This window comes from Mucilaginibacter sp. 21P (genome assembly GCF_019331605.1).
In the GTDB taxonomy this organism is placed as follows: Bacteria; Bacteroidota; Bacteroidia; order Sphingobacteriales; family Sphingobacteriaceae; genus Mucilaginibacter; species Mucilaginibacter achroorhodeus.
Genome location: NZ_CP063061.1, coordinates 1,614,342 through 1,670,642 on the forward strand (window position 1 = coordinate 1,614,342; position 56,301 = coordinate 1,670,642).

Sequence of the window (56,301 nt, forward strand, 5' to 3'; positions counted from 1 at the left end):
CTGTTTTTTGACGATTTGTAACGATCCATATCTCGCCATCATAACGATTGGTCAGATGGTTGCGATGTAGTTTTTTTACATCTACATATGCCAGGCCAGTAAAACAACTGAACAAAAAGATATCTCTTACCTGCTCGAGGCGGCTTGAGGCAAATTCTTTATACATCAGCCTGTCAAGGTCGGACTGTTCAAGACATACCCGTTGAACGCGCTTTGTCTTTCCTTTATATTTCATGAAAGGATTTCTGTCGATCCAACCGTTATCAAGACAGATCAGTACGATCTTTTTAAAGTTACGGATGTACTTTACAGCGGAATTGTTGCCACAATTCCTTTCCGACCTGAGCCAATAATCGTAATCTACTACAAATTGGTGATCGATCTTACGTACGGGTATGTCTTTCAGATGGTATCTCCACTGGAGAAAGCGCTGCGTATGCGCAAGCGAGATCCGGTACCTGCTCAGGGTTCCTTTGGAACCGCTGTTACCGATAAGTTTTTCATAGCGATCGTTATGATCCTGAAATATCTCGATCAGCATTTTGGGATGCTCATCCTTACCGAGGAAACGGTTCTTCAAAGTTTCTGCAGTGATCAATTCATCGGCTTTGATCATCGCGCTGTGGGCGTCATCCACCTGGGCACGAAGGGTGTCGAGGTAGTTATTAAAAGTTTTGACGTTCTCTTTGGTGCCCTTCATGCGCCCTGCGGAACTCACCCATTGTGACGGTTCGCATTCACGGCCTGTACTCAGCTCAGAACGCTTGCCATCGACCGTAATACGCATGTACACAGGCTTGGTGCCTGATACATAGTTTCTTGGACTTTTCAAGTAGAAAAGTACACTGAAAATTGTCTTCATAATGACTCACTAAATGGTTAAACAAATTTAGATCTACGGTCACTTTCAGACAAGATGTTCAATTTTTGAACTGGCTGTCAATCAGATGAATAACCCCTTTTTGGTGAGTCAGGCCAAAATTGAAATGACTCACCGAATGACGCACCAAAAGCAAATTGGTACTCAGGACGGATCAACATGTTCATTTTTTGAACTGGCTGTCAGTCAGGTAATTAACCCCTTTCTGGTGAGTCAGGCCGAAAATCGAAATGACTCACCGAATTACGCACCAAAAACTTACGAATCGGCGTATAAAACAGCTTAACGAAAAATAGAAAAAGCCCGTTTCCATGCGAAATACGGGCTTTTATTTTATCCTGGTATGAAAATCAGCGGAGAGGGAGGGATTCGAACCCTCGATACGCTTTTGACGTATACACACTTTCCAGGCGTGCTCTTTCGACCACTCAGACACCTCTCCGTTTTTATAAGGATTGCAAAGGTAAAATATTATAACAAAAAAGCGGAACCTTTTTGGGGTCCCGCTTTTCACGAAAACTTTAACTCACAAAAACTAAACTTATGCTGTTATTACTAACTGATATAATAGAGTAGCTTACCCGCAAATGGTTTAACGCCACACTAAAAAAATCTGATGTTTGTACATATATATCTTATAAACCTTATGTTTGCCTCCTGAATAAAAGGCTGGCCTGTTTGCATGCTAAACATCAACGAAATTAAGAAACCCATTGCTGCAGAAATTGATGTTTTTGAGGGAAAGTTTAAAGCCTCAATGCAAAGTTCTGTTCCCCTGCTTGATCGTATTACGCATTACATTGTTAAGCGCAAGGGAAAGCAGATAAGGCCAATGTTTGTTTTCTTCTCAGCCAGCATTTGTGGCGGCATAAATGAATCTACGCATCGCGGTGCCGCGCTTGTAGAACTGTTACACACTGCCACCCTGGTGCATGATGATGTGGTTGATAACTCATATCAACGCCGTGGTTTTTTCTCTATCAACGCCCTTTGGAAAAACAAGATTGCCGTTTTGGTTGGCGATTACCTGCTGAGCAAGGGTTTGCTGCTTTCTGTTGATAATGGTGATTTTGGTTTGCTAAAGATAGTTTCTGAAGCCGTAAAGCAAATGAGCGAGGGCGAGTTATTACAAGTGGAGAAGGTTCGCCGTATGGATGTAAGCGAAGATGTTTATTACGAAGTGATAAGGCAAAAAACCGCTTCGCTGATTGCCTCTTGCTGTGCTTGTGGGGCCGCTTCTGCAGGTGCTGATGAAGCCACCGTTGAAAAGATCCGCTTGTTTGGCGAAAAGATAGGTATAGCCTTCCAGATCAAAGATGATATGTTTGATTTTGGAACCGATGATGTAGGCAAACCTTTAGGTATAGATATCAAAGAGAAGAAGGTTACCCTTCCGCTTATTTATGTGCTAAACAGTGCCAGTGGTGCCGAAAAGAAACGCATGGTAGGCATGGTCAAAAGCCATAACGATGACCCCAAGAAAATAGCCGAGATCATCAGTTTTGTTAAAAGCAACGGCGGCCTGCAATACGCCCAAACCCAAATGGAAAAATATCAGCAGGAAGCTTTTGATATCCTTAACACCTTTCCGCCATCCGAGGCCCGCACCGGGTTAGAGCAATTGGTGAGGTACACTACTGAGAGAAATAAGTAAGGTTTGAGCCTTAAGTCGAAAGTCAAAAAACAACTTGTCATTCTGAGCGAAGCGCGGCAATCTCGCCATATGCAGATTTAAGCGCGAAGAGATTACCACGTCGCTGACTCTCCTCGCAATGACATGTTTATGAATGCGATCAACAAATCCTTTGCTCAAGGTTCAGAACACAACTACCAATCTTCCACAAAATCTGTTAACTTCGTGATATGCATTTCCCTGAACTCAACTTTCCAAAATTTGGCATTTTTGATGTGCTGGATATATTGCTGGTAGCTTTTCTCATCTATCAGTTATATAACCTTATCAGGGGTACCATTGCTGCCAATATCTTCATTGGTTTCATCACCATTTATCTCGTTTACCGCATTGTGGATGCATTGCACATGCAGATGCTATCAGGCATTCTCAGCAAATTTGCAGATGTAGGCATCATTGCAATTATTATCGTTTTTCAGCAAGAAGTGAGGCGGTTTTTGCTGTTGGTTGGTAAGAATGCATCGCTGCAGCGTAACAAAACCTGGTGGAAGTATTTTTTTGGCAAAGCTGATGTGGAAAAGAACAACTACGCACGCATAAAGCCTATTATTGATGCCTGCAAAAGCATGAAGCAAACGCGCACCGGCGCATTGATCGTTTTCGCTAAATATTACGATGAACAGTTTTACCAGAACAGCTGCGAAGTTTTGGATGCCAAAATATCGAAAAGGGTTTTAGAAAGTATTTTCCAAAAGAACAGTCCGCTGCATGATGGAGCGGTAGTTATCTCAGAGAACAAGATTAAGTCGGCGAGTTGTATTCTACCGGTTACTGAGAAGTCTGATCTTCCTGCTCAATTTGGATTGCGCCACCGTGCAGGTATTGGTGTAACCGAAGCAAATGACGCCACTGCTATCATCGTATCAGAAGAAACCGGCGAGATCTCTTACGCCAAACAGGGCCGTATCAAGATGGATGTTAGCTTTGCCGAATTGGAGAAACTACTCAATAAAGATTTTTAAGGGATCGCAACCACGCTGTCGCGGTTATTCTTCGGTTGCGGAGCGGCACCCATAACAGGCATCTTTGAATTACCCTTAAGCTTTACCACCGGGATTTTTGAGTAGAACGGGATCACCTTAACAGCAGGGCCATAGTTAGTGTTGGCTCGTAATGGCAATGTTTTGTTCTGAGGAATTTCCGCATACATTTTGTTGAGGTTGCCCAAATTATTTTGACTGTCCATCTTCAATTGCGGGAACTTCTTTAGAAAGGTGCTATCAGCCTTTAAATTCTTTGATAACTGCTGGTTGAAGAAATTATCAGCAGAATTTGCAGGAGCTTTTTGAGCCGATGCCATGCCGGCTACACAAACAGATACTACCAGGAAGAACAACTTTTTCATAACAAGGTAATTACGTAATACTAAGATAATAAACAAGACGAAAATTTGTTGGCATCTGTTGCTTGGTGTAAATGTTAAAACGAAAACTTTAACATTTGTGATAAAACAATAGCCGCTCCTTTTGGGGGGAGCGGCTATCATTATTACAATAAGATATTGTTAGTTAGCCGGTGCGTTCAATTCAGCTACGCCTTTGTCAATAGCTGCATTTGATGATGTATCACCTGCTTTAGTGCGGGCCTCTTTAATGTTGGTTAGGATGGTGGCTATTTGCGGACCAACACCATACTTTTTGTATTTATTACCAAATTCAATAATTGAGTTTACACCTTGCTGGGCGTTAGCCGGATTTTTAAGGCGGCCTATCATATCAGCATAGTTCCTCATGATGTTGAATTGCGACTGAGGCTGACCGTTTTTGAACGATTCGTAAACAAATGGCCATTGCTCATCGCTGCCGCTGATAGCGTAGGTGTTAAGCACTGATTGTTTAAGCGCGCCATTGCTGTCTTTCTCATAAGTTTTAGCCAAGGTCATTGCTTCGGCAGGATTGATAAGGGCAAGTGCATTTAATGCAGCACCTTCAACAGCGTACGATTGGCTGTTAAGTGCTTGTTTGAACAAGTTGCTGTTACCAGATGCTTTTAGTTTACCCAAAGCAGTGATTGCAGCTGCTTTTACCAAGTTGTTTGGATCAGTTTGCGCCAACTTTACAAGAATAGGTTGCGCTGCATTACGCACGTCATCATTATTCATGTCTGCAGCTTTAATAGCGTCTATCTGCAATTCCCAATATTTATCATTAAGGGCGGCAATGATCACTTTGCGGGCCGCTGCATTGCTGTTTTGTGATTTTGCAGCTGCTTTAATAGCTTCGTAACGGTCTAAATATAAAGGCGCATTAAAGTACTGGAAAGCAAACTCATCAAGTGTTTTGTTGTCGGTTTTTTTAGCTAACAGCATTTTGTCTGCATCAACGTTAACCAGGCTTGGCTTAACAGCCGATTTGAAAACCAGGCTATCAACCTTGTTGCGCATCCAGAACGTTTTACGTTCTTTTTTTCCACCCGCATAAACATCAATAGCCAACGGCAGTATGAACGCGTTGCCATCCTGGCTTTGGTTCAATACCACGGTTTCGGTTTTGCTTGCATCATCCCATTTATAAGTGATGCCCAAAATAGGGTTGCCGGCACCAAAGTACCATTGGTTAAAGAACCAGGTAAGATCGCGGCCACTGGCTTCTTCCAAAGCTAAACGCAGTTGGTGGGCCTCACCGTTTTTAAAGGCATTTGTTTTAAGGTAGATGTTCAATCCTTTGTAGAAAGCATCGTTACCTAAATAATTACGCAGCATGTAAAGTATGCTGCCACCTTTTTGGTAGGTAACGGCATCAAACATGTCTTCCTTATCATGGTAATGGAAACGTACAAGATCTTTACTGCGCAGGTTTGGCTGGCTCAGGTAGTTTTCGCGATCGTCCTGAATATGGGCATCACCGGCATCTTTACCATATTTGTGTTCGGCCCATAGGGTTTCGCTGAAATCGGCGAATGACTCGTTAACAGTCAGGTTGCTCCAGCTTTCGGCGGTAACGTAATCTCCAAACCACTGGTGGAACAGTTCGTGAACGATGGTACTGCGGCCTTGCCCATAGTAATCGTCGAGCAATTCGCGTTTAGTAGCTTGCACATAATCACCATGTAAGGTTGCAGATGTATTTTCCATTGCACCGCTCACATAATCGCGCACTACGATTTGCGAATATTTATTCCATGGGTAATCAACCCCCAATGTTTTTGAGTAAAAATCTATTACCTCCGGCGTAAAGCCGAAAATATCCCTTGCATACGGCGCATATTTAGGTTCAAGATAGTAGCTAACCTCTTTACCTTTCCAGGTGTCCTTAGTGATCTTAAAATCACCCACAGCCATCATAAATAAGTATGGCGAGTGCGGCAACTCCATCTTCCAGGTATCGGTACGGGTGCCGTCTCCGTTAACCTTTTGCGAAGCCAGACGACCGTTTGATAAAGTAACGTACTTGGCCGGCACCGTCATGCTGATCTCATCAGTAGTTTTTTGGTTGGGTTTATCGATTGTTGGGAACCAAACAGACGAACCTTCGGTTTCGCCCTGTGTCCATATCTGTGTTGGTTTGTCTTTCTCGGTACCGTCTGGATTAATAAAATATAAACCTTTGGCATCGGTTATTGCCGCGCTGCCTTGTACTTTAAGTTCGTTAGGTTTGGCAGTGTAATCTATATAAACGGTGTAACTCTCATTATTGCGGTAGGTGCGGTCAAGCTTTATCTTAACCACCATGCTATCATAGGTAAATTTTAACGGCACGTTCTTACCATTCTTTACTATGGCAATGGTTTTAAGGTCCATGCCCTTTGCATCAAGCGATAATGAATCGGTAGGATAGAAGTGCGGTTTTAAGGTAACCCATTCTTTGCCGTACATGTAGCGCTTTTTGTAATCAAAACGCACGTCAAGCTTGGTGTGTACAAGGTCGCTGTATTTGGTAGGCGTTTCCCGGTAAATTTTTAATGCAGGGTCATCCTGCTTTGGTGCAGCTTGCTGTGCAGATGCGTTTAGGGCAAACGCGCCCAAACTGCCAATGAGGGCGGCAGCATAAATAATTTTCATATAGTTAATGGTTTAAATAATATGCATGCATATTAAGGCTAAGATAGCTTTATGCAATGAATTTAAGACGACAAATTTAAACTAATGTTACAGCTAAAACAGCTTTAAATAGTGTGTAATATTGGTGGTAACAAACCTGTTATATTTTAACTTAATATGCAGTTTTAATATGTAAGTGCTATTTTAGCCTTAACCAATTGTGTGCTCAACATTTACCTTGTTTAACCTGGAAACGGTGATGCCAAAATTAAACTACCTGTAATATATGAAAAACTTAAAAGCTTACCTATTGGCGGCTGCTGTTATGGCCGGTGTACATACTGCCAATGCGCAAGGCGGTTACACCAACCTGTTTGACGGCAAAACACTTAACGGCTGGAAAATATTAGCCGGTAAGGCCGAGTACAAAGTGGAGAATGGCGGCATCACCGGTACTGCGGTGCTTAACAGCGGCAACACCTTTCTGGTGACTGAAAAAGAATATGGCGATTTTATTTTAGAGATAGATGTAAAAACCGAAAGTACCATCACCAACTCGGGAGTGCAGGTACGCAGCCATTTTGACCCCGCCGGGCACGAAGGCAAAGGCCTTGTTTATGGTAAACAATGCGAAGTAGACCCCAGCGACCGCAAATGGACCGGCGGTATCTATGACGAAGGCCGACGCGACTGGCTGTACCCGATGGAACTAAACGCCAAAGCTAAAGATGCCTGGAAGAACGGCCAGTTTAACCACATCAAAGTGGAATGCATTGGCAACAGTATGAAAACCTGGATAAACGGCATTGCTACCGCTTATGTGGTAGATACGCTTGATGCCCGCGGCTTTATAGGCTTACAGGTACATGCTATTGATAACGAGGCACAGGCCGGTAAAAAGGTATACTTTAAAAACATCAAAATAAAAACTACAGGCTTAAAACCGGAGCCATTTAGTAAGGGCGTTTACGTAGTTAACCTGCAATCGAACAGTTTAACACCTTATGAGAAAACCGATGGATGGAAATTGTTATTTGACGGCAAAAGCAGCGCCGGCTGGCGTAGTGCATCTGCTGCAACCTTCCCGGCTAAGGGCTGGAAAATAGCTGATGGCAAATTATCGGTAATTGGAGCCAACGGTGGTGAAGCAACTAACGGTGGCGATATTGTTACCGATAAAATGTATGGTGCCTTTGATATGTCGTTCGAGTTCAGGATGAGTAAGGGGGCAAACAGCGGTGTTAAGTATTTTGTAACGCTTGATGAGAAAACCAAAGGCTCGGCGATAGGGTTGGAGTACCAGGTGCTTGATGATGCCGTACACCCCGATGCCAAGCTGGGCCGCGACGGCGACCGCACACTTGCCTCGTTGTATGACCTCATAACTGCCAAAAAGCAGCCGCGTTTTGTACACCCTATCGGTGCCTGGAACACCGGCCGAATCATTGTTTATCCAAACAACCACGTAGAGCACTACCTCAACGGCATAAAAGTGCTTGAATATGAGCGCGGCTCAAAAGAGTTCCGCGACCTGGTAGCCATCAGCAAATACAAGATCTGGAAAGATTTCGGCGAAGCCAAAGAAGGCCACATCCTGCTGCAGGATCACGGCTTTGATGTGGATTTCAGGAGTGTGAAGATAAAGGAGTTGAAGTAGGAACAATAACTCTTAAGCTGGTGCGAGCTTTCAGCTCGCGCTAACCATAACGTCAGCTTTCAGCTGATGGAAGCTGAAAGCTTCATTCATGCATGTCACGGGATACGCTAATCCCTCGACGGCAACAAAAAAGGGATAAGGCCTAAAAACCATATCCCTTTTTATTTTATCCTGATTCCTGACTCTAAAAGTCCTGAATCACTTAGTAACGGTAGTATTCCGGTTTAAACGGACCTTCTACGGTTACACCGATATACTCAGCCTGATCCTGGTCTAAAACTTCCAGTTCAACACCAATTTTGGCAAGGTGTAAACGGGCAACTTTTTCATCAAGGTGTTTTGGAAGGGTGTAAACTTTGTTTTCGTAAGCATCACCGTTAGTCCAAAGCTCTAATTGAGCCAAAGTTTGGTTGGTGAAGCTGTTGCTCATTACAAAGCTTGGGTGACCGGTTGCACAACCTAAGTTAACCAGGCGGCCTTCTGCCAACACGATAACATCATTACCGTTGATAGTGTATTTATCAACCTGTGGCTTAATTTCAACTTTGGTATCGCCATAAGCACCGTTTAACCATGCCATATCGATCTCGTTATCAAAGTGACCAATGTTACAAACGATAGCTTTATCTTTCAATGCACGGAAATGCTCTTCGCGAACAATGTTTTTGTTACCTGTTGCAGTAACTACAATATCAGCCTCGGCAATAGCGGTAGAAAGTTTTTTCACTTCAAAACCTTCCATTGCAGCTTGTAAAGCACAGATAGGGTCAATTTCGGTAACAATAACACGTACACCTGCATTACGCAATGAATCTGCAGAACCTTTACCTACGTCGCCGTAACCACAAACCACACCAACTTTACCGGCCATCATTACGTCGGTAGCGCGGCGGATAGCGTCTACCAGCGACTCGCGGCAACCGTATTTATTATCAAACTTTGATTTGGTAACAGAGTCGTTGATGTTGATAGCAGGCATTGGCAAAGTACCGTTCTTCATACGCTCGTACAAGCGGTGAACACCGGTAGTGGTTTCTTCAGAAAGGCCTTTAATGTTAGCAATCAGCTCAGGATATTTATCCAAAACCATATTGGTTAAGTCGCCACCATCATCCAAGATCATATTCAATGGCTTGCGATCTTCGCCAAAGAATAAAGTTTGCTCAATACACCAGTCAAACTCTTCAGCATTCATGCCTTTTTTAGCATAAACCGAAGTGCCCGCAGCTGCAATAGCAGCAGCAGCATGGTCCTGCGTTGAGAAGATGTTACAAGACGACCAGGTAACCTCAGCGCCAAGCTCGATCAAAGTTTCGATCAAAACAGCGGTTTGGATGGTCATGTGTAAACAGCCGGCGATGCGTGCACCAGCCAGCGGCTTGCTTGCGCCATACTCGGCACGAAGAGCCATTAAGCCCGGCATTTCTGCCTCAGCCAGTTCAATTTCTTTGCGACCCCAATCGGCCAGCTCAATATCTTTTACCCAATGCTTGGTGTAAGCGGTCTCTACTGATGACATAGTGTTTAATTTTTTGTTGCAAAGGTAAGTAATTGAGGCGAAAGGCGAAAGTGGTCGGTTAGTGATTGATGATTGTAATAATAGATACCAAGAGATATTACTTCCATGTGAAGATCATTAATAAAAAAGGCGATGAATTAATCATCGCCCTTATATATCAGGAGTTTCAACTAATCTCCAACCTCCGGTAACTAATCTCTAAACTACAAATTCAAGCTCAAATATTGTTTAGGATTAACCGGCTGTCCGTTCTTGCGGATCTCATAATGCAGGTGCGGCCCGGTTGAACGGCCTGTTGATCCTACCTTGCCTATCAGCTGACCAACATCAACTCTTTGGCCTTCTTTTACGTTTATCTTTGAAAGATGCCCGTACCAGGTCTCGATATTGTTATTATGGCGGATCTTTACACAGTTACCATAGCCACCGGCCCTGCCTGCAAAAATAACCCTGCCGCTGGCCGTACATTTTACAGGGTCGCCTTTATGCCCGCTAAAATCGATACCCGGATGAAACTCGCTCCCACCAAAATCAAAGGGGTTGCCGCGTGAGCCAAAAAATGATGTGAACGAACTTAGACGCGGGTAACCCATAGGAGTATAGGCTATGGTATTAACCAGCCTGTCAAGGTAATTGTTAAAATCAGCGTACAGTTTGGTCTCGCTTTTAGGCTTCTCGTCGATATTAAGTTTGCGGAAGGCGATGTTGCGCAAGCCGCGTTTGCTCATATACTCGTTAATGCGTTTTAGCTTTGACTGTATATCTGCCAAGTATGATACCGCTTTACTTCGCTGGCCGTCTTTTTGTGCCGTTTCAAGCAGAGCGTTCTGCTCAGTCTTGTCAATTTCACCTTGTAATGTAGCTATTTGCGATTGCAACCTGCTGTTCTCATGGCGTTGCTGTTCTGTTTGCGTGCTTAAGCGAATGATCGCTGTCATGAGCACCATTACCACAATAAGTACAGCGGCTACGGTAAATTTTAGCGAATTTACATGCTTGGCCTTAACCTGTACAATGCGTGGCTGGGCCTCATTTCTGTTAAAAAGAAATCCCATACCTAAATGTTCTGTTTTAAGTTTAATTCAATAGTTTTATTAGGGTTAAAAACTACAGATTGCAATATAGTAATACCGGCAAAAAAATATACCACACTTACCCTCACCATCCATCTTTCAATATTTTATAACCGAAACGTCAATTAATACGGTTTATTCTGATTACGGGTTGTTTTTATTTTGAATTTGGTACTTTTGCACTGAATATTAGCGAAGTAAAAATTATGATGTACCCAGAATATTTAGTTGCGCCAATGCGCGAAGAATTAACCCGCGTTGGTTTTGAAGAATTGAAAGATGCAGAGCAGGTTAATGCTGCTATTAAAAGCGAAGGTACCACTTTTGTAATGGTGAATTCGGTTTGTGGTTGTGCCGCTGCTAACGCACGCCCTGCTGCACGTATGGCTGCTGCCAATGCAAAACATCCGGATAAATTGGTAACCGTATTTGCCGGCATGGAGCGCGAAGCTGTTGATGCAGCCCGTAACCTGATGTTGCCTTATCCACCATCATCGCCATCAATGGCTTTGTTTAAAGATGGTAAATTGGTACACATTATAGAGCGCCATCAGATAGAAGGCCGCCCTGCACAAATGATCGCCGATAACCTGATCGACGCGTTTGAGCAATACTGTTAGTTAGTGATTGGAGATTAGTGATCAGAGATCAGTAATTTTGTAATACATAATATAAAAGCCCGGTGCAATGCATCGGGCTTTTTTAATGAGTTATTTCTTGTCGGTTATTTTAAGGTTCTTCCAGTCGCCAGGGGAGCCGAAGCCTACCCAATAGGCAATTTTTGTACCACCGGTATGAGTGAGCGGAGTAATTACAAGAGCGGGCGTAGCGGAATTATTTACATACACGCTTACCTTATCCGCCATTACATCTATTTTGGCGTGGAACCAGCCATTAGGGTCTGGTGCCGGCGTTACAGCTAACTCGTATTTGTTGGGATATTTCTCGCGCAGTATTGGCCAATCAAACAGCGGAGGGGCAATGTATTGTACACCATGGCTTCGCCTTATAGCGTCATCAGCCTTAAAATTAAACGGACGGAAATAGATTGATTCATAAGTACTATCGTTTAAACCATGGAAGGCCACACCTACAAAACTGCCCTGTAATTTATCGTTGCCTTTTACATCAAACTCAATAGTGCCGTATGTAAACCGGCGATTATTAAGCCATACAAAGCCGGCGTTATCTACGCCGTTCACCTGCACGGTGCCATCGTCTTTAATGTTGAGCTGACGGTTTACCACAGTAAAGTCTGAAGCTTTGGGTTTAACCTGCGCAAAGCAATTACTTGCACCAAAATATAAAGCCAGAAAGAGAAGTTTTCTATCCAAATGTATAAAACAAAAGGTGATAGTGAAATACTTTTAATGACCCAATGACCCAATGACCCAATGACCCAATGACCCAATGACCCAATGACCCAATGACCCAATGACCCAACTAATCCGTTTTTAAACTTTTCACCGGGTTTATCATAGCGGCTTTAATGCTCTGATAGCTTACAGTAAGTAAGGTAATTGCCAACGCTCCCACGGCTGTTGCAGCAAATATCCACCATGATAGATCCGTTCGGTATTTATAATCCTGTAGCCAGCCTTGCATAAAATAGTAGGCCGTTGGTATGGCCAGCATTAAGGAAATGGTTATCAGTACCACAAAATCAACAGACATTAAGCGCCATAATGTAAATACAGATGCACCTAATACCTTGCGAACGCCAATTTCTTTGGTGCGCTGTTCTGCCATAAAAGATGCCATGCCAAATAAGCCAAGGCAGCTTATAAATATAGCCAATATGGTAAAGAAACCGGCCAGTTTACCTACGCGTTCTTCAGTAGCAAATTTTTTGGCATATTCTTCATCAGTAAATTTGTAATCAAACGGACTGGCCGGGTCGTACTTTTTAATTACGGCCTCTATCTTTGCCAATGCTTCATGCGTGCCGACTTTAGGGTTCAGCCTAATATTCAATACATCGCCTTTCTCTTTAGACATACCAAAAATGGTGGTCTTAACGGGTTCGTAAGGAGATGTCATCACCAGATCCTTAACAACGCCGATGATTTTAAATTCAGTATCCCATTTTACAATTTCTCCTATCGGATTTTTGAAACCCAAGAATTTAGCGGTAGCCTCGTTGATAATAATGGCAGTAGAGTCTGATTTGTAATTTTCGTTAAAATCACGTCCCTGGATAATTTTCCAGCCTGCGGTTCTGCCAAAAGTTGGACTTACGGGTATAGTACCAAAATCATCCTGCTGGCCCGGCGCTTTTCCGCGCCACTGCATACCGCTGTTGTTTGACCAAACGGCTGTTAACGGACTGCCGGATTCTGCCGCGTCTATCACGGTACCGGTTTGTATCAGGTCGTTCCTTACGGCGGCAAAGCTTTTGTGTATGGCATCAGTACGCATATCGGCCTGTAACAGACCGGTACGGTTGTAGCCAACCGGCCTGTTCTTGGTATGCTGTACCTGCAGAAACACCACAATGGTGCCAATAATAAGTGTTACCGAAACGGTGAACTGCAACACCACCAGCATCTTACGCGGCAACGCGGCAAGCTTGCCGGCTTTAAAGGTTCCCTTTAGCACTTTAACCGGTTGGAAAGATGATAAGTAAAATGCAGGATAGCTACCTGCTATAATACCAGTGAGTAAAGTAAAGCCTATGCCAGTTACCCAAAACAGCGGTTTATCCCAAAGTACCGACATGGTTTTGTTGGCAACCTGGTTAAACCAGGGCAATGCCAGCACCACCAATAATATGCTTACCGCAAAGGCAAATGCCGCTACCAATAACGATTCGCTGAAGAACTGGGCTACCAATTGCGCACGCAATGAACCTACGGTTTTGCGAATGCCTACCTCTTTAGCACGTTTTTCTGAACGGGCAGTGCTTAGGTTCATGAAATTGATACAGGCCAGCAGTAATACAAACGCACCGATAATACCAAACATGACAACGAATTGGATGCCACCGCCTGTATTTACGCCATTTTTAAACTCGCTATATAAATGCCATTTGTCCATAGGGTACAGAAAAACGGTCGGCTTAAATGCCGCACCAACATCATCGCCCTGCAAAATGATGTTCTTAAGCTTCAGGTCTTTGATGCGTGCCGAAACTTTTTTGATATCGACCCCCGGCTGCAACTGTGCAAAAATCTGGAACGAGTTATTGCCCCAGCGGGTTGAAGCCCTTTTTAACCATGGTTGCGAAGCAACGTATCTATCCCATGGTGCTATCAGCTCCATATCGCTGAAGGTGGTATTTGCAGGTAAGTCTTCGTAAACACCGGTTACCTTGTGGTCGTACTGGTTGTTTATGCGTACTACCTTGTCCATAGGGTCGGTGTTACCAAACAGGGCTTTTGCCAGTTTTTGGGAGATAAGGATAGAGGTAGGTTCTTTCAGGTTATCCCGGCTGCCCTTGATCATTTTTAGGCTCAACATATCGGGCGCTTCTGGCTGCATGTAGTTGCCATGGGTTACCAGCTTTTGTTCGCCATACGATATACCGAGGGAGAAGGTCCAGCTTGATAGCGAAACATATTTAAAATCGCTCTTGTACTCATCTCGCAGCATCGTACCTAAAGGTATAGGCATAGAGTTGCTGGTGAGTACCTCACCGTTGATCGTCTGGTTTTGCATTACACGTACAATGCGGTCATGATTTTTGAAGTATTTGTCGTATGATACTTCATCATACACCCAAAGACCTATAAGTATGGCTACCGCCATGCCAACCGATAGGCCGGCAACGTTAATAAACGTGTGCGTTTTATTTTTGATAAGATTGCGCCAGGCAATTTTCAGGTAATTCTTTATCATGATAAATAAAGTTTAATAGGTACGTTGCAAACAAGCTTGCTTTAAGTACCAATGCAATAATGTGCCAAACAAGTAAATATTTGATTACAAGTTAATTGCGAGATTTATAAATACAAAAATTGTTCGTAATCGAACACCGGTTGTTCGATAGTGCGCAAAATTTGTTGCCTTGTTTATCAGGTAGTTAAATGCATCTTTTTGTAACGGTTATGCATTGGATAGCATGTTTTTAAAGATATCCGCATGCAATAAAGTTAAAGCTTATTTTTACCGGCAAAATATTTATTGATGAATTTTTCTGAAAGCACGGTGCAGCTGCAACACCAGGGCGTAAAGTTTTCAATTACCGTTTTAGAAGCAACCAAACCAAAATCGTTAGTGGTTTTTGCAGCGGGGCGCGGAGGCAGCCCAGCGAGGCATCTTCCGTTACTTGGCGCTATTGCCGACCAAGGATGTACAGTTATAGCCCCGCATTTTGACTTGATACCGGGGCACACACCTACAAAGGAACAACTTGATTCGCGCATTCGTAAGCTTGAAATTGTCTTGACTAAGTATCTCACACCTGCAGCAATACCTATTATAGGCATCGGGCATTCTATCGGGGCAACGTTGTTGCTTGCACTGGCGGGGGTAAAAGCGATGACCTTTTCAGGAGATCTTGTTGAGACTAATTTCAAGAGCCAATTTAATGGGTTGGTGCTTCTTGCGCCGGCTGTAGATTTCTATTTGCATCCGGGAGCATTAAACACGTTAAACACTGGGGTATATCTACGAACGGGTGCTAAGGATACTGTCACACCGCCCGAAAGAACAATTTTGTTTAAGAATATGCTTGAAGAGAAGCACGAAGTGAGGTTTATTTTGGACGAAAATGCAGGTCATTTTAGCTACATGGATCAATTGCCACCTAATGTGGAGGACATCCAACCCGAACGCGAGATTTTTTTATCTGCTTTAGCCAGCGATGTAACGGAATATATCGTAACCCTAAATTGAGATAAGCCATTGTTAATTCAAGCTACTTTAACGGCTTATCTATTTAAACAATTTATCCTAACTTAACGCCGTGTTTTACTAAACCAATAGCAATTAACATGAAAGTATTAAGCAAGGCAATTTTAGCCTTATCGGTAGCTGCAGTATTTGGCCAGCAAAGCGTGGCGCAGAACAACATCCCCAAAGATTATTTATCCAAGGAATTTCATGCCGGCAGGCGCGATGCCTTACGCAAATTAATGCCTGCTAATTCGGTAGCGGTGATCTTCGCATATCCCGAGCGCGTGTTCTCTAACGATGTAAATTACGTTTATCACGCAAATCCAGATCTGTATTACTTCTCGGGCTACAAGGAGCCCGATGCTGCTTTGTTGGTTTTTAAAGACCTGCAGGGAACCGGTGATACAGCCTTTAATGAGATACTGTATGTGCGCAAACGCGACCCACAGCAAGAACAGTGGACGGGCCGCCGTTTGGGTGTTGATGGCGCCAAAAGCCAACTGGGATTTAAGCGTGTGTACAACAGCAACGAATTTAGGAAGATGCCGGTTGATCTTAAAAAGTTCACAACCGTTGTTTATGACAACCTGCCCGAGGCTGCAGGTGGCGCGTTGCAGGGAATGATAACTTTATTTAAAGCCAAAGCAGGTGTAAAAGACATTGATAAAGGTTTAATGACCGATGTTAAGGTGGTAATGTCTTATTCCAATACACACAACCTTGAGCAGATAGTAAAATACATGAAGCCGCGGATGCAGGATGACGCTCACAAAAACGAACCCTTGATGCAACAAATTTCTGTAGGGATGGATTCTGTTGCGCTTGAGGGTATAAAAGCAAAATTACAGGCAAAATACGGTGCATCAAATGTTTTTACAGAATATACTAATGCGCTTCGCGGGATTAAACAGCCCGAAGAAATTGTCCTGATGAGCAAAAGCGCACAGCTATCGGCCATTGCGCATGCAGAAGTGATGAAAGCCATTAAGCCGAGCATGAGCGAGCGCGAACTGGAAGGTATATTGCTGTATGTACACAAAAAGTATGGTGCAGAGGATGAAGGCTATCCGCCGATAGTAGGCGTAGGTGCTAATGCCTGCATTTTGCACTACGAAGAAAACAATGAGACCGTTTTAAACAACCAAATGGTGTTATTAGATGTAGGATCTGAGTACCATGGCTATTCTGCCGATGTTACCCGTACAGTACCACCAACAGGCAAATTTACCGAGGAGCAAAAAGCAATTTACCAGGTTGTTTATGATGCACAGGAACAGGTTATCAATATGTGCAAAGCCGGGATTAAATACAGCGATCTGGAGAAAAAAACAGGTGAGGTGTTAGCAGCCGGTTTGATCAAGTTAGGGATCATCAATGATGCTAAAGAACTGCGTACCTATTACCCGCACGGTGTATCGCACCATGTTGGTTTAGATGTGCATGATAAAGGGCCCTACGCTGGTAATTTGGAAGCAGGCATGATCATCACGATTGAACCGGGTATTTACATCCCGGCAGGCAGCAAATGTGATAAGAAATGGTGGAACATTGGTGTGCGTATTGAAGACGACATCCTAATAGGCAAGGATAAATTTACCAACCTATCCGCCGATGCTCCACGTACTTGGCAGGCGGTTGAAAAGATGGCCGCACAAAGTAGTATATTTGACGGTGCGAAATTCCCGCCGCTTAAATAGGAAGATTTAATTATATATGAAAACCGCCCCAAAAGGGCGGTTTTTTTGTTGATGATTAAACTGCGCAATGTCCATTTTCCATTAAGCTTTTCTTTATTCACAGGTATCTGTTCGGTTAGCCCGTTATTAAAAATTAAATTATTGTGTAACCTTAACAGGAATAGGCATTACGTAGTAAAATGCGCTGCGATCGACATCGGTTATTTTAACTTCCATAGGGGAGGCAACCTTATTGATATTTACGTTGATGCTGCCGTCGGGGTTCACAGGCAGGGTTACAAATTTTTTTGAATCAGCTAAGGCTGGTGTAATAGTGGCTTTAAACAAGTTGGCTGTTAGCACAACTGCAATAATAGTAAGGACGGTTTTGGTGTAAAGGTCGGTTTTCATGTTGCTAAAGTTTTGAGTTTAAATATACTCTCAAATAGCTGAAAACGAAAAAGCCTTCAGGGTTTGGGAAGGCTTTTGAGCGAAAGACGAGATTCGAACTCGCGACCCCGACCTTGGCAAGGTCGTGCTCTACCAACTGAGCTACTTTCGCGTTGGGGTGGCAAAAGTATAATTTTAGATTAAATAGCAAAAAAATATTTTAAAATTTTTCGAATCCATGCGGAATGTTGGGTGTTCACGTTCACGCGCATGAACACCGTGAACACTCGTGAACGCCTAATATTCAATTTTTTGCGACTGACATTATTCTGTCAATGTTTTCTTAATTATTGATAATCAGTGGTTTGTGAATGACGTGGTTTTGTCAGTACTAAAACATTATACCGTCTGCAAGTAGCCGGCCGTTGTTGGTGTTGTCATCAACAACAGTGGGCTTGGGTTAAGTTATTGCTTTGATTAGTGTCAGTCTGCTCATTGCCGCAGAGGCTACTTCTTTTGTCTTGATACAAAAGAAGTAAAAGATCAAGTCAGCAAATAGGCTTCGTTGCCGCACAAGCCATTGCCCTGCAAGCGGGCAGAACCACGGGCTGCAAAATCTTGCCGCCACTTCGTTCACTAATGGCCATCTCCTCTGGCAAGTATTGCTATGCCCTTGCCAACGCACAAGGCCGCTATTGTTCTGCCCGCTTTCGCCCGAAGCTTTTTTGCTGACAGGGTAGCGGTATTAATACCCGCGTCAATTGTGAGGAACGAGGTAATCTCTTTAGGACAAGCGGCTCTGTAAGTAGGGGATTGCTTCGTTTCTCGTAATGACGCGTTGGTCGAAGCGACCCTAAACCCGATTGCAGCGGATACCGGCCCCGCGCTTAAGGCCTGTGCCGTATGAGCGCAAAGCGGGGCTGGCGGTCGATAGTAGCAGTGGCATTGCTTTACTTATCGTTTTCATAACACGTCCCTAATCCCTCTCAGGAGGGGAATTAAAGTGTATCCCGCTCCCGCTCCCGTATCCCGCTCCTTACCAATCAAAAACTTTTTTACTCAAGCGCTTGAAAATCAAAAAATAGTGCCTACCTTTGCAGTCCTTAAAATAAGGATAAAACTGTAAAAACAAAAAGCAAAGAATGCCTACTATTCAGCAATTAGTTAGAAAAGGTAGAGTAGCTCTGGAAGACAAGAGTAAGTCTCCGGCGTTGGACAGCTGTCCACAGCGAAGAGGAGTGTGCACACGCGTGTATACCACTACCCCTAAAAAACCAAACTCAGCAATGCGTAAAGTTGCACGTGTGCGCCTTACAAATGGTAAAGAAGTTAACGCCTACATCCCTGGTGAAGGCCACAACTTACAAGAACACTCAATTGTTTTGATCCGTGGTGGTCGTGTTAAAGACTTACCTGGTGTACGTTACCACATTATCCGTGGTGCATTAGATACATCTGGTGTAGCAGGCCGTAACCAGCGTCGTTCTAAATACGGAACTAAACGCCCTAAACCAGGACAAGCTGCTGCAGCCCCTGCAAAAGGTAAAAAGAAATAATTAAGGAGGATAGAATACAATGAGAAAGTCAAAACCAAAAAAGAGAATTATCCTTCCTGACCCAAGATTTAACGATACTTTGGTTACAAGGTTTGTAAACAACATGATGTATGATGGTAAAAAATCTACCGCATACGCTATATTTTATAATGCAGTTGACATAGTTGAGAAAAAAACCAGCGAAAGCGGTTTAGATACCTGGAAAAAGGCGCTTAACAACGTTATGCCTGCTGTAGAGGTTAAAAGCCGCCGTGTAGGTGGTGCTAACTTCCAGGTTCCTACCGAGGTTCGTCCGGAGCGTAAAATCGCTTTAGGTATGAAATGGTTAATTAGCTATGCACGCAAACGTGGCGAAAAAACCATGATGGAGAAACTTGCCGGCGAGATCATCTCTGCTGCTAAAGGCGAGGGTGCTGCTGTTAAGAAGAAAGAAGATACGCACAAAATGGCTGAGGCTAACAAAGCGTTCTCACACTTTAGATTCTAATGAATGAATTAGTGAATGATTGAATGAGTGATTTATTGAAAAGGTAACAATAACCTAATCAGTAAATTGCTTATTCGCAAATTCACTCTATCACTCATTCACTCATTTAAAAAAAAGACATGTCAAGAGATCTTAAATACACAAGAAATATTGGTATTGCCGCTCACATTGATGCGGGTAAAACCACTACTACAGAGCGTATATTATACTACGCCGGTGTTAGCCACAAAATTGGCGAGGTGCACGAAGGTGCAGCTACAATGGACTGGATGGCGCAAGAGCAGGAGCGTGGTATTACCATTACATCTGCAGCTACTACTGTAAACTGGAAATACCGTAACCATAACTATCACATGAACATCATTGATACGCCGGGCCACGTGGATTTCACCGTAGAGGTGAACCGCTCGCTGCGTGTATTAGATGGTTTGGTGTTCTTATTTAGTGCGGTTGATGGTGTTGAGCCACAGTCAGAAACTAACTGGCGTTTGGCTAACAACTACAACGTACCACGTATTGGTTTTGTTAACAAAATGGACCGTAGCGGTGCCGATTTCCTTAACGTTGTAAAACAAGTTAAAGAAATGCTGGGCAGCGTTGCTATCCCTTTGCAATTGCCAATCGGTGCCGAAGACCAGTTTAAAGGCGTGGTTGACCTGATCAACTTCCGTGGTATTGTTTGGAATGAGCACGATAAAGGTATGACCTTTACTGAAGTGCCTATCCCTGACGATATGATAGATGAGGCAACTGAGTGGAGAGAGAAATTATTAGAAGCGGTAGCTGAGTTTGATGATTCATTAATGGAGAAATTCTTTGATGATCCAACCACTATCACTGAGCGTGAAGTATTAGACGCGTTACGCCAGGCTACTTTGGCTGGTAAGATCGTTCCGATGACTTGTGGTTCATCTTTCAAAAACAAAGGTGTACAAACCATGCTTGATTACGTGATGGAGTTAATGCCTTCACCTTTGGATTCTAAGGGTGTTGTTGGTACTAACCCTGATACTGGTGCAGAAATATTGGTTAAACCGGATGTTAAAGAGCCATTTGCCGCTTTAGCGTTTAAAATTGCTACCGACCCATTTGTAGGTCGTTTATGCTTTATCCGCGTTTACTCTGGTAATCTTGATGCCGGTTCATACGTGTACAATATGCGTTCAGAGTCAAAAGAGCGTATCTCCCGTATATTCCAAATGCACGCTAACAAGCAAAACCCTATCCCTAACGTAGGTGCTGGTGATATTGCTGCGGTAGTAGGTTTCAAGGATATCAAAACAGGTGATACTCTTTGTGATGAGAAAAACCAATTGGTTCTTGAGTCAATGGTGTTCCCTGAGCCGGTTATCGGTTTGGCAATCGAGCCTAAAACTCAGGCCGATGTTGATAAGTTGGGTATGGCTTTAGGTAAATTAGCTGAAGAGGATCCAACATTCCGCGTACAAACTGATGAAGATACTGGTCAAACAGTTATCTCTGGTATGGGTGAGCTTCACTTAGATATCCTGATGGACCGTCTTAAACGCGAGTTTAAGGTAGAGGTTAACCAGGGTGCTCCGCAAGTAGCTTACAAAGAGGCTATCACAGGTACTGTACAACACCGTGAAACATACAAGAAACAAACTGGTGGTCGCGGTAAATTTGCTGACATCCAGGTTGTTATTTCACCTGCTGATGACGAGAAAGAAGGCTTACAATTTGTTAACGAAATTGTGGGTGGTTCAATCCCTCGCGAGTTTATCCCATCTGTTGAAAAAGGCTTTAAATCAGCCATGGACAATGGTGTATTGGCAGGTTACCCGCTTACCAGCTTAAAAGTTCGTTTGATCGATGGTTCGTTCCACGCGGTCGATTCAGATGCATTGTCATTTGAGATTGCTGGTCGTTCAGCATTCCGCGAAGCTTTACCAAAAGCAAAACCGGTATTGTTAGAGCCTATTATGAAGATCGAGATCCTTACCCCTGAAGAAAACATGGGTGATGTTATCGGTGACATGAACCGTCGTCGTGGCCAGCTGCAAGGTATGGATACCCGTAACGGATCACAGGTTATCAAAGCAATGGTGCCACTTTCTGAGATGTTTGGTTACGTAACTCAATTACGTACTATCACTTCAGGCCGTGCAACTTCAACCATGGAGTTTGACCACTACGAACCAGCTCCACGTAACGTACAGGACGAGGTTGTGGCTAAATCAAAAGGCCGCAAACAAGTTTCTGTAGAATAATATAGAGATTAGTTGATTGGTGATTAAAGATTAGTTGCCAATCAACTTTTAATAAATAACCGATCGTTCCTAATAAATAGCTCTTAGGGATGGTTACTAAAAACAAACGAAATGAGCCAAAGAATCAGGATCAAATTAAAATCGTACGATTACAACTTGGTTGATAAATCAGCTGAGAAGATCGTAAAAACAGTAAAGCCAACAGGCGCTGTAGTTAGCGGACCACTTCCGTTACCAACCGAAAAGAAAATCTTTACTGTATTACGTTCACCACACGTAAACAAAAAAGCTCGCGAGCAATTCCAACTATGTTCTTACAAGCGTTTATTGGATATCTACAGCTCTAACTCAAAAACTGTAGATGCTTTGATGAAGCTTGAATTGCCAAGCGGTGTTGAAGTTGAGATCAAAGTGTGATAGTACCGGAAGATCTGAATATAAAAGCCATCAGTTGAATAACTGATGGCTTTTTTGTTAACCTACTTTATCATTCTTAACGACAGGGAAGAATCTGACTATTTTGCGAGAACGAGGAAAGATGCTTCACGTGTTCAGCATGACAAATGTATTTATTGCTGCTCAGGCATGCCATTCGGGTCCATCCACATAAATTCCCAGTGGTGGCCGTCGAGGTCGGCTACGCTGTGTTGGTACATAAAGCCGTAGTCTGTTGCAGGGTTTGGGATCTTGCCGCCAGCCGCTTCTGCTTTGGCAACCATTTCATCAACCGCTTCTTTGCTTTCTAATGAAATACATATCGAGCATTCTACCTCCTTGTGTGCATCTATAATGCGTTTCTCGGTAAAGGTCTGGAAGAACGTGCGGGTCAATAACATTACGTAGATGGTGTCGCTGATGATCATGCAAGTAGCCTTCTCATCGGTAAATTTTGGATTGAAGGTATAGCCAAGCTTGCCAAAGAATTCTATTGATTTGTTAAGGTCATTAACCGGAAGGTTTAAAAAGATTTGAGTTGCCATGAGTTACCTGATTTAGTTTACTCAAAGGTAGGGTGTTAACTTAAACAAGCCAATGTGCAAAAACGACAAGTTAAGGGGCTGATTGCGACGTTTCTTTACATAACCCCGAACTTAGGGTGTTCGCCAAGGAAATCTAACCAAACACCTTCTAATTCCTCTACCAGTTGCGGGCGGATGGATATGCCTGATGCCTGCGGCGTCCAGTTCTGATCGGCAAGCGCGCCGGTCTTTAAGATGTTTAAGTTTAATATAGGTTCTTTATCAGGATTCAGCAAAACATCAAACTCAATATTGATGCGGTGATAAGTGCGCCCCTTGTGCGATGCCAGGAATGGCTCTGAAGACACATAACCGGATGCAAATATACCTTTAGGTTCAACACCTACACGTACCACATAGGCACGGTCGACCGGCTTAATGCTTTTGTAGCTGGCTACGCTCCAGCTATCTTCAACTTTTTGGCCTGTGGTTAAGCGGGCAATATCCTTATCAATATCAGCCCATTCAAATTTTTGAGGGTTCCAGCCGAAAAGGTAGGCAGCGCCCCCTAACCCCCTGAAGGGGGAATTGTTATTGTTTGATAAACCATCCATGTTTTGCTCCCCTTTAGGGGGCTGGGGCTTGGCTTTGTCTTACCCTTTACCGGTTAATTCATCCAGCTTATTGCGCTCAGTTTGCAGCTCGCGGGCAAGTTTCTTTTCCTTTTCGTTTGCTTTGGCTTTGTAATTTTTATATTCTTCGTCCAGCTCGTTATAAAGCTTAACCCGATATTTAGCTTCGCGGCTATGCGCGCCAGATCGGGCTATCACAATGGCAGCAATGGCACCAAACACAATTACCAAGCCCCACATGATCAGGTTGTAAGTATCTTTTTCAATAGGTATGCCCAAAAGGCTTACCTCATTCACTTTGGCCTGCGATGCCGCTAATGATTGGTCTTTATTACTTGATGATCTTTTTAGCGTATCAATGGTTTTAGCCTGCGCTGTTACAGTTTCCTGTGCATCCTTCAATTGCTTGCGGGCTGCCTTAAGTGTATCGTTATAGTTTTTTACCAATGCACCTACAAGTGGCTGCTGGTAGTTGTATATTTTGGTTAAAAGATAAGCATACTGGCCATGAAGGCTTTTATCTACCGGTTTTTGCGGCTGCGGCGTTGTACTTACTGGCGATGCAACAGGAGTTTGGGCAGTAGTTGCTGGTCTTTTATACGGATTTGGCTTTGCAACAGCATTGGCCTTTTTGGTAGTATCCTGTGCATGCGCGGCAATGCCAAGGTTAAATATCAGGGTCAATAACAGTAATATACGCAAGTTAGAAAGCTTCATCTTTTAAAATTTGATTTGGGGATATGATCTATTATTTTCAAACGTAAAAATTTAATTTAAAGTTTCTGTTATCTGCGACCAATAAAATACCTCATCATTGGCGAATGATGCACAATTAAGGGATGATAAATGCAAAGCATTATATTAGCCCTCTCAAAGTTATGCTATGCAGATAGGAATGATAGGTTTGGGCGATATGGGTAAACTATACGCTAAAGCTTTTGCCGCAGCCGGATACAAGGTAGTAGGATGTGATATGCCTGCTAACCGTGAAAAGTTGGAAGACGAGTTGAATCCTCTCGGCATTACTTTAATGGATAACGGAAAGGACGTTGCACGTATAAGCGACCTCATCATCTATTCCGTAGAGGCCGATAAGCTGGCACAGGTAGTTGCCGAGTATGGCCCGGCCACCAAATATGGCGCCATTGTAGCGGGGCAAACTTCTGTTAAACACCCGGAGATCACGGTTTTTGAGAAATACCTGCCTGCAGATGCTCAGATTATAACCTTCCACGCCATGCACGGTGCCGGGTTTGAACCCAAAGGGCAGAAACTGATCCTGATACCTCATCGTACCGATAAGACCGGTTATGAAGATATGCTGGCCCTTTTCAACGCCGTGGGTAGCGATGTGGTTGAAATGAAAGACTACCATGAGCACGACCAGATAGTCGCCGATACGCAAGCAGTTACCCACGTAGGCTTCGAAAGTATGGGTACAGCATGGAAATCGGCAGGTTTTTTCCCCTGGGAGAATGCTTCGTATGTGGGCGGTATCGATAATGTAAAGATACTGACCACGCTGCGGATCTTCAGTTACAAAGCGCACGTCTACGCGGGATTGGCGCTGCTTAACCCGTACGCTAAACAACAGGTAAGGCAATATGCCATGTCAGAATCTGAGCTATTTAAGCTGATGATAAAAGAGGAAGAGGCCGAATTTAGGCAGCGCCTTTACAAAGCTCGTGATTTTGTATTCCACGAGAGCCGTAAGCCCATCATGTTAAATGATGCCGTGATGCGCGAGTTTTCCCTTTCAGATAATTCGCACAAGCAAAAGCCAAACTCACACCTTAGTATATTAAGCATGGTTGATGCCTGGTATCACTTGGGCGTAAACCCTTACGATAACCTCATCTGCCAAACGCCGCCATTCCGTTTAAGACTGGGTATTGCGGAATACTTGTTTAAGAACGAGGATCTGCTGGAAGAATCCATCGAAACTGCATTATACGATAAAACCATTCGTGGTGATGACTTGGAATTTCACTCGGCTGTGCGTGAATGGAGCTCCATAATTGGCTATGGGGACATGGAAGGTTACAAGAAGCACTTTAATGATGTGCAATCTTTTTTTACCGGCAGGCTGGAGGAGGGAAACAGGCAAAGCGCTGAACTGATTAAGCGGCTGATGCAAAGTTAGCATAACAAAAAAAGCTCTTGGCCTTTTTTGTTATGCGCTTCAAAAACTTAGTGGTTACCCAAAACAGCAAACTGCTTTTTAAACATCTCGGCATTTTTAGTTTTAATATCACAATCAAAGTTACCGGCGGTTGTTTCTAATCTAATAAAAGTTATGTTTTGTGTAGATAGTTTTTCTATATCTGCCGGAGAAAGTCCAAACAAACCAAAGGAACTGCCTGCAATAGCTACCGTGCTGCCGGATATTGAATAATCGTCAGATACGCATGTTAGCGTTACTATGCTTCCATCAGCAAGTTTAAAATTCGCTTTGCCTTCTTTGACAAATACAGGAAACTTAGCTTGGTTAGTTGACTGAATATTGAGCACAAGACCTTTTGCACCCTTAGTTGATTTTAAAAAGCACACAACTGCTTCGCCTTGCCCGGTCAGGTAGTTACCGTGCATGTAAAGTTTTTCTTTAGATGTTGACCAAATGGTGTCGCCTGTCAACTTATCTACCGTGGGTTTAAGTAATTTTTGAGCTGATACGGTGAAAGGGATGAAGAGAATAAGGATAAGTAATAATTTTTTCATGATTAATTTTTAAGTGGATGAAAATACTAAGTTATTTAGTTTTTCCAAACGGCTTTTAAAAATAAGTCCCAATGGTTTTACAGCCTTGGGAAATGTGTGGAAGTGCTGCGCAATTATTTGCAGGCTACGTTTAACGGAGGTCATGATAAATAATTTTTAACCTTATTTATGTGCTACGAAGTGTGATCAAATAACCGCAAGTGGGTACCTGCTTCCGTTGTTTATTTTACGCTGATGATCAATCAAATAAATATTGAAAAATAATTCAGTAACTATTTGACAGTTAATACAAAATTTCTATCTTTGCCGTCCCTTAAGAGGGACAAATTTGCCTTGAACGAAGCCCTACTGCTTCGATGGGCACAAATAAAATAAATAAAATGTCAGGAATTATTGGTAAAAAAGTAGGAATGACCAGCATTTTCGACGAAACAGGCAAGAATATTTCTTGTACTGTGATCGAAGCTGGCCCTTGCGTAGTAACCCAGGTAAAATCTGTAGAAACAGACGGTTACGCCGCTGTACAATTAGCGTACGGCGAGAAAAAAGAGAAGAACACCTCTGCTCCCCTTAAAGGCCATTTTGAAAAAGCCGGCACTACTCCAAAACGCAAACTTGTTGAATTTAAAACATTCGAAGATGAAAAAGCTCTTGGTGACACTGTTACCGTTGAGATTTTTTCAGCAGGTGATTTTGTTGATGTAGTTGGTACTTCAAAAGGTAAAGGTTTCCAGGGTGTTGTAAAACGCCACGGTTTCGGTGGTGTAGGTATGCAAACACACGGTCAGCACAACCGTTTACGCGCTCCGGGTTCACTGGGTGCGTCATCATGGCCATCACGCGTATTTAAAGGTATGCGCATGGCCGGCCAAACCGGTAACGCTCGTGTTAAAGTACAAAACTTACAAGTAGTTAAAGTTTTTGCTGAGCAAAACCTAATAGTAGTTAAAGGTTCCATACCTGGAGCTAAAGGTTCATTCGTTATAGTGGATAAGTAAGATGGAAGTTAACGTATTAAACGTATCAGGTAAAGAAACAGGTGCCAAGGTGCAGCTTCCTGAGTCCGTATTCGGTGTTGAGCCAAACGATCATGCTATTTACTTAGATGTAAAGCAGTTCTTAGCAAACCAGCGCCAGGGTACGCACAAAGCAAAACAACGTAATGAAATTGCAGGTAGTACCCGCAAATTACATAAACAAAAAGGTACAGGTGGTGCACGTGCAGGTAGCATCAAATCACCTCTATTTAACGGTGGTGGCCGTGTATTTGGCCCGCAACCGCGTGATTATAGCTTTAAATTGAACAAAAAACTTAAAGCATTAGCACGTAAATCAGCTTTAACTTACAAAGCACAGGATAGCAATATCGTGGTTTTGGAAGATTTTAATTTTGACTCTGTTAAAACTAAAAACTATGTTAAACTGGTAGAGGACCTTAACCTTACCAATGAGAAAACTTTATTGGTATTGCCTGCTGCAAATAACAATGTGTATTTATCAAGCAGAAACCTGAAAAGAGCAAAGGTTGTTACTGCCGATCAGTTAAACACTTATGATGTGTTAAACGCAGGCAAACTTTTGTTAACAACCGGTTCTGTAAAAACTTTGGAGGAAGCATTCGCTAAGTAATTATGGAAATTTTAAAGAAACCACTACTTACTGAAAAGGTAACTCAATTAACTGAGAAGCTTAACCGTTATGCATTCAAAGTTGATCACAGAGCTAACAAAATTCAGATCAAGAGCGCAATTGAAACTATGTATGGTGTTAACATTACAGCAGTTAACACAATGAAATATGTAGGCAAACTGAAAACCCGCAACACAAAAGCAGGTGCAGTACAAGGCCGCTCTGCCACTTACAAAAAAGCCATCATTACACTGAAGGATGGTGAAACAATTGATTTTTACAGCAATATATAATAAGACATGGCAGTAAAGAGATTTAGACCGGTTACACCGGGTACCCGCTTCAGGATTGATGTATCTAACTCAGATATTACAACAAACGTTCCTGAAAAATCTTTGGTTGTTGCAAACAACAAAAGATCAGGCGGCCGTAACCATAGCGGTAAAATGACTATGCGCTACCTGGGTGGTGGCCATAAACAAGCATATAGGTTAATTGATTTCAAACGTAACAAGTTTGATATCCCTGCAAAAGTTGCAACTATTGAGTACGATCCAAATCGCTCAGCACGTATAGCATTGCTACACTACGCTGATGGCGAGAAACGTTACATGATTGCACCAGAAGGCTTAACAGTTGGTATGACAGTAGTATCTGGCGAAGGTTCTGCACCAGAGGTTGGTAACACCATGCCTTTAAAGAACATCCCATTAGGTTCTATCATTCACAACATTGAGCTTAACCCTGGTCAGGGTGGTACTATTGCACGCAGTGCAGGTACTTACGCACAGTTGTCAGCACGTGATGGCAAATACGCTATCATCAAATTGCCTTCAGGCGAAACACGTATGATCTTGTCAACTTGTTTGGCAACTATCGGTACCGTGTCAAACGGTGAAAAAGCTAACGCAGTGTTAGGTAAAGCCGGACGTAAACGTTGGTTAGGTCGTCGTCCTCGCGTTCGTGGTGTTGCTATGAACCCGGTAGATCACCCTATGGGTGGTGGTGAAGGCCGTGCATCAGGTGGTCACCCACGCTCACGCAAAGGTTTATTAGCTAAAGGCTACAAAACCCGCGATAAGAAAAAAGGATCAGATCGTTACATCATTGAAAGAAGGAAGAAATAACAATGGCACGTTCAATTAAAAAAGGGCCTTATATTGATCATAACCTCGACAAAAAAGTGTTGGTGTTAAATGAATCAAATAAAAAATCGGTTGTAAAAACATGGTCACGTCGTAGCATGATTTCTCCTGATTTCGTTGGTCATACATTCGCAGTACACAACGGTAACAAATTTATACCTGTGTATGTAACAGAAAACATGGTGGGTCACAAGCTGGGAGAGTTTGCCCCAACCCGTACATTCCGTGGTCACGCAGAAAAGAAAAAATAACACGCAATGGAAGCAACAACAAAAATCAAAAAGTCTGTTCTGATCAGGCAACAAAAAGAAGCTGCTAAAGCTCAAACAGGTGGCGCTTCTGTTGCAAAGTTACAGGACTGCCCAACCTCGCCACGTAAAATGCGCCTGGTTGTTGACCTGGTTCGTGGTGTAGAAGTTAACAAAGCTTTAAGCATCTTAAAATTTACTAACAAGGAAGCTGCAATACGCGTAGAGAAACTTTTGTTATCAGCTATCAAAAACTGGGAAGCTAAAAACGAAGGTGTACGTTTAGAAGATACTACCCTTTATGTAAAAGAAGTATCAGTAGGCGGTGGCCGTCAATTAAAAAGATTGCGCCCTGCACCACAAGGCAGAGGTTTCCGTATCCGTAAACGCTCTAACCACGTAACGCTTACAGTGGATAGTAAAAACGATAACAACTAATTTAAGATGGGACAAAAAGCACATCCAATAGGTAACAGGTTAGGCATTATCCGTGGTTGGGATTCTAATTGGTTCGGTGGAAATAACTACTCCGATAAATTAGTTGAAGACGAAAAAATCCGCAAATACTTATCAGCCCGTATCAACAAAGGCGGCGTTTCTAAAGTAGTTATCGAACGTACTTTAAAACGTATTACTGTAACTATACACACTGCCCGTCCGGGTATTGTGATAGGTAAAGGTGGCCAGGAGGTTGACAAGATCAAAGAAGAGTTAAAGAAATTAACAAAAAAAGATGTTCAGATCAACATCTTCGAGATCAAACGCCCTGAGCTTGATGCTCAGTTAGTTGCCGAAGGTGTAGCTAAACAACTTGAAGCACGTATCTCTTTCCGTCGTGCCATGAAAACTACAATTGCTTCAACCATGAGAATGGGTGCTGAGGGGATTAAAGTGATGACATCAGGCCGCTTAGGTGGTGCTGAGATGGCCCGTACCGAACAATATAAAGAAGGAAGGATTCCGTTACATACCTTCCGCGCTGATATTGATTACGCTTTGGCAGAAGCATTAACTACCTACGGTAAAATAGGTGTTAAAGTATGGATCTGCAAAGGCGAGGTATACGGAAAACGCGACTTGTCTCCGAATATCGGAAGTACAAGCAACCCAAGTGGTAAAGGTGGACGCCCTGAAGGCGCAGCAGGCTTTGGTGGCCGCGACAATGCTCGTGGTGGCGAAAGAGGCGGCGAACGCAGAGGTGGCGACCGTAAACCAGGCGGCGACCGCAGAGGCGGTGGCCAGGGTGGTAACAACCGCGGTGGACAAGGCGGCAATCGCCCGGGTGGTCCAAGGAGATAATTTCATTAACAAAAGTAGAATGTATATCCGTGAGGATATAAAAGCTTAACAAAATGCTACAGCCAAAAAGAACTAAGTTCAGAAAGATGCAAAAAGGCAGGATGAAAGGTTTAGCCACCCGTGGTGCTGAACTTTCATTCGGATCTTTCGGTATAAAATCACTCGAAGCGGCATGGATCACCAGCCGTCAGATCGAGGCTGCACGTATTGCTGTTACACGTTACATGAAACGTGAAGGCCAGGTTTGGATCAGGATTTTCCCTGATAAACCTGTAACCAAAAAACCAGCAGAGGTACGTATGGGTAAAGGTAAGGGTGCACCTGAATATTGGGTTGCCGTTGTACGCCCGGGCCGCATGATTTTTGAAGCCGAAGGTGTGCCTTTGGAAATTGCTAAAGAGGCGCTACGCCTTGCAGCACAAAAATTACCGGTGCAAACCAGATTTGTAACACGTAGAGACTACGTAGAAGCGTAAACAGTAGGTTGAAAAGTTGTAAATGTTAAAGGTTGTAAAGAGTTGATTGCAGCCGCCATTAGGTAACACTAAAACATTTGAACTTTTAAACATTACAACAACTAATTTAAAAAAATGAAGAACTCAGAAATTATAGAGCTTTCAACCGAAGAATTGGCAGCGAAACTGGGCGAAGAGAAACAAACTCTTACCAAGCTTAAATTCGCTCATGCGGTTTCAGCTATCGAGAATCCTTCACGTATCACTAAAGTACGTAAAGACATTGCTCGTTTAACTACTGAATTAACAAAACGCAAAGCGGCAGCAGCCACTGCTAAAAATTAATTTTAAGCGTCGGAAAAAATGGAAAGAAATTTAAGAAAAACACGTACCGGCCTTGTAGTTAGCAATAAGATGGAAAAATCTATTGTTGTTGCCGTAGAACGTAAGGTGAAACACCCTATCTATGGTAAATTCGTAAAGAAAACTACCAAATTTATGGCTCATGACGAAACAAATACCTGTGGTATTGGCGATACCGTATTGATTATGGAAACCCGCCCGTTGAGCAAAAACAAAAACTGGAGGTTAGTTCAAATTATAGAGAGGGCTAAATAACATGGTACAACAGGAATCAAGATTAAATGTAGCTGATAACAGCGGCGCTAAAGAAGTTTTAGTTATCCGCGTATTAGGTGGTACCGGTAAAAGATATGCCTCTATTGGCGATAAGATAGTGGTTACCGTAAAAAGCGCTTTACCATCAGGTAACGTTAAAAAAGGTACTGTATCTAAAGCCGTAGTAGTTAGAACCAAGAAAGAGATACGCAGGAAAGATGGTTCTTACATCCGCTTTGACGATAACGCAGCAGTTTTGTTAAACAACCAGGATGAGCCAAGAGGTACACGTATCTTTGGCCCAGTTGCAAGAGAACTGCGTGAGAAACAGTTTATGAAAATTGTATCATTAGCACCGGAGGTATTGTAATATGGAAAGCAAAAAGAACACAAAGCCAGCCAAATTAAAGATCCGTAAAGGTGATTTGGTACAGGTTATTGCCGGTGATGCTAAAGGCTCACAAGGTAAGGTAACTGAAGTTATCATAGACAAAAACAGGGCAGTGGTTGAAGGTGTGAACATGATTTCAAAACACACTAAACCAAATGCAGCCAACCCTAACGGTGGGATTGTAAAGCAGGAAGCTGCTATACACATTTCGAACCTGGCGCTGGTTGAGCCTAAAACAGGTAAACCAACCCGCGTTGGCCGTAAAACAAACGATGCCGGCAAATTAGTAAGGGTATCAAAAAAATCAGGGGAGGAAATTAAGTAATGACTTACACACCAAGATTAAAATCAAAGTATAAAGAAGAGATCCGCACTGCGCTGAAAGATAAGTTTCAGTACAAAAGCGTAATGCAGGTTCCTAAATTGCAGAAAATTGCCATTAACCAGGGTGTTGGCGGTGCTTCTACAGATAAAAAACTTATCGAGAACACCATCACTGAGTTAACTACCATCACTGGTCAGCAGGCAGTTGCTTCAAGATCAAAAAAGGATATCTCTAACTTTAAATTACGTAAAGGTATGCCAATTGGTGTACGCGTTACTTTACGTGATAACACAATGTATGAGTTTTTGGACCGTTTAATTGCTGTTGCCCTGCCACGTATCCGTGACTTTAAAGGCATCAACGATAAAGGGTTTGATGGCCGCGGTAACTATACTTTAGGTATTACAGAGCAGATCATCTTCCCTGAGATCAACATTGACAAGATCAACAAGATCCAGGGTATGGATATCACTTTTGTAACCTCTGCTACCAACGACGTCGAAGCATTGGAGTTACTTAAACAATTTGGATTACCATTTAAAAATCAAAATAGCAATGGCTAAAGAAGGCGTAAAGGCTCGTGAAGTAAAACGTGCCAAATTAGTAGCAAAATTTGCTGAAAAAAGAGCAGCGTTAAAAGAAGCTGGTGATTACGAAGCATTAGACAAATTGCCTAAAGCAGCTTCTCCGGTAAAACTGCACAACCGTTGCAAATTAACCGGCCGCCCTCGTGGTTATATGCGCCAGTTTGGTATTTCGCGTGTTACATTCCGCGAAATGGCATTAGCTGGTAAAATACCGGGAGTTAAGAAAGCAAGCTGGTAATATAAGCTTAAAGGTGAGAGGTGAAAGGCCAAAGGATGAAACAATCCTTTTACCTTTAACTTTTCACCTTTTAACTAAGATAGGACACGCAAATGCATTCAAAATATACATTCGTATGTTTTGAATTTTTTTGTAATTTTGCGGCTCCAAATTTTTACGAATTAACCGGTAGAAGGTCGGCAGGGATGTTACCTGCAGGAAACCACTACCATAAACAACAATAATGAATACAGATCCAATCGCAGATTATCTTACAAGAGTAAGGAATGCTATTAAAGCCAACCACCGGGTTGTTGAAATTCCTGCATCAAATCTGAAAAAGGAAATCACTAAAGTGCTTTTCGAAAAAGGTTACATTGCTAACTACAAGTTTGAGGAAAATGGCCCGCAAGGAACCATTAAAGTGGCGTTAAAATACCACCCGATAACTAAAGTTCCTGCTATCCGCAGCATTAACCGTATCAGTAAACCAGGTTTGAGAAAATACGCAGGTATGGACACCATGCCACGTGTATTAAATGGTTTAGGTATCGCTATCCTATCAACTTCTAAAGGTGTTATGACCGATAAAGAAGCACGTCAGCAAAACGTGGGTGGCGAAGTTTTATGCTACGTATATTAATAGGAGGAAATTAGAAAATGTCAAGAGTAGGAAAAGCACCTATAGCACTTGCAAGTGGCGTAACGGTTAGCGTATCTGATGATAACGTAGTAACGGTTAAAGGCCCTAAAGGCGAGTTGCAACAGGCAATTGATAGAGATATCACTATCGAGCAAGAAGGCAGCCAGTTATTGGTTAAACGCCCTTCAGACCAAAAGCGTCACAAAGCGTTACACGGTTTATACCGCGCGCTTTTAAATAACATGGTAATAGGTGTAACTAACGGTTATACAGTAACGCAAGAGTTAGTGGGTGTGGGTTACCGCGCTACCAACCAAGGCAATACCTTAGACTTAGTGTTGGGTTTCTCTCACCACTATGTATTTGAGTTACCAAAAGAAATTAAAGTTTCAACCACTGCTGAGAAGGGTAAAAACCCAACCATCATCCTGGAATCTATTGACAAACAATTGATTGGCCAAGTAGCTGCGAAGATCCGCTCGTTACGTAAGCCAGAGCCTTACAAAGGTAAAGGTATCAAGTTTGCTGGCGAAATATTGAGAAGAAAAGCAGGTAAATCAGCATCTAAAAAATAATCGTCATGAAATTATCAAGAAGAGACAGAATTAAAAAAGGTATCAGAAAGCGTCTTTCTGGTTCAGCAGCCCGCCCACGTTTATCTGTATTCAGAAGCAACAAAGGCATCTATGCACAAATTATTGACGATGTAACAGGTAAAACTTTAGTATCGGCTTCATCTCAATCAAAAGAGTTTTCAGCCAACGGTACTAAATCAGACCAATCAGTAGCTGTAGGTAAACTTGTAGCTGAGAAAGCTAAAGCTGCCGGTATTACGGATGTAGTGTTTGACAGAAATGGTTACCTGTACCACGGCCGTATAAAATCACTGGCTGAAGGTGCACGTGAAGGTGGTTTAAACTTTTAATAAGAAAGAGAAATGTCAACAATCAACATAAAAAGAGTAAAATCAAGCGAGATCGAATTGAAAGACCGCTTGGTAAGCATACAGCGTGTTGCCAAAGTAACCAAAGGTGGCCGTACTTTCAGCTTCTCTGCCATTGTGGTAGTAGGTGATGAGAACGGTGTTGTAGGTTACGGCTTGGGTAAAGCTAAAGAGGTAACTGAAGCTATTGCTAAGGGTATTGATGATGCTAAAAAGAACCTGGTAAAAGTTCCTATCATCAACAACACTATCCCTCATGATCAGATCGGTAAATTCAGCGGTGGTTTTGTATATATTAAACCAGCTGCTAACGGTACCGGTGTAATTGCTGGTGGTGCGATGCGTGCGGTATTAGAATCTGCAGGTGTACACAACGTACTTGCAAAATCAAAAGGTTCATCAAACCCGCACAACGTGGTTAAAGCAACAGTATCTGCATTGGCTCAACTGCGCGATGCACACACCGTAGCACAACAACGCGGTATTAGTTTAGGTAAAGTATTTAACGGATAATCAGTTATGTCGAAAATTAAAATAACACAAATAAAAAGCGTTATCGACAGAAGCGAGCGCCAAAAGAAAACCGTTGAGGCCTTAGGCCTTAAGAGAATTAACCACAGTGTGGAAGTTGAAGCTACTGCAGCTATAATAGGTATGGTTAGAAAAGTTAACCACCTGGTAGCCGTAGAAAATATCTAATATCATGAATTTAAGTAATCTGAAACCTGCAGAAGGTTCTACTAAAAATAGGAAAAGAATTGGCCGTGGTACCGGTTCTGGCCGTGGCGGTACATCAACCCGTGGTCATAAAGGTGCCGGTTCACGTTCAGGCACATCTACCAAGGTGGGTTTTGAAGGTGGCCAGATGCCATTACAACGCCGCGTACCTAAGGTAGGTTTTAAAAACCCTAACCGTGTAGAGTATGTTGGTGTAAATCTTGACGTGTTGCAATCATTAACTGAAAAATTCTCATTATCTTCAGTTGATTTTGATACGCTAAAACAACATGGTTTGGTTTCACGTAACGACGTAATTAAAATCTTAGGTCGTGGTGAGTTAAAAGCCAAATTGGAAGTTAAGGCACATGCATTTACTGCTACTGCTCAAAAAGCAATTGAAGCAGCAGGTGGTACCATCGTTAAGTTGTAATTTCAATGAAGAAATTTTTCACCACATTATCCAATATCTGGAAAATTGAGGATCTAAGAGTGCGTATAACAAACACACTCTTATTTCTCTTGATCTATCGTGTTGGTTCATTTATAGTGTTGCCGGGTGTAAACGCGGCATCGCTTAACTCATCACAAAACAAAGAAGGCCTTGTAGGCTTGCTTAACATGTTTGCAGGAGGTTCGTTTTCACGTTCCTCTATTTTTGCATTGGGTGTTATGCCTTACATCTCGGCTTCTATCGTGGTGCAATTGTTAGGTATTGCGGTACCTTACTTTATTAAGTTACAAAAAGAAGGTGAAAGCGGTCGTAACAAGATCAACCAGTGGACACGTTATCTAACTATCCTTATCACAGGCTTACAAGCTATCGGGTACCTGAAATCACAGGTAAGTGCTGATGCTATGCTTATTTCAAACCCGTACTTTACTATACTAAATACTTGCGTTTTAACTGCAGGTACCCTGTTTGTAATGTGGCTGGGTGAGAAGATCACTGATAAAGGTATTGGTAATGGTATATCATTAATTATAATGGTGGGTATTATTGCCCAGTTACCTGGTGCGTTTGTTACAGAGTTTAACAACCGTACTACTGGTGCAGGTGGTTTAATTACCTTCATTGTAGAGATTGTTGCTTTGTTAGGTGTAATTATGTTTACAATCCTTATAGTACAAGGTACCCGCAAAATTGCGGTACAGTACGCTAAGCGTATTGTAGGTAACAAACAGTATGGTGGTGTTCGCCAGTACATACCTTTAAAGGTAAATGCTGCGGGTGTTATGCCTATCATTTTTGCCCAGGCATTAATGTTTATACCAGCTACGGTTGCACAGTTTTTCCCTAACGCAGCTTCAAACGGTATCCTTATCGCTTTATCAAACTACAACTCTTGGGAGCATAACTTGGTATTTGCGATACTGATCATCCTGTTCACTTACTTTTATACTGCTATTACCATTAACCCTAAGCAAATGTCTGATGACATGAAGAAGAATGGTGGCTTTATACCAGGTGTTGCACCGGGTAACCCAACTACCAGCTTCATTGATGATGTTATCTCAAAGATCACTTTGCCGGGTTCTATCTTCCTTGCTATTGTTGCCATTATACCGGCACTTGCAAGCATGATAGGGGTGAGCAGCATTTTTGCAAGATTTTTCGGCGGTACTTCATTGATCATTTTGGTTGGTGTAGTATTAGATACCTTACAGCAGATTGAAAGCCACCTGTTGATGCGCCATTACGATGGTTTGATGAAAACAGGCAGGATCAAAGGACGCACTGCCGTTCCTGCTGCTTCTGGTGCAACGCCGCCTGTTATTTAATATAATACATGTCAAAGATTCATTATAAGTCTATCGAAGAGATAGAACTCATAAGAGAAAGTTCTTTACTTGTTTCTAAAACACTCGGGGAGATAGCTAAGGTTATTGCCCCGGGTGTTACTACTTTAGAGCTGAACACATTGGCCGAAACGTGTATACGTGACAATGGCGGTGTACCGGCTTTTCTCAATTACAACGGCTTTCCTTTCTCTTTATGTATTTCGCTTAACGACCAGGTAGTGCATGGTTTTCCAAGCAAACATGCACTTGTTGAAGGCGATGTAGTATCTGTTGATTGCGGTGTGGTGCTGAATAAGTATTATGGCGACTCGGCATATACCTTTCCTATCGGCGATATACCTGAAGCTACCGCTACACTTTTACGTGTTACCAAAGAATGCCTTTACAAAGGTATTGAAAAGGCGACCACAGGAATGCGTGTAGGCGATATTGGTTTTGCGGTGCAGGAGCATGCAGAGAACCATGGCTTTGGTGTAGTTAAAGAACTGGTGGGCCATGGTGTTGGTACACATCTGCACGAAAAGCCCGAAGTACCTAATTATGGCAAGCGCGGCGCTGGTATTAAACTGGAAGAAGGCATGGTGATCGCTATTGAACCAATGATAAACGCTGGCCGCGCTGGTGTTAAGTTCTGGAGCGATGGCTGGACGGTATCAACCGTTGATAAAAAACCATCAGCACATTATGAGCATACGGTGGCTGTAAAAAAGGGCCAGGCTGATGTTCTTTCAACCTTTTCATATATCGAAAAAGTTTTGGAAGAAAAAAATAAATAATCAAAAATTTTTATTAATTTTGCGTCCCACTTTGGTGGGCGGATAAACAAGTAATAATCAATAAAATATGGCAAAACAATCCTCGATTGAGCAAGACGGTACAATTCGCGAAGCATTATCTAATGCGATGTTTAGAGTTGAACTTGAAAACGGCCACGAGATTATTGCGCACATATCCGGTAAAATGCGTATGCACTACATCAAAATTTTACCTGGCGACAGAGTAAAACTGGAGATGAGCCCATACGATTTAACAAAGGGTAGAATAACCTATAGATATAAATAAGCAACGAGATGAAAGTTAGAGCATCCATTAAAAAACGCAGCGCTGATTGCAAGATCATCCGCCGTAACGGGAAACTTTATGTTATCAACAAAAAGAATCCTAAGTTCAAACAGCGTCAGGGGTAATTAAAAACAAATTGGAACAAGTCCGTACAACGGTAGCCGCCGTTCGGTTGTTCACTCAAAACACAAATTAGAAATATGGCAAGGATCTCAGGTATTGATTTACCAAAGAACAAAAGAGGCGAGATAGGCTTAACCTACATTTACGGTATCGGCCGTACAACAGCCCAAAACATTTTAACCCAGGCAGGTATTGATTTCAATACTAAAGTTCAAGATTGGTCTGATGATCAACTTACTGCTATCCGTACTATCATTAACGATCAGGTAAAAGTTGAAGGTGCTTTACGTTCAGAAGTTCAATTGAACATCAAACGTTTAATGGATATAGGTTGCTACCGTGGTACCCGTCACCGTAAAGGTTTACCTCTACGTGGTCAGCGTACTAAAAACAACTCACGTACCCGTAAAGGTAAACGTAAGACAGTTGCTAACAAGAAAAAAGCTACTAAATAATAAGTGATTAGTGATTGGAGAGTAGAGATTAGTTCCTTACTCTCTGATCATTAGGAATATAATTAAACGAAAAGACTGATGAGTCCGAGTTATTCGATAATTCAGTAATTCATCAGATCAATAATTAAGAAAATGGCTAAAACTAAAAAAGTTACCAAAAAGCGTATCGTTGTTATCGAGCCTGTTGGCGAAGCGCATATCAACGCTACTTTTAACAACATCATCATCACCCTTACCAACAAAAACGGCCAGGCTATTTCTTGGTCATCAGCTGGTAAAATGGGTTTCAAAGGTTCTAAAAAGAACACTCCTTACGCTGCCGGTCAGGCTGCTGCAGATTGCGGTAAAGTTGCTTATGACTTGGGTTTACGTAAAGTTGAGGTGTTTGTTAAAGGCCCAGGTTCAGGTCGCGAGTCTGCTATCCGTACCTTACAAACAACCGGTATCGAGGTAACTACCATTAAGGACATCACCCCGCTTCCGCACAACGGTTGCCGTCCATCAAAACGCAGAAGAGTTTAATTCACTAATTTTTAAAGCTAAGATTCAACAGCTGCGGGCTGTTTGATACTTTAAAACACACATACAATGGCAAGATATACAGGCCCAAAATCAAAGATCGCTCGTCGTTTCCGTGAACCAATCTTCGGTCCGGATAAGGCGTTAGAAAGAAAAAACTATGGCCCAGGTATGCACGGCGCTTCAAAAAGAAGAGGCAAGCAATCTGAGTACGCAGTACAGTTAATGGAAAAACAAAAAGTGAAATACACTTATGGTGTATTGGAGCGTCAGTTCGAAAACTTATTCCACACTGCATCTGCTAAAGAAGGTATTACCGGTGAGAACTTGTTAAAGTTCTTAGAAGCACGTTTAGATAACGCTGTTTACCGTTTAGGTATCGCTCCTACACGTTCTGGCGCACGCCAGTTGGTAGGCCACAAACACATTACTGTTAACGGTAATGTAGTAAACATTGCTTCTTACCAGGTTAAGCCGGGCGATATTATTGCTGTACGCGAAAAATCAAAATCTCTTGAAGCTATCACTACTTCAGTAGCAGGCCGCAAGATCAACAGATATAGCTGGTTAGAGTGGGATGCTGCCGAATTATCAGGTAAATTCCTTAACTATCCAAACCGTGATGAGATTCCTGAGAACATCAAAGAGAACCTTATCGTCGAGTTATATTCAAAATAATAACGATATTTTCCAGGAGAATGATTGGCATATTCTGTCAATCATTTTCGTGGTTAAATCCAACCCAAGTAGTAACATAAACCCAAGATATAAATGGCAATTTTAGCATTTCAAAAACCAGACAAGGTTATCATGCAGAAATCGAACGATTTTGACGGCACATTTGAATTTCGCCCGTTAGAACCAGGCTTCGGTGTAACCATTGGTAATGCTCTGCGTCGTATCTTACTTTCTTCATTAGAAGGTTATGCTATTACATCTGTACGTATTTCAGGTGTAACGCATGAGTTTTCAACCATCAAAGGTGTTGTTGAAGACGTAACCGAGATCATCCTGAACCTGAAACAAGTTCGTTTCAAGAAAACAGGTGATTCTGGCGATAATGAGAAGGTATTTGTGATCATTAATGGTCAGGATGCCTTTACTGCAGGTGACATCACTAAATTCTCAAATAACTTTACTGTTTTGAACCCTGATCTTGTTGTTTGCAACATGGATTCATCAGTAACGCTTGAGGTTGAATTAACTGTTGCTAAAGGCCGCGGTTACATCTCAAACGAAGAGAACAAAAACCCTGATGCAGCAGTAGGTGTGATAGCTATTGATTCTATCTTTACGCCTATCAAAAACGTTAAATACACTTTAGAGAACTATCGTGTAGAACAAAAAACCGACTACGAGAAACTTATCCTGGATATTTCTACAGATGGTTCAATCCACCCTGAGGATGCATTGAAACAAGCTGCTAAGATCCTTATCCAGCACTTTATGCTGTTCTCTGATGAGAATATGATGCTTGAAGCGCAGGCTAAAGAAGAAACCAAAGAAGTTGATGAGGAGATCCTGCACATGCGTAAGATCCTTAAAACCGAATTGGTTGACCTTGATCTTTCAGTACGTGCGCTTAACTGCTTAAAAGCTGCTGATATCCGCAGCCTTGCAGACTTAGTTTCTTACGACGTTGCTGATATGTTGAAATTCAGAAACTTCGGTAAAAAATCATTAACTGAGATCCAGGACCTGGTTAAATCAAAAGGCTTATCTTTTGGCATGAACCTGTCTAAATTTAAGTTAGACGAAGAGTAATAGAGATTGGTGATTAGAGAAAAGAGATTTAGTCTCGTCTTTAATCACCAATTTTTTTTATAACAGATCAAAGAGGATACAGTGACTAATCTCTGATCATTAATTAACCAGTCACTAACAACGCGTAATTCCGAGGGCTTGACGATAACCCGCCGCCCAACGGTATGCACGTGCCACAAACAACAAAAAAATGAGACACGGAAAAAAAGTTAACCACTTAGGCCGCACCGACAGCCACCGCAAAGCAATGATGTCTAACATGGCGTCATCACTTATCCTGCACAAACGTATCACCACTACTTTAGCTAAAGCGAAAGCTTTACGTGTGTATGTTGAGCCTTTGTTAACAAAATCAAAAAACGATACTACCCACTCTCGCCGTACAGTGTTTAGCTATTTACAAGACAAAGACACTGTGAACATCCTGTTCCGTGAAATTGCTGAGAAAATTGCTAACCGCCCGGGTGGTTACACTCGTATCGTTAAGTTAGAAAACCGTTTGGGTGACAACGCTGAAATGGCGATCATCGAGCTGGTTGACTATAACACTGTTTACGGTAAAGACGTAGCTGCCAAAACCGAGAAAAAATCACGTCGTCGTGGTGGTTCTGGTAAAGGTAAAGCTGCTGCCGCAACTACTGAGGCTGCACCTGCTGCAACCGAAGAAACTGCAGTTGAAACTGCGCCTGTAGCCGAAGCTGCTCCGGCAGTTGAGGAAGCCCCTGAAGCGGAAGCTCCTAAAGCATCTGACAAAGAAGAGAACGCTGAAAAAGGCGAGTAATTGATATTACTTCTTTAAGTTAAAAAGCCCTGGTGAATTTTCATCAGGGCTTTTTTGTTTTAATCGAGCATCTCTTCATATACTGCTTTTCATAATATTTAAAACCCCTGCGGCTATATTAGGTTTGTACTATATCAAATCTAAGAATATGGCAAATGTTGCAGATCAACTGGTAGAGATGTTGGTGAACGCGGGTATCAAACGTATATACGCCGTAACCGGCGATAGTTTGAATGAGGTGAATGATGCTGTTCGCAGAGAAGGCAGCATCCAGTGGATACATGTTCGCCATGAGGAGGCCGGTGCATACGCAGCCGGTGCTGAGGCACAGCTTACCGGTAACCTTGCCTGTTGTGCAGGCAGCAGCGGCCCGGGGCACGTGCATTTGATAAATGGCTTATACGATGCCCACCGGTCTGAAGCGCCGGTTATCGCCATTGCATCAACCGTTGCCAGTTTTGAATATGGTACCGAATATTTCCAGGAAACCAATACTATTAAATTGTTTGATGATTGTAGCCATTACAATCAGGTTGCTACTACACCCAAGCAGTTCCCAAGGATGATGCAGTCGGCCATACAGGCTGCCCTGCACCGTAAGGGTGTTGCAGTGGTTGGCCTGCCGGGCGATGTTACCAGTATGGACACCGAGGAGATTACATCATCAACAGTGAATTATAATCCTGTCCCGGTAATACGCCCATCTGATGAAGATATACAGAAACTCGCCGAACTGCTGAACAGCTATAAAAAGATCACCATTTTCTGCGGTATTGGCGCCGGCGAAGCTCATGACGAGATTGTTGCTTTATCCAAAAGGTTGCATGCCCCGGTTGCTTACTCCTTCCGTTCAAAAATGGAAATTCAGTATGATAACCCTTACGAAGTTGGGATGACCGGACTATTAGGTTTACCATCTGCTTACCACGCCATGCACCAGAGCGAATTGCTGGTTTTGTTGGGTACAGATTTTCCTTATACACCTTTTATGCCTACCGATTGCAAAATAGTGCAGGTAGATATCAAACCAGAACGCATTGGCCGCAGGGCTAAGGTAGATGTTGGGTTAAATGGTGATATCAAGGATACGCTTACCGCATTACTGCCACTTGTTAAACAAAACGAAGACGATAGTTTTGTTAAAGAGCAAATGGAGTTTTATGGAGATGTGAAGAAGAACATGAAGATATATGTGGAGGATAAAGGCCGAAAGGATAATATCCATCCCGAGTATATTGCCAGTCTGCTGGATGAGATAGCAGCTACTGATGCCATATTCACGGTAGATACTGGCATGTCATGCGTGTGGGGATCACGTTACATTAATGCTACCGGTAAGCGCAAAATGATAGGCTCGTTCAATCACGGCTCAATGGCTAACGCAATGCCGCAGGCTATTGGTGCAGCATTGGCTTTCCCTAACAGGCAGGTGGTTGCGCTGTGCGGCGATGGCGGCCTTTCAATGCTGTTGGGCGACCTTGCTACTATAACGCAGTATAACCTGCCTATTAAGATTGTCGTGTTTAACAATCGTTCGTTAGGTATGGTTAAATTGGAGATGCAGGTGGCTGGCTTACCGGACTGGCAAACCGATATGCATAACCCTGACTTTGCCATGGTGGCAAAAGCCATGGGTATTCGAGGCATCACTATTAATGATCCTGATGAAGCCAAGCATGAACTTCGTGAAGCATTCCTGTACAACGGCCCGGCAGTGATCAATATCATGACCGATCCTGCAGCTCTAGCAATGCCGCCTAAGATAGAATTAAGCCAGGTAAAGGGTATGGCATTATCCATGACCAAACTCATGTTGAATGGCCGTACTGATGAGGTGGTGGATACCATCAGATCTAACTATAAACATTTTAAAGACCTGATATAAACGCATGAACCAACGCCGGCAGCGCATTTTACTTTTTGTACTTTTATTGATCACTGTCGGTTTTGTGGCCTTATCGGTGGTAGTGCACATCTACCCTGATCTTTCGATCGATTTACGGTTCTCACGTGACATCCAGGAGCATCAGAACGAAACGATCGATGGCTTAATGTATGCCATTAGCACACCTGGTTACATGCCCGAGTCTGTGATAATGGTGTTGGGTACGGCTTTAATATTATTTTTATTTAAGTATAAAAAAGCGGCGGGCTTTGTGTTGCTCACCAGTTTAAGCGGATTGGTGAGCACCATTGTTAAGGCCATTGTGAACAGGCCGCGACCATCTGACACACTCGTGCGTATTGTAAAGAAAACTGCGCAGCAGAGTTTCCCCAGCGGGCATGTGCTATTCTACGTGGTATTCTTTGGTTTTTTAATCTTGCTGATGCTCCAGTTGGAGAAAGTGCCCAAATGGATTAGGTATCCGGTAATTGTTGTGAGTACATTTTTAATCTTCACCATACCGATATCTCGGATTTATCTCGGAGCTCACTGGTTTACAGATGTAGTAGGCGGGTTCCTGTTGGGCTTGCCGTGCCTGTATGTATTGGCTTATTATTACCTGCGCAAACCGGCCGACAGGCAGGAGGCCCCGGTTGCCGAAACCAAATAAATTATTTATTTTCAGGCAACTAAATCCTGAAAGCAATGACCAGTACTTTACCTGTAAAGCAGCGTATCCAATCCATTGATATTCTGCGCGGCGTTATCATGCTAATAATGGCGTTAGACCATGTCCGTGATTTTCTGCATCAGGGCGGTGCCTTTTCCGATCCTACCAACCTAAAAACCACTACGCCCTTCCTTTTCTTTACCAGGTTTATCACCCATTTTTGTGCGCCTATATTTGTTTTCTTAAGCGGCGTATCGGTTTACCTGGTAAGCACTCGTCGTAGCAAAAGCGAATTGATCAGCTTTTTGATAAAGCGCGGGATATGGCTTGTTTTCGTAGAACTTGTATTGATATCGTTTGCTTTTTCGCTTAACCCGCTATTTAATAGCTTTGCCTTGCAGGTGATATGGGTTATCGGTATCAGCATGATATTGTTGGGTTTATTGATCTGGCTTCCGGTACGGGTTATAGGCGCTTTAGGAATACTGCTGATTGTAGGACATGATATAATCACTACAATGACGGTGGCACCCAACACCACCGAAGAAGTGTTATTAAAAGTATTTTTTACCGCCAGAGGAACCCTATTCTTCTTAGATAAAACCCATATCGTATTTGACCTGTACGCAATACTGCCTTGGACAGGGGTGATGTTCCTTGGATATTTATTTGGAACGCTTTACAAAAACGGTTACAATCCGGCAAACCGAAAGCGTTTTTTGCTTGTTAGCTCGGCCTCTTTGTTTGCATTGTTCATCGTATTAAGGATAGTAAACGGATATGGCGATCCTGCGCCCTGGTCAGTACAGAAAAATACGGTATTCACAGTAATATCTTTCCTTAATATAAGTAAATATCCGCCATCGTTGATGTACTGTTGCCTAACCCTATCAGTAGGGTTGTTAGTGTTGGCGCTTACGGACAATGTTTCCGGGAAGGTTTCAGGATTCTTTAAAACTTATGGCAGTGTGCCATTTTTCTATTATATCCTGCACTTTTACCTCATACGTATTATCACCGTTATCGTGTTCTTTTTGCAAGGGTTTAAAACATCGCAGATCATTACGCCTAATGACCCTTTCCTGTTTACGCCACCTGGGTTAGGCTTTAGCCTCGGTGTTGTTTATATGTTTTGGTTAGGTGTTATATTAATACTTTACTACCCGTGCAAGTGGTTTTCAAAATATAAGAAAACCCATCGGCAGTGGTGGCTTAGCTATTTATAAAACTATATATATTGGCTAAGCACCTGCTGCAGTTGCCCTGCCTGCATTACACCGCTTTGGCGCCATTTAGTTTGGCCTTTTTGAAACACCATCAAAGTAGGTACACTTTGTACGTGATAGGCATTGGCTGCCGCGGGGTTTTTATCGATATCTATTTTGATAATGGTCACCTTATCGCCTAATGCATCTTTTACTTGTTTCAAAATAGGTGGCATCATCTTGCAAGGGCCGCACCACTCCGCCGAAAAATCTACAAGTACCGGTTTTTCTGATGCGATGATATCATTAAAGTTTGCCATTGGTTATTCTCCTTTTTAATTACAACGTATGCATAAACAATACGTTTGCTAAAGTGTATATTTTCTGGCAAAAAAGATATGTTAAATAATGTCACTAAGTGGTGACTTATTTTTATATTTGTTACAACGTTATCGTTTAAATGCTTAAATGACAATCACGGCCAATTTGGTCGAAAGAAATAACCTCCTAAATCTTGTGCAATCAAAGGCTTTCTCTATATCGAGAGGCCTTTTTAGTTTAAGCTATCTTACTTAACCGTTGTTGCTCATAAACCGCTTCCACCATTTAGAGTTGAACGTACTTACCTCCGTCGGTTGGCCGGGTTCAGGTAAAAAGAGTTCAATGTTCTTTTGCTCAGCAAATTTCTCCAACAACTCAGCAGGCTCATACCAGGCATGCAGGGCAAGGTTAAATGTAGCCCAATGGATTGGCATCAGCACTTTTCCTTTTAGTGCTAAATGAGCGTTCGAAGCGTTATCGGGCCCCATGTGAATGTCCGGCCAGTATTTGCCATAGGCACCTATCTCCAGTATGGTAAGATCGAATGGACCATAAGCTTCACCTATCTTCTCAAAATCAGGAGACCAGCCGGAGTCTGCGCCGAAATAGATATTATGTTTTGGGCCTTTGATAACAAAGGATGCCCAAAGTGTTTCGTTACGATGTGTTATGCCACGACCCGAAAAATGCCTGGTAGGGCAGGATGTAATACTTAAGTCTTTAATGCTAAATGTATCGCCCCAGTCCATTTCTCTTACCAATTCCGGTTTTACGCCCAATGCCGTGAGGTATTTACCCACGCCAAGGGATGTGATAAAAGGAATATTTTTATCAGCCAGGATACGGATAGTAGCTTCATCCAAATGGTCGTAATGGTCATGAGAGCATATCACCAGGTCTATCGCAGGAAGATCGGCCAAAGCAAGCGGTGGCTGAAAGAACCTTTTAGGGCCCATCAGTTGCGTAATGGATACACGCTGGCTCCAAACCGGATCTGTTAAAATAAGGATGCCATCAATTTCGATGATCAGGCTTGAGTGGCCTATCCAGGTAATGCGCAACCCTTCTGACGGTGGTGTTTGAAAAATGCTTGCATCAGTTTTAAAAGGGCCCAAAGTTTTTTTGGGAACGGTTTCGGCTTTGTTATTAATATATTCCTTTATCATGGGGAACATGATATTGAAACCGCCCTCGGTGGTCGGAATTGTATTTTGGTATTTGGCGCCTTCTTTACGCGACCGTGGTAAACTCATGCAACAAGTATAGGGTGTTTGACTATTTAAACAAAATGGTCAGTATTGTTTTTACTTTCAGATGTAAAAAGGCTATTGTTTAAAGAAAGTGATTACAGCATCTGCAACCTGCTTAAGCTGCAACGTAAGAACATCTTTTAAATACGGTTGTGAAACGTTGAATACATGATCTGCACCATGGATCACAAGCAACTCGGCATTAAGATTGGCAACTTTAAGCAGTTCTGCATGTTTAAGCGGCACACTTGTATCAGCATCACCGTGTATAATGAGCCATGGCTGAGTTATCTCTGCAGCACGGTGCTGAATGTTTAACCTAACCGGATTTTTATCCAGGTCTTCGAGCATGGTTACACGATAAGGCATATCCTGACCTGTACGTGCATTTTTCATGTATATAACACCCTGCAACCTCCATTGATCTTCGATTTGTTTGGGCCACAGTTTATCGAAATGGGCAATTGCTGCCAATGTCGCCAAGTTTTTTATACGGTTATCCTCCGCTGTTTTCACGATACTTACACCACCACCAAGACTATGCCCTATCAGGAAAACGCCATCCGCAACAGGTATAGCTGCGCCGCTGTAGGCAAAATCTATAACATTATTCAGATCATCAAGTTCGATAGAAAAGGTGTTATCGCCAAAAGCTATCAAGTCGGCAAATTCAGTCAAATGCTCCGGTGTGGTACCGTTGTGTGAAAAATTAAATTTCAGGTACCGAAAGCCATTTTCGGCAAATCGGCGAGCCACTAAATGATGTGCCCCCCAATCTTTAAAACCGCGGATCCCATGGGCAAATATCACCAACGGAGCCTTGGGATCAAGATCATCGTAAGTGAGATCGGCCGTGATAGGCCTGCCTTTAGCGCCGGGTATAGTATATTGCTCGGTGAGAATCATAGCGTAAAGCTAAACTTTCTTCCCGTTAAATGTAATCCCATAAAGATCGGTACGGCGGTCTTTCAGGTTTTGTACGCTGCCGTATTCGTGCAGTTCGCCCAATATGGATAAGTCTACATCTGCTATCACGATCATTTCGCTGTTCGGTGTCGCTTCAGACTGGATACCATTAGTCGGGAAACCGAAATCTGATGGCGTGAACACCGCCGATTGTGCATAAGAAATATCCATGTTGTTTACATTAGGCAGGTTGCCTACACAACCAGCAATGGCCACATAACATTCGTTCTCAACAGCACGGGCCTGTGCGCAAAACTTAACGCGGTTATAGCCGTTTTGGGTATCGGTTAAGAAAGGCACAAAGAGGATCTGCATATCCTGGCTTGCCAAAATACGCGATAGCTCTGGGAATTCTACATCATAGCAGATCAGGATACCTATCTTGCCGGAATCGGTATCAAACACCCGCAGATCGTTACCACCGCGCATACCCCATGAGCTAATCTCTGAAGGGGTAGGGTGTATTTTCACAGTCTCTTCCATACTGCCGTTGCGGCGGAAGAGATAGGAAACGTTATACAAATGCTCACCTTCTACCTTAGGCATGCTTCCAGCTACAATATTTACATTGTAAGAAACAGCGAGCTTTGAAAACGCTTCGGTTATAGGGTCTGTAGACTTTGCCAGCTCGCGCATTGCTTTAGCCGCATCCATATGGTTGTACTCGGCCATTAATGGCGTGTTAAAAAGCTCCGGGAAAAGGATAAAATCAGACTGGTAATCACTCACCGCGTCAATAAAATATTCCGCATGTTTCATCAACTCGCTGATGTTGTTATAAGGGCGCATCTGCCATTGCACTAAACCGATGCGGACAACGGTTTTGTTGTTGATAACAGAGCTTACTTCCTCATAATATACGTTGTTCCATTCTATTAATGTGGCAAAGCCTTTTGAGCGGGCATCCTCAGGCAGGTAATTGCGTAATATTTTGCGAACGTGAAAATCATTAGCCAATTGGAACGATAGGGTAGGGTCGTATATTTCCTTATACTTTACCTTATCAATATACTGGCGAGGCGTAAGATCGTTCTGAAATTTTTGATAGTTTGGTATACGGCCACCGGCAATGATGCTTTTCAGGTTCAGCTTTTCGCACAAAGCTTTGCGCGCTTCGTATAAGCGGCGTGCAAGGCGCAAACCACGGTATTTTGGGTGTACAAATATCTCAATGCCGTAAAGTACATCACCCTTGTCATCATGCGTTTTAAAGGACCCACCAGCGGTTATCTGCTTATAGGTATGCGCATCGCCATACTTTTTATAATCTACAATGATACTCAATGCACAACCTACCACTTCGCCGTTTACGGTTACGCAAACCTGCCCTTCGGGAAAAAGCTTGATCAATTTTTTGATTGATGCCGAGTCCCAATAGTCCTCATCCATATCCAGGTAGGCCGACTTCATTGATTTTTTCAGCTCCTGGTAATCCTGTGCTTCCAGGTTGCGCAATTCAATACTTTGCAGATCCATAGTGCCTTTTTAACCCATTTTTAAGCTGATTGTTTTATTGACGCACAACCTCAGAGAATTTATAAACCATCTAATGCCTTATTTTCTATGCCACCATGCCCAAAGCATTAACACCGGCTGTAACAACAGTCTTATCCATGCAATTACCGGTGTTACCATCAGTGCGCCAACCTGTAACGGAGCATCAATAAGCATGCTGATGTGTACCGGCAAAAAAGCAGCTAAAAGTAATATTAAACCCCATGAGGCAACCTTACGGGTTTTAGGCCGTATCATTAACAGCGCTAATAAAATTTCAAATGCACCAGCTAAATAATTGGCGATAACCGGCAATGGAATGTATCGCGGAATGATACGTATGTAGCCCTCCGGATGGATGAAATGATTGAGCCCGGCAAGAAGGTACAAAAGCACCAAAATGCTAAGACTGATGTTTTTAATTATTCGCATTTTATGTTGTTCAATCGATTGATTAATAACCGATTTTATAAAAATACGCAATTTTATTGCGGAAAATACATTATTTATAACCATTCTAAATACGCCTGTTTGACAAATAATTGACATTGCAACCAATAGGGTGTGTTACTTTTGTTGGGCTTAAAAATAAACTGCTTTGGAGTATCTTAAGGTAATTGCGTTTACACATAAACAGATCGAACTGAAAGAACTCGGTAAATTGGTTATCTGCCAGGAGAACCTTACCGATAAACTCAGAGCAGTTAAAGCGCACTTCGGTATTGATGAGATCTTTTACTTATCCACCTGTAACCGTGTAGAATTCGTTTTTTCTACGGCTGTGCAGGTTAACAGAGAATTTGCTGAGTCTTTTATATCAGAAATGCGCATAGGGCTTTGCCCGCATGCTACACAAACCTTTTTAGATGCGGCTTCTATCTACGAAGGTAAAGAGGCATTAAATCACCTATTGCGCACTTCGTGTTCATTGGAAAGCCTGGTTGTAGGTGAAAAAGAAATTTTAGCGCAACTGCGTAAAGCTTACGAAGATTGCCGCGAAGAAGGCCTTACCGGTGATAAGCTTCGTTTGGTAATGGAATGTGTGGTTAAAACAGCGAAAGAGGTTTATACCAATACTAATATCTCTAAAAATCCTATCTCAGTTGTATCATTAGCTTACCGTAAACTAAAGGATCTTAAGCTTTGTTCAAATGCGCGGGTGCTTATTATAGGTGCAGGCGAAACCAATCGCAACTTATCCAAGTACCTGCAAAAGCATAAATTCAGCAATTTTGCGGTATTTAACCGTACGCTTGAAAAAGCAAAGCAGTTAGCTGCTGATCTTAACGGCGAAGCATTTGAACTGGCAGAACTGGTAAATTATAAAAAAGGTTTTGACGCCATTATTACCTGCACATCAGCGGTAGAGCCCATCATCACCCCAGAAATTTATACTTCACTGCTTAACGGTGAAGCCGGCAAAAAAACTATTGTTGACCTTGCCATCCCTAACGATACCGCGCCCGAAGTATTAGAGCAGTTTGATGTTAACTTTATCGAGGTCCACTCGCTTAACGAAGTTGCCAAAAAGAACCTGCAGGAGCGCTACCACGAACTTGTTCATGCAGAAGCTATCATCGAACAAAACATCACCGAATACTTTGTAATGCTTAAACAGCGCAAAGTAGAACTGGCTATGCGCCAAGTTCCTCAAAAGATCAAAGAGATACGCCACAATGCGGTTAATACTGTTTTTGCTGATGAGGTACAAAGCCTGGATGATGAATCTCGCGCCATCTTGGAGAAGGTGATCAACTACATGGAAAAGAAATATATCAGTGTGCCTATGATCATGGCAAAGGATATATTGATCAATCACTAAGATTTTCTTTTTTCTGTATATTGGTTTATTTTAGGGGAATGAACCAACGTCTGTCCATTAAATACAAACTCTTTTAAAAGATTCTATTCGCTATGTTTATATGGTTTGCGCTGTAGTTGCCAAGCCCGGTTGGCTTGTTCAATTATATCTTTATTAAGTCTGATTATGATTTATTGACCATTTCTCAACGCATCCTCCACTTTGGTATTTGTCTTGCCTTATCCATTTATTATTATCGCGATATCATCATAGTTGAGTATAGTAAAACTGATTTGATTGTTATAGATAACAAGGACCACCAAATTTATACCACCCCTTTCAAAAATTTAATAAGCATGTCGTCATCTGTACGTACAAGAAGGGGAGCGGTAGCTACTAATACTTACAAAATAGAATTTTTAACCAAGCAAGGCGCTAAAGACCAATTGAAGTTTGCCGCCTACTACGGTAAACGGATAAGAGATTTTATGGAAGCGGTTAAGGCTGAGAATCCTGATTTTTATAAAGAATAATTTTCGCTGCCCCAAGTTTAGCGCAGCATATCTCGTGATATAGCATGTGGTAAGCTGGAAGCTTACCCCTCTAACAGTCAGCATACTCTCATATCCTTATTTAATACATAATTACTGCCTCTAAAAAATTAAATTTGCGTTGTAAAAATTTAACCTTTTGGACAGAACAGTAATTATCGGCACACGCGGAAGCGAACTTGCACTATGGCAGGCAAATTTTGTTAAGGACCAACTTGCAGCATTGCACATCCCTGCAGAACTTAAGATCATTAAAACACAGGGAGACCGTATCCTTAACCTAAGCCTGGATAAACTGGAAGGCAAAGGCTTTTTTACCAAAGAATTAGAAGAAGAACTACTGGCAGGCACCATAGATATTGCCGTGCATTCGCATAAAGACCTGCCTACAGAAAATCCGCCGGGACTTATCATTGCAGCAGTTTCAGAACGGGAAAACCCGGCTGAACTGCTGATGATATTAAAGGACTGCGTTGATGTACGTCAGAAGCTGTCGGTAAAATATGGTGGCATTGTGGGCACGTCATCCAATCGCCGTAAAGCACAACTGCTTGCCCTGCGCCCCGATCTGGAAATAACAGACCTGCGTGGCAATGTGCCTACCCGCATTGGCAAATTACGCGATGAGAAATATGACGCCATAATGCTGGCAAAAGCCGGTGTTAGTCGTTTAGGTATCGATCTGAGCGAGTTTCATGTAGAGGAGTTAACCCCGACGGAGTTCATCCCTGCACCTGCACAGGGTGTGCTGGCCATACAGATACGTGATAACAATAAAATCCTTTTTGATGCGCTGCAGGAATTAAACCATCCAGAAGTTGCCGAGCAGCTTGCATTAGAGCGTGGTGTATTAAAACAATTTGGTGGCGGGTGTCACCTGCCATTGGGTGTTTACTGCCGTAAAGAGAACGGACAATACCAGGTATTTACTTCAAAATCTGATGATGAAGAGGAATTTCCTGATCGCCTATTTATAGAAACACCAACACTTGAAGGTGTTACCGAACGTATTTTAGCCAAGTTTGCTAAAGACAGAAAGTTCCCTGCAAAGGTGTTTATCTCAAGGGATATTTCAGCAAACAGCTACTTCCGCCGTGCGTTGCAAAAGCATAAGATCACTATCGAAGACCGCTCGCTGATCCGTACAGTTCCGGTTATCACCCGTTTCGATTCTTATATTCTTAAGAATATCGACTGGGTGTTTTTCACCAGTAAAAATGCAGTTGAATATTTCTTTAAACTGCAGCCGCAATTTCCAAAAAAAGTAAAATTTGGGGTAATGGGTGCGGGTAGCGAAGATATGCTTCGTCGCAATGGTCACTTTGCTGATTTTGTTGGAGAAGGTACCGATACCGCTGATGTAGCTGCCGATTTTGCTGTGTTGGCAAATGGTAGCACAGTTTTATTCCCGGGAGCAGATAACCCAATGAGGAGTATTCATCAGGGCTTGTCGGCAGATACAAAGATCATTGATCTGCCGGTTTACGAAACTGTTTTAGAAGAAGATGTAGAGGCCAGTGGTGCCGACGTGATGATATTTACCAGCCCAAGCAATGTCGACGCTTACTTTGCCAATAACCTGCTTGAGCCTGGCCAGAAAGTGATAGCCATAGGCAAATCAACCGGTAAAAAGTTTGATGAGATGGGCGTAAAATACGTGCTCCCATTCTCTCCGGATGAGGTAGGATTAGCCGAGGCAGTGTTTGGGATTTAAATGTTCACTGGTTCATTTGCTCATTAGTTCATTGGTGACGCTTTAAAGTCCGCCTGCAACTAATAAACTAATGGACCATTGAACTAATGAACTTAAAAAGATGCTACAACGACCAAGAAGAAACCGCAAAAGTGAAGTTATCCGCCAGATGGTGCAGGAAACTCATGTAAGTGCGGCCAATTTGATATTTCCGCTTTTTATTGTTGATGGTGAGAGCCAGAAAACTGAGGTAGCTTCGATGCCGGGTATTTACCGTTATTCTATCGATAACCTGCTACGCGAGGTGGAGAGCTGCCTTAAGCTTGGCTTAAACTCTTTCGACTTGTTCCCGAATATCGATGAGGCGCTGAAAGATAAGTTTGCTACTGAAAGTCACCGCGACGAAAGCCTGTACCTGCGCGCTATCCGTGCGGTAAAAAAGGAATTTCCTGAGGCTTGCGTGATTACCGATGTAGCTATGGATCCATATAGCAGCGATGGCCATGATGGTATTGTAGAGAACGGCGAAATAATAAACGATGCCACTTTAGAGGTATTAGGTAAAATGGCTTTGGCACATGCACGCAGCGGTGCCGACATCATTGCGCCTTCAGATATGATGGATGGTCGCGTAGGCTACATCCGCAAGGTGTTGGATGAAAACGGCTTCACCAATGTGTCGATCATGTCGTATTCGGCAAAATATGCAAGTGCGTTCTATGGTCCGTTCAGGGATGCATTAAACTCTGCGCCTAAGTTTGGCGATAAGAAAACCTATCAAATGAATCCCGCTAATCAGCAGGAGGCTTTGATTGAAGCCCGTTTAGACGAAGCAGAAGGTGCTGATTTCCTGATGGTGAAACCCGGTTTGCCTTATCTGGATGTGATTAAACTATTGAAAGACAACACCCAGCTACCTATTGCAGCCTACAATGTAAGCGGCGAATACGCTATGATCAAAGCTGCCATACAAAAAGGCTGGCTAAACGATCAGCGTGCCATAACCGAAGTGCTGACGAGCCTTCGCCGTGCAGGTGCAAGCGCGATATTGACCTATCACGCAAAAGAAGTGTTGGAAAATAAGTGGCTGTAGAAAAGCCCCACCCAAACCCTCCCCGAAAGGGAGGGCTTAATGAAAATGTTAAAATGTTATTCCAAAAGTCTCCCCTTTTGGGGGAGATTTAGAGGGGGCTATATAAAATGAGTATACCTGATATCAGCAGAGCCAACTCTGCCGAATTGTACGAGAAAGCGAAAACGTATTTCCCTGGCGGTGTAAATTCACCGGTTAGGGCATTTAAGTCTGTTTATGGGACGCCGCTGTTTATCGAAAAAGGTAATGGCAGCCATATTTGGGATGCGGATGGTAACGAGTTTATCGATTTCTGCTGCTCTTGGGGGCCGCTTATCTTGGGTCACGCAAATCCTAACATACTTGAAAAGGTTACCGAGGTGATGCAAAAGGGTATGTCATTTGGTGCGCCAACTGCACTGGAGAATGAACTGGCAGAATTGATCCTGAACAATAATAGGTTTATTGAGAAGATCCGTTTCACAAGCTCGGGTACCGAGGCGGTAATGTCGGCCATCAGGCTGGCGCGCGGTTATACCAAGCGCGATAAGATCTTAAAGTTTGAAGGCTGCTACCACGGTCACTCAGATAGTCTGTTGGTTAAAGCAGGTTCGGGTTTGGTTACCTTTGGCGAAACCTCATCTGCAGGTGTTCCAAATGCGTTTGCCAACGAGACTATCGTTGTAGCATTAGATGATACCAAAGCTTTAGAGGGCGCATTTGCCGAGTTTAAAGGCGAGATAGCTGCGGTGATCATTGAGCCTATCCCTGCTAATAACGGTCTGTTGCTGCAAAGCCAGGAGTACCTGCAATACCTGCGCGACATCTGCACCCAAAACGGTACTATGCTGATATTTGATGAGGTGATCTCCGGCTTCCGTGTAGGTTTTGAAGGCGCTGCAGGCGTTTACGGTATTCAACCGGATATTATTACTTACGGCAAGATCATTGGCGGCGGTTTGCCAGTTGGTGCTTACGGTGCATCTGCAGAAGTAATGGATCATATATCTCCTGTAGGTTCAGTTTATCAGGCCGGTACATTATCGGGCAATCCAGTTGCTATGGCTGCAGGTATTGCACAGTTGAGCCAATTATTAAAACCAAGCTTTTATCAGGAACTGAATTATAAAACGGCAGCGTTTGTGAACGATATACTGGATTTCGTAAACGGCAAAGGTTATCCCGTTAAGTTATTTACTATCGGGTCTATATTCTGGTTTGCATTTACAGATCAGGAGAGCATTAGCACTGCAGAGCAGATTGACCCTAACAGCATGATTATGTTCAAAGAAATGCACCGCGAATTGCTTAACCGCGGCGTTTACATGGGCCCGTCAGGTTATGAAGTTGGCTTCATATCATCGGCCCATACAACGGCTGACT

65 protein-coding genes and 2 tRNA genes (2 of these 67 running past the window's edge) are annotated in these 56,301 nt (G+C 42.8%); 48 read left to right on the plus strand and 19 right to left on the minus strand.

Annotated elements, in window-relative coordinates; translation table 11 throughout:
• Together INP83_RS07255 and INP83_RS07260 are read right to left on the minus strand one after the other, a co-directional pair.
• Positions 1-862 carry the 5' portion of a site-specific integrase gene (locus INP83_RS07255; RefSeq protein WP_219126905.1) on the minus strand. The gene continues 353 nt to the left of window position 1, outside the view, so 862 of the gene's 1,215 nt are visible here — the first part of the coding sequence; the start codon lies at positions 860-862; its stop codon lies beyond the left edge, outside the window.
• A 372-nt stretch (positions 863-1,234) separates the two neighbouring features.
• Positions 1,235-1,322 (minus strand) — tRNA-Ser (locus tag INP83_RS07260).
• A gap of 240 nt (positions 1,323-1,562) precedes the next feature.
• On the opposite strand from INP83_RS07260, the gene INP83_RS07265 reads away from it, so the two are divergent.
• Positions 1,563-2,534 carry a polyprenyl synthetase family protein gene (locus INP83_RS07265; protein WP_219126906.1) on the plus strand — a complete coding sequence of 324 codons (972 nt, stop codon included), beginning with the start codon at positions 1,563-1,565 and terminating at the stop codon, positions 2,532-2,534.
• A gap of 209 nt (positions 2,535-2,743) precedes the next feature.
• Entirely contained in the window at positions 2,744-3,535 is a 792-nt protein-coding gene (gene cdaA, locus INP83_RS07270) for a diadenylate cyclase CdaA (protein WP_219126907.1), read from the plus strand.
• Here cdaA and INP83_RS07275 read toward each other — a convergent pair.
• On the minus strand, positions 3,532-3,918 hold the full coding sequence (locus INP83_RS07275) for a hypothetical protein (protein WP_219126908.1): 387 nt from the start codon (positions 3,916-3,918) through the stop codon (positions 3,532-3,534). The two genes, cdaA and INP83_RS07275, sit on opposite strands and share 4 nt — an antisense overlap.
• A gap of 159 nt (positions 3,919-4,077) precedes the next feature.
• Positions 4,078-6,573, minus strand: coding sequence for a M1 family metallopeptidase (locus INP83_RS07280; protein ID WP_219126909.1), 2,496 nt, complete (start codon positions 6,571-6,573; stop codon positions 4,078-4,080).
• Between the two features lie 265 nt (positions 6,574-6,838).
• On the opposite strand from INP83_RS07280, the gene INP83_RS07285 reads away from it, so the two are divergent.
• Complete coding sequence (locus INP83_RS07285) at positions 6,839-8,209, plus strand: DUF1080 domain-containing protein (RefSeq protein ID WP_219126910.1); 1,371 nt, start codon at positions 6,839-6,841, stop codon at positions 8,207-8,209.
• A 202-nt stretch (positions 8,210-8,411) separates the two neighbouring features.
• Here the strand turns inward: INP83_RS07285 and ahcY are convergent, their stop codons facing one another.
• Entirely contained in the window at positions 8,412-9,728 is a 1,317-nt protein-coding gene (gene ahcY, locus INP83_RS07290) for an adenosylhomocysteinase (protein ID WP_219126911.1), read from the minus strand.
• A gap of 203 nt (positions 9,729-9,931) precedes the next feature.
• Positions 9,932-10,783 (minus strand): M23 family metallopeptidase, encoded by an 852-nt coding sequence (locus tag INP83_RS21290; protein WP_219126912.1) that lies wholly within the window; start codon positions 10,781-10,783, stop codon positions 9,932-9,934.
• Positions 10,784-11,010: 227 nt separating this feature from the next.
• Between INP83_RS21290 and INP83_RS07300 the strand changes: the two genes are divergently transcribed.
• Positions 11,011-11,421: a BrxA/BrxB family bacilliredoxin gene (locus tag INP83_RS07300; protein WP_146269547.1), complete on the plus strand. Its 411-nt coding sequence runs from the start codon at positions 11,011-11,013 to the stop codon at positions 11,419-11,421.
• A gap of 90 nt (positions 11,422-11,511) precedes the next feature.
• On the opposite strand, the gene INP83_RS07305 is transcribed toward INP83_RS07300, so the two are convergent.
• Positions 11,512-12,135: a hypothetical protein gene (locus tag INP83_RS07305; protein ID WP_219126913.1), complete on the minus strand. Its 624-nt coding sequence runs from the start codon at positions 12,133-12,135 to the stop codon at positions 11,512-11,514.
• A 109-nt stretch (positions 12,136-12,244) separates the two neighbouring features.
• Positions 12,245-14,638, minus strand: a complete 2,394-nt coding sequence (locus INP83_RS07310) for an ABC transporter permease (protein WP_219126914.1) — start codon at positions 14,636-14,638, stop codon at positions 12,245-12,247.
• 288 nt (positions 14,639-14,926) lie between these two features.
• On the opposite strand from INP83_RS07310, the gene INP83_RS07315 reads away from it, so the two are divergent.
• On the plus strand, positions 14,927-15,637 hold the full coding sequence (locus INP83_RS07315) for an alpha/beta hydrolase (RefSeq protein WP_219126915.1): 711 nt from the start codon (positions 14,927-14,929) through the stop codon (positions 15,635-15,637).
• A 98-nt stretch (positions 15,638-15,735) separates the two neighbouring features.
• Entirely contained in the window at positions 15,736-17,334 is a 1,599-nt protein-coding gene (locus tag INP83_RS07320) for an aminopeptidase P family protein (RefSeq protein WP_219126916.1), read from the plus strand.
• Between the two features lie 138 nt (positions 17,335-17,472).
• Here the strand turns inward: INP83_RS07320 and INP83_RS07325 are convergent, their stop codons facing one another.
• Entirely contained in the window at positions 17,473-17,724 is a 252-nt protein-coding gene (locus tag INP83_RS07325) for a hypothetical protein (RefSeq protein ID WP_146268934.1), read from the minus strand.
• Positions 17,725-17,802: 78 nt separating this feature from the next.
• Positions 17,803-17,875, minus strand: a tRNA-Gly gene (locus INP83_RS07330).
• 970 nt (positions 17,876-18,845) lie between these two features.
• On the opposite strand from INP83_RS07330, the gene rpsL reads away from it, so the two are divergent.
• The 4 genes from rpsL to rpsJ all read left to right on the plus strand — a co-directional run bounded on the left by rpsL (position 18,846) and on the right by rpsJ (position 22,394).
• On the plus strand, positions 18,846-19,259 hold the full coding sequence (gene rpsL / locus INP83_RS07335; protein ID WP_079717716.1) for a 30S ribosomal protein S12: 414 nt from the start codon (positions 18,846-18,848) through the stop codon (positions 19,257-19,259).
• Positions 19,260-19,278: 19 nt separating this feature from the next.
• A complete protein-coding gene (gene rpsG / locus INP83_RS07340; protein WP_095703447.1) occupies positions 19,279-19,746 on the plus strand; it encodes a 30S ribosomal protein S7 in 468 nt (155 codons plus the stop codon).
• A 119-nt stretch (positions 19,747-19,865) separates the two neighbouring features.
• On the plus strand, positions 19,866-21,977 hold the full coding sequence (gene fusA, locus INP83_RS07345) for an elongation factor G (RefSeq protein WP_146268933.1): 2,112 nt from the start codon (positions 19,866-19,868) through the stop codon (positions 21,975-21,977).
• Positions 21,978-22,088: 111 nt separating this feature from the next.
• Positions 22,089-22,394 (plus strand): 30S ribosomal protein S10, encoded by a 306-nt coding sequence (rpsJ, locus tag INP83_RS07350; protein ID WP_022830652.1) that lies wholly within the window; start codon positions 22,089-22,091, stop codon positions 22,392-22,394.
• A 152-nt stretch (positions 22,395-22,546) separates the two neighbouring features.
• Here the strand turns inward: rpsJ and INP83_RS07355 are convergent, their stop codons facing one another.
• From INP83_RS07355 to INP83_RS07365, 3 genes are all read right to left on the minus strand, one after another.
• Positions 22,547-22,957 carry a VOC family protein gene (locus tag INP83_RS07355; RefSeq protein WP_219126917.1) on the minus strand — a complete coding sequence of 137 codons (411 nt, stop codon included), beginning with the start codon at positions 22,955-22,957 and terminating at the stop codon, positions 22,547-22,549.
• A 95-nt stretch (positions 22,958-23,052) separates the two neighbouring features.
• On the minus strand, positions 23,053-23,550 hold the full coding sequence (locus tag INP83_RS07360) for a hypothetical protein (RefSeq protein WP_219126918.1): 498 nt from the start codon (positions 23,548-23,550) through the stop codon (positions 23,053-23,055).
• A 39-nt stretch (positions 23,551-23,589) separates the two neighbouring features.
• Positions 23,590-24,285 (minus strand): hypothetical protein, encoded by a 696-nt coding sequence (locus tag INP83_RS07365; RefSeq protein WP_219126919.1) that lies wholly within the window; start codon positions 24,283-24,285, stop codon positions 23,590-23,592.
• 166 nt (positions 24,286-24,451) lie between these two features.
• Between INP83_RS07365 and INP83_RS07370 the strand changes: the two genes are divergently transcribed.
• Positions 24,452-25,711: a prephenate dehydrogenase gene (locus INP83_RS07370; protein WP_219126920.1), complete on the plus strand. Its 1,260-nt coding sequence runs from the start codon at positions 24,452-24,454 to the stop codon at positions 25,709-25,711.
• 47 nt (positions 25,712-25,758) lie between these two features.
• Here INP83_RS07370 and INP83_RS07375 read toward each other — a convergent pair whose 3' ends face one another.
• Positions 25,759-26,286 carry a hypothetical protein gene (locus INP83_RS07375; protein ID WP_219126921.1) on the minus strand — a complete coding sequence of 176 codons (528 nt, stop codon included), beginning with the start codon at positions 26,284-26,286 and terminating at the stop codon, positions 25,759-25,761.
• 380 nt (positions 26,287-26,666) lie between these two features.
• On the opposite strand from INP83_RS07375, the gene rplC reads away from it, so the two are divergent.
• The 32 genes from rplC to INP83_RS07535 all read left to right on the plus strand — a co-directional run bounded on the left by rplC (position 26,667) and on the right by INP83_RS07535 (position 45,791).
• Positions 26,667-27,284, plus strand: a complete 618-nt coding sequence (gene rplC, locus INP83_RS07380) for a 50S ribosomal protein L3 (protein ID WP_219126922.1) — start codon at positions 26,667-26,669, stop codon at positions 27,282-27,284.
• A 1-nt stretch (position 27,285) separates the two neighbouring features.
• Complete coding sequence (gene rplD / locus INP83_RS07385) at positions 27,286-27,915, plus strand: 50S ribosomal protein L4 (RefSeq protein WP_095703458.1); 630 nt, start codon at positions 27,286-27,288, stop codon at positions 27,913-27,915.
• Between the two features lie 2 nt (positions 27,916-27,917).
• Positions 27,918-28,208: a 50S ribosomal protein L23 gene (rplW, locus tag INP83_RS07390; protein WP_146268925.1), complete on the plus strand. Its 291-nt coding sequence runs from the start codon at positions 27,918-27,920 to the stop codon at positions 28,206-28,208.
• Between the two features lie 6 nt (positions 28,209-28,214).
• Positions 28,215-29,042 carry a 50S ribosomal protein L2 gene (gene rplB, locus INP83_RS07395; RefSeq protein ID WP_146268924.1) on the plus strand — a complete coding sequence of 276 codons (828 nt, stop codon included), beginning with the start codon at positions 28,215-28,217 and terminating at the stop codon, positions 29,040-29,042.
• A 2-nt stretch (positions 29,043-29,044) separates the two neighbouring features.
• Positions 29,045-29,311, plus strand: a complete 267-nt coding sequence (gene rpsS, locus INP83_RS07400; RefSeq protein WP_095703461.1) for a 30S ribosomal protein S19 — start codon at positions 29,045-29,047, stop codon at positions 29,309-29,311.
• A 6-nt stretch (positions 29,312-29,317) separates the two neighbouring features.
• Positions 29,318-29,746 carry a 50S ribosomal protein L22 gene (gene rplV / locus INP83_RS07405; protein ID WP_219126923.1) on the plus strand — a complete coding sequence of 143 codons (429 nt, stop codon included), beginning with the start codon at positions 29,318-29,320 and terminating at the stop codon, positions 29,744-29,746.
• Positions 29,747-29,752: 6 nt separating this feature from the next.
• Positions 29,753-30,607, plus strand: a complete 855-nt coding sequence (gene rpsC / locus INP83_RS07410) for a 30S ribosomal protein S3 (RefSeq protein WP_219126924.1) — start codon at positions 29,753-29,755, stop codon at positions 30,605-30,607.
• A 53-nt stretch (positions 30,608-30,660) separates the two neighbouring features.
• Positions 30,661-31,083, plus strand: a complete 423-nt coding sequence (gene rplP, locus INP83_RS07415; protein ID WP_146268922.1) for a 50S ribosomal protein L16 — start codon at positions 30,661-30,663, stop codon at positions 31,081-31,083.
• A gap of 114 nt (positions 31,084-31,197) precedes the next feature.
• Positions 31,198-31,407: a 50S ribosomal protein L29 gene (gene rpmC, locus INP83_RS07420; protein ID WP_095703465.1), complete on the plus strand. Its 210-nt coding sequence runs from the start codon at positions 31,198-31,200 to the stop codon at positions 31,405-31,407.
• A gap of 18 nt (positions 31,408-31,425) precedes the next feature.
• Entirely contained in the window at positions 31,426-31,680 is a 255-nt protein-coding gene (gene rpsQ / locus INP83_RS07425) for a 30S ribosomal protein S17 (RefSeq protein ID WP_146268921.1), read from the plus strand.
• A 1-nt stretch (position 31,681) separates the two neighbouring features.
• Complete coding sequence (gene rplN, locus INP83_RS07430) at positions 31,682-32,050, plus strand: 50S ribosomal protein L14 (RefSeq protein ID WP_073405786.1); 369 nt, start codon at positions 31,682-31,684, stop codon at positions 32,048-32,050.
• Between the two features lies 1 nt (position 32,051).
• The gene (gene rplX / locus INP83_RS07435) at positions 32,052-32,396 is read left to right on the plus strand and encodes a 50S ribosomal protein L24 (protein WP_146268920.1); all 345 of its coding nucleotides are present in this window, start codon (positions 32,052-32,054) and stop codon (positions 32,394-32,396) included.
• On the plus strand, positions 32,396-32,959 hold the full coding sequence (gene rplE, locus INP83_RS07440) for a 50S ribosomal protein L5 (protein ID WP_146268919.1): 564 nt from the start codon (positions 32,396-32,398) through the stop codon (positions 32,957-32,959). The genes rplX and rplE overlap by 1 nt, the downstream gene beginning before the upstream one ends.
• Positions 32,952-33,221: a 30S ribosomal protein S14 gene (gene rpsN / locus INP83_RS07445; RefSeq protein ID WP_146268918.1), complete on the plus strand. Its 270-nt coding sequence runs from the start codon at positions 32,952-32,954 to the stop codon at positions 33,219-33,221. Before rplE ends, rpsN begins: the two co-directional genes overlap by 8 nt.
• Before the next feature lie 220 nt (positions 33,222-33,441).
• A complete protein-coding gene (gene rpsH / locus INP83_RS07450; protein WP_233138275.1) occupies positions 33,442-33,843 on the plus strand; it encodes a 30S ribosomal protein S8 in 402 nt (133 codons plus the stop codon).
• Between the two features lie 17 nt (positions 33,844-33,860).
• A complete protein-coding gene (gene rplF / locus INP83_RS07455) occupies positions 33,861-34,418 on the plus strand; it encodes a 50S ribosomal protein L6 (RefSeq protein ID WP_146268917.1) in 558 nt (185 codons plus the stop codon).
• Positions 34,418-34,768 carry a 50S ribosomal protein L18 gene (gene rplR, locus INP83_RS07460; RefSeq protein ID WP_370630611.1) on the plus strand — a complete coding sequence of 117 codons (351 nt, stop codon included), beginning with the start codon at positions 34,418-34,420 and terminating at the stop codon, positions 34,766-34,768. The genes rplF and rplR overlap by 1 nt, the downstream gene beginning before the upstream one ends.
• A 12-nt stretch (positions 34,769-34,780) precedes the next feature.
• Positions 34,781-35,299, plus strand: a complete 519-nt coding sequence (gene rpsE / locus INP83_RS07465) for a 30S ribosomal protein S5 (RefSeq protein WP_146268915.1) — start codon at positions 34,781-34,783, stop codon at positions 35,297-35,299.
• Between the two features lie 6 nt (positions 35,300-35,305).
• Positions 35,306-35,485 carry a 50S ribosomal protein L30 gene (rpmD, locus tag INP83_RS07470; RefSeq protein WP_095703474.1) on the plus strand — a complete coding sequence of 60 codons (180 nt, stop codon included), beginning with the start codon at positions 35,306-35,308 and terminating at the stop codon, positions 35,483-35,485.
• 4 nt (positions 35,486-35,489) lie between these two features.
• Entirely contained in the window at positions 35,490-35,936 is a 447-nt protein-coding gene (gene rplO / locus INP83_RS07475) for a 50S ribosomal protein L15 (protein ID WP_219126925.1), read from the plus strand.
• A gap of 5 nt (positions 35,937-35,941) precedes the next feature.
• Entirely contained in the window at positions 35,942-37,285 is a 1,344-nt protein-coding gene (gene secY / locus INP83_RS07480; protein ID WP_146268913.1) for a preprotein translocase subunit SecY, read from the plus strand.
• Positions 37,286-37,293: 8 nt separating this feature from the next.
• Complete coding sequence (gene map, locus INP83_RS07485) at positions 37,294-38,082, plus strand: type I methionyl aminopeptidase (RefSeq protein WP_219126926.1); 789 nt, start codon at positions 37,294-37,296, stop codon at positions 38,080-38,082.
• Between the two features lie 67 nt (positions 38,083-38,149).
• On the plus strand, positions 38,150-38,368 hold the full coding sequence (gene infA, locus INP83_RS07490) for a translation initiation factor IF-1 (RefSeq protein ID WP_022833270.1): 219 nt from the start codon (positions 38,150-38,152) through the stop codon (positions 38,366-38,368).
• 8 nt (positions 38,369-38,376) lie between these two features.
• Positions 38,377-38,493 (plus strand): type B 50S ribosomal protein L36, encoded by a 117-nt coding sequence (ykgO, locus tag INP83_RS07495; RefSeq protein ID WP_022833269.1) that lies wholly within the window; start codon positions 38,377-38,379, stop codon positions 38,491-38,493.
• Positions 38,494-38,568: 75 nt separating this feature from the next.
• Positions 38,569-38,946 (plus strand): 30S ribosomal protein S13, encoded by a 378-nt coding sequence (gene rpsM / locus INP83_RS07500; protein WP_146268911.1) that lies wholly within the window; start codon positions 38,569-38,571, stop codon positions 38,944-38,946.
• 132 nt (positions 38,947-39,078) lie between these two features.
• Positions 39,079-39,468 carry a 30S ribosomal protein S11 gene (gene rpsK, locus INP83_RS07505; protein WP_095703479.1) on the plus strand — a complete coding sequence of 130 codons (390 nt, stop codon included), beginning with the start codon at positions 39,079-39,081 and terminating at the stop codon, positions 39,466-39,468.
• Positions 39,469-39,534: 66 nt separating this feature from the next.
• A complete protein-coding gene (gene rpsD, locus INP83_RS07510) occupies positions 39,535-40,143 on the plus strand; it encodes a 30S ribosomal protein S4 (RefSeq protein ID WP_146268910.1) in 609 nt (202 codons plus the stop codon).
• Between the two features lie 93 nt (positions 40,144-40,236).
• Positions 40,237-41,229, plus strand: coding sequence for a DNA-directed RNA polymerase subunit alpha (locus INP83_RS07515; protein WP_146268909.1), 993 nt, complete (start codon positions 40,237-40,239; stop codon positions 41,227-41,229).
• Positions 41,230-41,419: 190 nt separating this feature from the next.
• Positions 41,420-42,010, plus strand: coding sequence for a 50S ribosomal protein L17 (gene rplQ / locus INP83_RS07520; RefSeq protein ID WP_219126927.1), 591 nt, complete (start codon positions 41,420-41,422; stop codon positions 42,008-42,010).
• Between the two features lie 148 nt (positions 42,011-42,158).
• Positions 42,159-43,895, plus strand: a complete 1,737-nt coding sequence (locus tag INP83_RS07525; RefSeq protein ID WP_146268907.1) for a thiamine pyrophosphate-dependent enzyme — start codon at positions 42,159-42,161, stop codon at positions 43,893-43,895.
• A 4-nt stretch (positions 43,896-43,899) separates the two neighbouring features.
• Positions 43,900-44,565 carry a phosphatase PAP2 family protein gene (locus tag INP83_RS07530; protein WP_219126928.1) on the plus strand — a complete coding sequence of 222 codons (666 nt, stop codon included), beginning with the start codon at positions 43,900-43,902 and terminating at the stop codon, positions 44,563-44,565.
• A 35-nt stretch (positions 44,566-44,600) separates the two neighbouring features.
• The gene (locus tag INP83_RS07535; protein ID WP_219126929.1) at positions 44,601-45,791 is read left to right on the plus strand and encodes a DUF1624 domain-containing protein; all 1,191 of its coding nucleotides are present in this window, start codon (positions 44,601-44,603) and stop codon (positions 45,789-45,791) included.
• Positions 45,792-45,793: 2 nt separating this feature from the next.
• Here INP83_RS07535 and trxA read toward each other — a convergent pair whose 3' ends face one another.
• The 5 genes from trxA to INP83_RS07560 all read right to left on the minus strand — a co-directional run bounded on the left by trxA (position 45,794) and on the right by INP83_RS07560 (position 50,233).
• Positions 45,794-46,090: a thioredoxin gene (gene trxA, locus INP83_RS07540; protein WP_219126930.1), complete on the minus strand. Its 297-nt coding sequence runs from the start codon at positions 46,088-46,090 to the stop codon at positions 45,794-45,796.
• 252 nt (positions 46,091-46,342) lie between these two features.
• Positions 46,343-47,344 (minus strand): MBL fold metallo-hydrolase, encoded by a 1,002-nt coding sequence (locus INP83_RS07545; RefSeq protein WP_219126931.1) that lies wholly within the window; start codon positions 47,342-47,344, stop codon positions 46,343-46,345.
• A 72-nt stretch (positions 47,345-47,416) separates the two neighbouring features.
• Entirely contained in the window at positions 47,417-48,247 is an 831-nt protein-coding gene (locus tag INP83_RS07550) for an alpha/beta hydrolase (protein WP_219126932.1), read from the minus strand.
• A 9-nt stretch (positions 48,248-48,256) separates the two neighbouring features.
• Positions 48,257-49,783, minus strand: coding sequence for a bifunctional GNAT family N-acetyltransferase/carbon-nitrogen hydrolase family protein (locus tag INP83_RS07555; protein WP_146268901.1), 1,527 nt, complete (start codon positions 49,781-49,783; stop codon positions 48,257-48,259).
• Between the two features lie 78 nt (positions 49,784-49,861).
• Entirely contained in the window at positions 49,862-50,233 is a 372-nt protein-coding gene (locus tag INP83_RS07560) for a MauE/DoxX family redox-associated membrane protein (RefSeq protein WP_219126933.1), read from the minus strand.
• A 166-nt stretch (positions 50,234-50,399) separates the two neighbouring features.
• Between INP83_RS07560 and hemA the strand changes: the two genes are divergently transcribed.
• From hemA to hemL, 5 genes are all read left to right on the plus strand, one after another.
• Positions 50,400-51,623, plus strand: a complete 1,224-nt coding sequence (gene hemA / locus INP83_RS07565) for a glutamyl-tRNA reductase (protein WP_219126934.1) — start codon at positions 50,400-50,402, stop codon at positions 51,621-51,623.
• A 335-nt stretch (positions 51,624-51,958) separates the two neighbouring features.
• Entirely contained in the window at positions 51,959-52,135 is a 177-nt protein-coding gene (locus tag INP83_RS07570) for a hypothetical protein (protein ID WP_219126935.1), read from the plus strand.
• 157 nt (positions 52,136-52,292) lie between these two features.
• Positions 52,293-53,867, plus strand: a complete 1,575-nt coding sequence (gene hemC / locus INP83_RS07575) for a hydroxymethylbilane synthase (protein WP_219126936.1) — start codon at positions 52,293-52,295, stop codon at positions 53,865-53,867.
• Positions 53,868-53,967: 100 nt separating this feature from the next.
• On the plus strand, positions 53,968-54,939 hold the full coding sequence (hemB, locus tag INP83_RS07580; RefSeq protein ID WP_219126937.1) for a porphobilinogen synthase: 972 nt from the start codon (positions 53,968-53,970) through the stop codon (positions 54,937-54,939).
• 107 nt (positions 54,940-55,046) lie between these two features.
• Positions 55,047-56,301, plus strand: partial view of a glutamate-1-semialdehyde 2,1-aminomutase gene (hemL, locus tag INP83_RS07585; protein WP_219126938.1) — the 5' portion only. Its footprint extends 53 nt past the window's final position; the window shows 1,255 of its 1,308 coding nt (coding positions 1-1,255); its start codon is at positions 55,047-55,049; its stop codon lies beyond the right edge, outside the window.

Coding starts and splice junctions, on each gene's coding strand:
- INP83_RS07280 (WP_219126909.1), bottom strand. CDS start 6,573: ATGAAAATTATTTATGCTGCCGCCCTCATTGGCAGTTTGGGCGCGTTT.
- trxA (WP_219126930.1), bottom strand. CDS start 46,090: ATGGCAAACTTTAATGATATCATCGCATCAGAAAAACCGGTACTTGTA.
- rpsD (WP_146268910.1), top strand. CDS start 39,535: ATGGCAAGATATACAGGCCCAAAATCAAAGATCGCTCGTCGTTTCCGT.
- rpsG (WP_095703447.1), top strand. CDS start 19,279: ATGAGAAAGTCAAAACCAAAAAAGAGAATTATCCTTCCTGACCCAAGA.
- INP83_RS07275 (WP_219126908.1), bottom strand. CDS start 3,918: ATGAAAAAGTTGTTCTTCCTGGTAGTATCTGTTTGTGTAGCCGGCATG.
- rpsL (WP_079717716.1), top strand. CDS start 18,846: ATGCCTACTATTCAGCAATTAGTTAGAAAAGGTAGAGTAGCTCTGGAA.
- map (WP_219126926.1), top strand. CDS start 37,294: ATGTCAAAGATTCATTATAAGTCTATCGAAGAGATAGAACTCATAAGA.
- hemB (WP_219126937.1), top strand. CDS start 53,968: ATGCTACAACGACCAAGAAGAAACCGCAAAAGTGAAGTTATCCGCCAG.
- rplC (WP_219126922.1), top strand. CDS start 26,667: ATGTCAGGAATTATTGGTAAAAAAGTAGGAATGACCAGCATTTTCGAC.
- rplD (WP_095703458.1), top strand. CDS start 27,286: ATGGAAGTTAACGTATTAAACGTATCAGGTAAAGAAACAGGTGCCAAG.
- INP83_RS07360 (WP_219126918.1), bottom strand. CDS start 23,550: ATGGATGGTTTATCAAACAATAACAATTCCCCCTTCAGGGGGTTAGGG.
- rplX (WP_146268920.1), top strand. CDS start 32,052: ATGGAAAGCAAAAAGAACACAAAGCCAGCCAAATTAAAGATCCGTAAA.
- INP83_RS07300 (WP_146269547.1), top strand. CDS start 11,011: ATGTACCCAGAATATTTAGTTGCGCCAATGCGCGAAGAATTAACCCGC.
- INP83_RS21290 (WP_219126912.1), bottom strand. CDS start 10,783: ATGGGATTTCTTTTTAACAGAAATGAGGCCCAGCCACGCATTGTACAG.
- fusA (WP_146268933.1), top strand. CDS start 19,866: ATGTCAAGAGATCTTAAATACACAAGAAATATTGGTATTGCCGCTCAC.
- rpmC (WP_095703465.1), top strand. CDS start 31,198: ATGAAGAACTCAGAAATTATAGAGCTTTCAACCGAAGAATTGGCAGCG.
- rplW (WP_146268925.1), top strand. CDS start 27,918: ATGGAAATTTTAAAGAAACCACTACTTACTGAAAAGGTAACTCAATTA.
- rplE (WP_146268919.1), top strand. CDS start 32,396: ATGACTTACACACCAAGATTAAAATCAAAGTATAAAGAAGAGATCCGC.
- ykgO (WP_022833269.1), top strand. CDS start 38,377: ATGAAAGTTAGAGCATCCATTAAAAAACGCAGCGCTGATTGCAAGATC.
- INP83_RS07325 (WP_146268934.1), bottom strand. CDS start 17,724: ATGAAAACCGACCTTTACACCAAAACCGTCCTTACTATTATTGCAGTT.
- INP83_RS07550 (WP_219126932.1), bottom strand. CDS start 48,247: ATGATTCTCACCGAGCAATATACTATACCCGGCGCTAAAGGCAGGCCT.
- INP83_RS07530 (WP_219126928.1), top strand. CDS start 43,900: ATGAACCAACGCCGGCAGCGCATTTTACTTTTTGTACTTTTATTGATC.
- INP83_RS07525 (WP_146268907.1), top strand. CDS start 42,159: ATGGCAAATGTTGCAGATCAACTGGTAGAGATGTTGGTGAACGCGGGT.
- rpsE (WP_146268915.1), top strand. CDS start 34,781: ATGTCAACAATCAACATAAAAAGAGTAAAATCAAGCGAGATCGAATTG.
- INP83_RS07515 (WP_146268909.1), top strand. CDS start 40,237: ATGGCAATTTTAGCATTTCAAAAACCAGACAAGGTTATCATGCAGAAA.
- rplV (WP_219126923.1), top strand. CDS start 29,318: ATGGAAGCAACAACAAAAATCAAAAAGTCTGTTCTGATCAGGCAACAA.
- secY (WP_146268913.1), top strand. CDS start 35,942: ATGAAGAAATTTTTCACCACATTATCCAATATCTGGAAAATTGAGGAT.
- INP83_RS07560 (WP_219126933.1), bottom strand. CDS start 50,233: ATGCGAATAATTAAAAACATCAGTCTTAGCATTTTGGTGCTTTTGTAC.
- rpsJ (WP_022830652.1), top strand. CDS start 22,089: ATGAGCCAAAGAATCAGGATCAAATTAAAATCGTACGATTACAACTTG.
- rplP (WP_146268922.1), top strand. CDS start 30,661: ATGCTACAGCCAAAAAGAACTAAGTTCAGAAAGATGCAAAAAGGCAGG.
- INP83_RS07265 (WP_219126906.1), top strand. CDS start 1,563: ATGCTAAACATCAACGAAATTAAGAAACCCATTGCTGCAGAAATTGAT.
- rplQ (WP_219126927.1), top strand. CDS start 41,420: ATGAGACACGGAAAAAAAGTTAACCACTTAGGCCGCACCGACAGCCAC.
- INP83_RS07375 (WP_219126921.1), bottom strand. CDS start 26,286: ATGAAAAAATTATTACTTATCCTTATTCTCTTCATCCCTTTCACCGTA.
- rpmD (WP_095703474.1), top strand. CDS start 35,306: ATGTCGAAAATTAAAATAACACAAATAAAAAGCGTTATCGACAGAAGC.
- rpsC (WP_219126924.1), top strand. CDS start 29,753: ATGGGACAAAAAGCACATCCAATAGGTAACAGGTTAGGCATTATCCGT.
- INP83_RS07315 (WP_219126915.1), top strand. CDS start 14,927: ATGAATTTTTCTGAAAGCACGGTGCAGCTGCAACACCAGGGCGTAAAG.
- rpsK (WP_095703479.1), top strand. CDS start 39,079: ATGGCTAAAACTAAAAAAGTTACCAAAAAGCGTATCGTTGTTATCGAG.
- INP83_RS07570 (WP_219126935.1), top strand. CDS start 51,959: ATGTCGTCATCTGTACGTACAAGAAGGGGAGCGGTAGCTACTAATACT.
- INP83_RS07310 (WP_219126914.1), bottom strand. CDS start 14,638: ATGATAAAGAATTACCTGAAAATTGCCTGGCGCAATCTTATCAAAAAT.
- cdaA (WP_219126907.1), top strand. CDS start 2,744: ATGCATTTCCCTGAACTCAACTTTCCAAAATTTGGCATTTTTGATGTG.
- INP83_RS07285 (WP_219126910.1), top strand. CDS start 6,839: ATGAAAAACTTAAAAGCTTACCTATTGGCGGCTGCTGTTATGGCCGGT.
- INP83_RS07545 (WP_219126931.1), bottom strand. CDS start 47,344: ATGAGTTTACCACGGTCGCGTAAAGAAGGCGCCAAATACCAAAATACA.
- rpsS (WP_095703461.1), top strand. CDS start 29,045: ATGGCACGTTCAATTAAAAAAGGGCCTTATATTGATCATAACCTCGAC.
- rplN (WP_073405786.1), top strand. CDS start 31,682: ATGGTACAACAGGAATCAAGATTAAATGTAGCTGATAACAGCGGCGCT.
- rpsQ (WP_146268921.1), top strand. CDS start 31,426: ATGGAAAGAAATTTAAGAAAAACACGTACCGGCCTTGTAGTTAGCAAT.
- INP83_RS07320 (WP_219126916.1), top strand. CDS start 15,736: ATGAAAGTATTAAGCAAGGCAATTTTAGCCTTATCGGTAGCTGCAGTA.
- INP83_RS07370 (WP_219126920.1), top strand. CDS start 24,452: ATGCAGATAGGAATGATAGGTTTGGGCGATATGGGTAAACTATACGCT.
- ahcY (WP_219126911.1), bottom strand. CDS start 9,728: ATGTCATCAGTAGAGACCGCTTACACCAAGCATTGGGTAAAAGATATT.
- INP83_RS07355 (WP_219126917.1), bottom strand. CDS start 22,957: ATGGCAACTCAAATCTTTTTAAACCTTCCGGTTAATGACCTTAACAAA.
- INP83_RS07535 (WP_219126929.1), top strand. CDS start 44,601: ATGACCAGTACTTTACCTGTAAAGCAGCGTATCCAATCCATTGATATT.
- rplO (WP_219126925.1), top strand. CDS start 35,490: ATGAATTTAAGTAATCTGAAACCTGCAGAAGGTTCTACTAAAAATAGG.
- rpsM (WP_146268911.1), top strand. CDS start 38,569: ATGGCAAGGATCTCAGGTATTGATTTACCAAAGAACAAAAGAGGCGAG.
- rpsN (WP_146268918.1), top strand. CDS start 32,952: ATGGCTAAAGAAGGCGTAAAGGCTCGTGAAGTAAAACGTGCCAAATTA.
- INP83_RS07555 (WP_146268901.1), bottom strand. CDS start 49,783: ATGGATCTGCAAAGTATTGAATTGCGCAACCTGGAAGCACAGGATTAC.
- rplF (WP_146268917.1), top strand. CDS start 33,861: ATGTCAAGAGTAGGAAAAGCACCTATAGCACTTGCAAGTGGCGTAACG.
- infA (WP_022833270.1), top strand. CDS start 38,150: ATGGCAAAACAATCCTCGATTGAGCAAGACGGTACAATTCGCGAAGCA.
- INP83_RS07365 (WP_219126919.1), bottom strand. CDS start 24,285: ATGAAGCTTTCTAACTTGCGTATATTACTGTTATTGACCCTGATATTT.
- rplB (WP_146268924.1), top strand. CDS start 28,215: ATGGCAGTAAAGAGATTTAGACCGGTTACACCGGGTACCCGCTTCAGG.